The sequence below is a fragment of the Streptomyces sp. NPDC001678 genome, from assembly GCF_042892945.1.
GTDB lineage: Bacteria > Actinomycetota > Actinomycetes > Streptomycetales > Streptomycetaceae > Streptomyces.
The window spans coordinates 1-57,671 of sequence record NZ_JBIAUP010000017.1 but is presented as its reverse complement, the minus strand read 5'-3'; the positions used below and the strand labels follow the sequence as shown (position 1 = coordinate 57,671).

The following is a 57,671-nucleotide window of genomic DNA, read 5'->3' as shown; positions in this document are numbered from 1 at the left end:
AAGCGGGCCTCGCTGGGGGCCCCCGCGCTGCGCCGAATCCATGCGACGCTGGCGCTCACCCGCCTCCAGGTCGAAGCGGTGACCCAGGCGGCAGCCCTCCGTCGCCCTCACCGGTTCAGGCCCATTGAGGTCAACGACTTCGACACTCCCGCGGACGCCGCGGAGACGGTACGCGAAGAGTGGAACGTTCCCGCCGGCCCCATCGACGACCTTGTCGCGCTGCTCGAAGACGCCGGCGCCCTGGTTGCAGTCCGCGATCTGGGGACCAGCGAACTCGACGCCGTGAGCCAGTGGCCGCACGGCCGGGCGCCGCTGGTGCTCCTCAACTCCACTGCCCCTGGTGACCGTTCGCGCTTCAGCCTCGCTCACGAGCTGGGCCATCTGATCATGCACCGCGAACCGGGCGAGGGACGCGCTCAGGAGACCCAAGCCGACCGGTTCGCCGCCGAGTTCCTCATGCCGCACGAGGGCATCCTGGGCGAGTTGAAGCCCGGCATCGACGTCGCCCGCCTCATGGATCTCAAAACCCGCTGGGGGGTCTCCATGGCCGCCCTCGTCCGGCGGGCCGTGGACCTGGGCGTGATCAGCGAATGGCAATACCGCACTCTCATGGTCGAGTTGTCCGCGCTCGGCTACCGCACCAATGAACCAGTCGTCATCCGGCGCGAGACTCCGCGTCATATCGCTCAGGCCGTCACCCGGCTTGAGGGACAGCACCACCTCAGCGCGACCGAGACCGCTCACCTGGCGGGCCTGGGTCGTGAGGAGTTCCACGAGGTCTACTTGTGCGCTTCTTCTCCGTCCGGACACAAGGACGTGCCGGACCCTTCTGCGAGGTGATTCATGAGCGACGCCCCCGTTCCCAGGCGGCGACCGCCCGCCGTGAAGACGCTCGACCACACCGTGGCAGCGGTGCCGCTCCTGCAGGGACGCGTACTGCTCCACGAACACGCCCAGTACACTCCCCGACCTCGCCCGGCCCTCGATGACGGCCTGAGCGGCGTGGTCATGACCGGCGCCAACGCCGACGCACGCGCCTTCCAGCTCCGCGCCGACGTCGGCTACCAGGGCACATTACTGATCGACAGCGCCGTGTACACCACGTACACGGCAACGGCGGAGGAGCCGTTCATGGCACCTCCCGACGAACTGTTCGCCACCGTGGACACCTCGCTGAACTTCCAGAAGGCGCGAGGGGCAACCGCAGCGCTGACACCCACCGGCTACATACCGCCGGCGGACTCCCGTGCCCTCAAAGCGGTAATGCGGGAAGCCAACCGGATCGAGCGAGCCGACACGCTGGTCTCCCTTCCGATCGATGTCACCTGGCTGAACCGGGAGAACATCGGCCAACTGATTGCGGTTTGCGCCAAGATCCGTCACCCGAAGGCAGTCATCCTCTTCCGCCAGTTCGACCCGCTGGAACAGGCGAAGGACATTCCGGCCAACCTGCGGCGGCTGGTCACCGAGGTCGAGCACATGTCGCTATTGCGCACAGACCTCGCAGCTCTCGACGTGATAGCGCACGGTGCCCTATGCGCGGGAATCGGCATCCAGAGCTCGCTCCGTCACGCGATACCGCCCGAAGAGAAGGCCCGGATAGGCAAGCGCGGCGGCGGACCCACGTACCCGCACATCCTGATGCCGCAGTTGATGTGCTTCAAGGGCGCAGAGTTCTTGTCCAAGGTCTACGGCAATGCGGATCCGGCAACCTGCGACTGCGAGGAGTGCGACGGGCGCAGCCTCGACAGCTTTTATCTTTCCGACGGTGAAACGCGGCGTGAGGCGGAGAACCACAACGTCCACACCTGGGGCGCATGGGTCAGCGACATGGCCAGCTACCGAGCCGGCTCCGAGCGTAAGACGTGGTGGCGCAATAAATGCGCTGCAGCCATCGACCGCTACGCACTGGAAAACCAGCGCATCGGAGTGGGCGCGAGCCCCAAGTCCGGGTTCCAAGCACCCTCGCCGCTCAAAGCATGGGCGACACTGCCCGTCACTCAGTAGCCGGATGCACCCCCTCAGGGGAGCTGACGGTTGACGTCTTCCAGGAACTTCCAGCCAGCAACCGTATGGCGCTTGCGCACGAAGGGGCTGGGTGGCACAACAACCTCGACCGCATCCCCCTGGACGTGGAGCAATCCGATGCCGTAGAAGTCAGCGCGCATCACCGCCTCGTCCTTGCGCCGCAACACGCCATCCATCAATACGGAACGAGCAGTGAACGGTGTGAACCGCTCGGCCTGCTCCATCGCCGACTCCCAGCTGCGTCCAGGCACCAACACCATGTCGACATGGACCGGCCGGGTCGCCAGACGAGTAATCAATCCGTCGCGCCGAACCACCGCCCCCTTCGGCAGAGCCTTCAACGCTCGGCGTTCCCTGCCGTTCAGTGATCCGGCAGGCACCGGCTCGCCGAGCGGCAGCGCCATCAAGAGGTTCAGGGCATCCGGTCGCGTCAGCGGAGCCATGCCCGAAGCCGCCCGCCGCTCCCGCTCTCGCGCCTCGAATCGGTAAGCCGCGACGACCTTCACCCGCTCGGCTTCAACAACCGCCAGGCTCGCATCGCGAGGTACGAGATCGCCGGGAGCCAGCGCCTCCGCAACCACACCCAAAGGCTCTCGTGCCACGATTGCCATCGACCAACCTGCTCTCGTCCTAGACCGACGCTCTCCCCAGCAGGGCTGTACGCACTCATCCTTACCGCTTGCCCCGCGCCACCGGAAGCAGCCTCAACAACAAAACCAACAGACCTCAACCGGCCCTAGACACAGGAACGCGTCCAAACGAACGGCAAGGCTAGTACGGACACCCGTGCGATCATCAGCCGCCTCCCGGATAGCTCCGCATTGGTCATCGACCACCGCCTCGCTGCATAATTTGCATCCACAACAGGTCGCGTACGGGCAACTCCGACCTCAGCCATCCCGCGCCACGATGCCCACAGTTGTTCGAATTCTTGCACCGCCCCGACCTACCGAGAGCATCTACTCCCGAACCGCAGCCGACCAGCGCCGCACCATCGGCCCGGGAAGACAGAACCCCCGCCGAACTAGCCGACGGGGGCAACATCTGTCACGCCCGAGTCACCAACAGCATTGACGGGCCTGGACGACAAGATCCGAACTCGCTCAAACGCTCCCGATCTGGACCACGTGGACGCCAGAAGACGGTTTCGCCCACCTGTGCCATGTGGTACCCAGCGCGGGCCCCAGGACCAGGACTGGGGCGTCTTCTGGCCCGTCAACGCGGTACTGCAGGGTGTTCGGTGGTCTCTCGCTCACCCGTCAGACCCTCTCATCTCTCACGGCTGCCCCTATAGCGGGGGCTGTGAGGATGTGGGCTGGACCAGGTGGAAGACCTCTCGGGCAACGTAGCGTTTGAGGCACCGGACGACCTCGTTGCGGGTCTTCCCCTCTTTGAGGCGGCGTTCGTAGTAGTCCTGGGTACGCGGGTCGAAGCGCAGCCGGGTCTGCACGATCCGGTGCAGGGCGACGTTCGCCTGCCGGTCGCCGACACGGTTGAGGCGATGGCAGTGCCGACTCCCGGAGGAACATTCGGGGCTGACTCCGCACAGCGCGGCAGACGACGCCTCGCCGGCCAGACGTTCCGGGTTGTCCCCCACCGTGGTCAGCAAGGTGACGGCCGTGTCCGGACCGACGCCCACCACGTCGTGCGTCACGCAGGTTCCCCCGCTTGCACGACCACCGAATCCGAGAACCATGCGGCGAGGGCGAGGAGCCGTTCCCGCACCTGCTCCTCACTGGCGCCGCCGACGACGACGCGCCCGGCCCTCACATTCGACGCCGTGCTGAAGTCCGGAGTCTCGGAACCCGGAGTAAGGATGATGGTCGCCTCCAGGCAGCCGGGCTGCTCCAGGACCTCCGACTGCTGGGGCACGTGCTGCGCCACGCCGACCGGTGCCGGCAGTTGTATCCAGCCGCACTGCAGGGTACTGGGTTGAGCCGGCTGCCCCGGGGGCAGGTCCAGCACCGCCCGAGCCCATTCATCGGACAGGTTGACGCCAAAACGTCGCAGCACGGTCTCCTGGATCATTCCTCCGCCCAAGCGGCCGCCGCATTCGCTGAAGACGAGCGTGCCGTCCTTCTCGAAGGCTTCGGCATGGAAGATTCCGTCTCCGTGGCCGAAAGCCTCGAGCGCTGCGGAGACCAGAGCCTCGGCCTTTGCGTAGAGGTCCGGGCTCTGATCGGGGTCGATCACAGCGGATCCGACCAGACCGCCCGACTTGATGTCGATCACATTCTGCACGTAGCGCGATACGGAGAGGGCCCGAATGGCCCCGGAGCGGACGACGCCGTCGAGGTGGAGCTCTTCCCCCTCGATGAACTCCTCCACCAGCCATGGGCCGCGACGAGACTTCTGGTCGCCTGCGGCGAGGGACTCCAGCTCCAGCGGGTTGGAGACGATGTGGGTGTCCTTCGCACCGGCACCGGTGAGCGGCTTCACCACGATCGGGTAGGTCAGCTGCTCGCCGTCGAGATCGGACAGGAGGTTCGCCACCCGCGCCTGGGCCACCGGAAGCCCCGCCTCGCGGACAAGCCGCTTCTGAACGAATTTGTCACGCAATGCGATCGCGGTGGAGACCCGCATGCCGACTGCTTTGCTCTGCTCGGCAAGCAGCGCCGCAGCGACGAGCGGGAACTCGCCGATCGTGCATACGACGTCGAATCCATCGAGCGCGATGCGGGCTCTGGCCAGGCCGGCCAGCACTTGCTCGGCATCGCCGGTGTCAGGCACGACCACGAAGGTTCCGTCCGGGTCATGGGCCTGGGCATCGCCCAGGTGCCTGGCCTCGATCACGGTTGCCACGCGGGCCTGGTGGTCGTTCAGCGCCACGAACGCCGGGGCACACCAGCCGATCATCAGAACCCGGGTAAACACATTGGTGGACATTCGCTCAAGCCTATCCGTAGATCGCTGACTGACCTGCGTAGAGCCGATAAACATCGGTTTCCCGAGCCACATTCTTCCGGAACCGGAAGAATGGATTCCGAAGCCCTTTCGGGAGAGAGTCGGAGCGATCCCCTGGATGCTCACACAGGAAATATCCTCGGCCCACACTCCTCGGCCACCCGCACTGCGGACGGAAAGGGCGGCCAAGCCGCGTGCCGTCAAACCGTGAGACGTCAAACGATTTATTCGCCCGAGGTGTTCCACCTCAAGCGGCTGATTCCGTCGGAGACTTTATTACCGGGCGACTTGCGATCTTGTCAACGCTCACCCGGCCCACTTGAGCACAGGGTCAGATGTGCCATATCGCAACACCGACACCAATGACCGCCATAACTGATCATATGGAACATTTCGGCGAGCGGGGCAACCTGCCACAGGCGAGTCCGCCCGGATCGTCCAGCGTTCCGAATGGAATCCCGGCGAAGCTGTGATCAGCGTCACCGTTGCGAAGCGATCTTCGGCGTGGAACGCTGCCACAGCCATCGAAATCAGTGCGCACTCGCCGAATGAACGACCAAACATTCGATGCCTGGCGTCCGACGGGTCGGATGCGCCTGGAAAGGCACAGGGCGGGTAAGGCTCTTTGAGAGACCCTTACCCAAGGGGGAAAGCGATAACCGTGCAGCCAAACAGGGAAATGACGTACTCCAGTTTGCGGCCATCGAGGGATGCTCTGGCCTCAATCTTTCGTGACACTCCATCGGTTATCGGCTGAACCGGTGATAGCGACCGGTCGTGTCGGTCCTTGACCCCTGCGACATGCCCGCTTGAATAAAAGCTCAACGCCGTCCTGGGGCACAGCCTGCAGGTGACACCGAGCAATGAACCTTCAGCGGTGCGAGACCTTCACGGCTTGTGGTGCTCGACTTGCGACAGCACCCATTCCGCATTATCCATCATCCTCGGCAGCCGTGATTTCATGAAATCGATGCGCAGTCCGCATTTCGGGGGGCATGGCGCACAAGGAAGTCACCAACGGCTCTATTTTCCATTCCCATGCGCCTGAGATCACCTCGCGGGTGCGCCGGGAGCTCAACGGCCGGCCTCGACGGCACAGCGATGACGATCAACGCCTTGGGGGCATCAGGTCTCGGGGGGAGACATGAAACGTAACTCACCACGTTCCGTTCTCGGTGCGGGACTTCTTGATCATGCGCGGCATCGGCCCGATGGGGTCGCCCTTACGCTGGGCAAGCGCGACATCACCTATGCGGAAGCCGCTGAAACCGCCTTACGATGGGCCGCCCTCATCCTTGACGCCAATGGGGCTCAGCCTCGTCGCGTCGGAATCCTTGCGCACCGTAGTGAGGTTTCGTACCTGGGGGTTCTGGCAGCACTGTATGCCGGAGCGGCATTTGTTCCGCTCAACCGGCGTTTTCCCGTGGATCGTACGCGTGCGATGGCGGACCGTGCAGATCTGGACGCGCTGATCGTCGACGAGGGTTCGCTGCCTCAACTCCCCGAGGTGCTACGAGGGATGGAGCGCAAGCCGCTCGTTCTGCTGCCGCAGAGCGACGCCTCGGTCCGTGGGGAGATTGTCGCGGCGGGTGCACGGGGTGCGTATACGGCGAGTGATCTTGCGAGCACAGTGCCGCTTGTGGCGCCTGCGGCGGTGCCGGCGGATGGGCTTGCGTATCTGTTGTTCACTTCTGGTAGCACCGGTGTCCCAAAGGGTGTCCCGGTGACCCATGGCAATGTGCGGGCCTTCCTCGGCGCGGCGCAGGCCCGGTACGGGATCACGCCTGATGACCGGTTGAGCCAGACCTTCGACCAAACCTTCGACCTGTCGGTCTTCGACCTCTTCATGGCATGGGAGCACGGCGCCCGAGTCTGCGCGATGGACTCCATCGAGCTTTTGGCGCCCTTTCGTTATCTGGAGCGCAATGAGGTCACCGTCTGGTTCTCGGTGCCATCGGTCGTGGCCGTACTGCGCAGGCGTGGTTCGCTGACGCCGGGCCGGATGCCGACGCTGCGGTGGAGCCTTTTCTGCGGTGAGGCTCTGCCGCAGGAGGCCGCCGAGGCGTGGCAAGCGGCAGCTCCGGGGTCAGTGGTGGAAAACCTGTACGGTCCTACCGAGCTCACCATCGCCTGCACCGCGCACCGCTGGGATCCGGTCGCCGGGGCCGCATCGTGCGTGCACGGCAACGTCCCCATCGGGCTGCCCTTCCCGGGGCTGGACCCGTTGGTCGTGGACGAGCGGCTGGAGCCGGTGGCCACCGGTGAGACCGGTGAGCTGTGCATGGCGGGCCCGCAGACGGTGCCCGGATACTGGCAGGACTCCGCGCTGACGGCCGAGAGGTTCTTCGAGCGCAACGGCCGGAGGTACTACCGCACCGGGGACATGGTGCGCTTCCAGGACGGTCACTACGTCCATCTGGGCCGCGACGACCAGCAGGTGAAGGTCGGTGGATACCGCGTCGAACTCGGCGAGATCGAGGCGGCATTGCGCCGGGCCGGCTGCGCCGAGGCCGTCTGCCTCCACCTGCCCGACGAGGACGCGCTCGTCGCCGTCGTCACGGGAGCGGACGACCCCGCCGGTCTCGCCGACGCCCTCGGCGCCCGGTTGCCCGCGTACATGGTGCCCAGGGCCGTGCACCTCATCGACCAGATGCCCGTCAACGGCAACGGCAAGGCCGACCGGCAGGCTCTGCGCTCCCGGTTCGGCACTCCCGCCGCGGCCGTCTGACCTCCCGCACGTCTCAAGTCCAGGGGGAAGAACATGAACAGCGTCGACCGTCTGATCGCGCACACGCTCAGAATCGACGAGGACAGGGTCACCGCCGACCTGGAATACCAGTCCATCAGGGAGTGGGACTCCCTCGGCCATGTGACGCTGATGGTGGCGTTGGAGAACGCCTACGGCATCACGGTGGATGATGAACTCACCCTGGAGCTGCGCTCGGTGGAGGAGATCCGCGCGTTCGCCGCCCGGCAACAGGGGGATTCGAGGAGTGTGGCGGAGCCGGCCACACCCCGGCCGGAGCAGCAGCCGGACGAGGTCGCCGTTCACCGTGGCCTGGAGGGTGTCAGCTTCGACCACACCGCCATCACCCGGATCGACGGGGCCGAGGGCGTAATGGAGTACCGCGGATACGGCATCCACGACCTGGCCGAGCACGCCTCGTACACAGAGGTGGCCCACCTCTTGATACACGGTGAACTGCCGGACGCCTACCAGCTGGAAGCCTTCGACAAGGAGCTGCGGGCCCGGCGTGCCGTGCCGGCCGAGGTCCTGGCTCTTGCCCGTGGTCTGGCCCATGCCCACCCGGTGGAGGCGCTGCGGACCTGCGTCTCGGCGCTGGGCGCCTATGAGCCGCGGCGTGACGCGTCGGCGGACGAGACGTACGAGGAGGCGTTGGAGGCGGGGATCACGCTGCTGGCCCGCGTCCCGCTGCTCGTCGCCGCCCATCATGCCTACCGCCAGGGTCAGGAGCCCCTTCTGCCGTCGGAGGACGTGCCGTTCACGGAGGGCTTCCTGACGGCCCTGCTGGGTGCTGGGCCGAGCCCTGCCGCCGTCCGGTTCATGAACAAGGGCCTGATCGTCCACGCGGACCACAGTTCCAACGCGTCCGCGTTCACCGCCCGCATCGCCACAGGCAGCCGGGCGAGCATGATCGCCGCGATCACCGCCGCCATGGCCACGTTCAGCGGTTCGCTGCACGGCGGCGCGGCCGAGCGCGTGGTCCGGCTGATCGACGAGGTGGACGGGCCCGCGGACGCCGAACGTTATGTGCGTGAGGTACAGGGCCGTGGTGACCGGGTCATGGGCTTCGGACACCGGGTCTACCGCACCGAGGACCCACGGGTGCGCCATCTGCGGGCCACCGTCGTGGAGTTGAGCCGGGAGCGCGGGGACACCCGTGGATTGGACACCCTGGACGCGATCGCCGCCGCCATGCGCCCGTACGCCCGGCACGGAGTCGCGCCCAATGTGGACCTGTACGCCGGGCTTGCCTACCGTCTGCTCGGCCTGCCGGATGACCTGGCGGTACCCCTGTTCGTCGTCGGGCGGACCGCCGGGTGGGTCGCGCAGGTCCTGGAGCAGCACGCCAACAACGTGCTCATCCGCCCCCTGCTCCGCTACAACGGCCCACGTACCCGTTCCTACCCGGGAAGCACCGCGTGAGCCGGCACCTGCTGTGTGACGGCCGGTCGCGGCGGACGCCCGCCGAGGCGCACCCCTACGGCCTGCGGCAGAGCGTCGTCGATGAGTCCGGGCCGCGTGTCCTGGACACGTCGGGGCCCTTGGAACGCGTTGAGCTCGCCTTACGCATCGACCTGGACCCCGCGTGGATCCGCCAGGTGACAGGAGGGCCCGTGGTGCCCGGCTTCGTCGTCGAGGCGTCCCGTTCGGCCGCCGTGACGTTCGTGGCCCCGCTCGCCGAGGCCGTGGAGCGCAGCCGGGCGGCGGCCGAGAAGCCGAGGGACGTGGCGACATGCGGGGGGTGAGCCTGGGCCGGACCGGCCGGTGGCTGCTCGCCGGGACCACCGCGACCAGCATCGGCGGCGGCATGCAGACGCTGGCCGCCGGAAAGCTGTTGTACGACCGGACCGGCTCGATCGCCGCGTTCGGCATCGTGCTGATCGTCGAACAGGTCCTCACCTTCACCGTCCCGCTGGTGGCGGGGCCGTGGGTGGACCGGGGCGACCCCCGGCGCATCTGCACCGTCATCGAGCTGGGGCGCGGCGCCGCGCTGGTCGCCATCGGCGCGGTGATGCTGACCGGGCCCAGCCCGCTGGGCTGGATCATGGCGATGTCGTTCTGCATCAAGGCGGGCCAGCCGTTCTACCGCGGTGCGATCTTCTCGCTGGCCCCGGCGGTCATGCCCGGTGCGGCACTGGGCTCCTTCAACGCCTACTCCAACATCGCCCAGCAGGGCGGCGCGCTGCTCGGCGGCGCCGCCGCCGGCGTGATCATTCAGGGCTGGAGCGCCTCGGGCTGCTTCATGGTCACCGGACTCGGCTTCCTCGTGTCGGGCGTGGCCATCACCGCCGCCCGGCTGCCGCGCCCCGAGGGTGCGGCAGCCGGGGAGCAGAAGGCCGGATCCGGCTGGGGCCCGGTCGTCGCCCTGCTGCGCACGGAGCGCGGCTTCGCCCGTCATCTGTTCCTGGGCACGGCGGACAACGTCGCCGTCGTGCTGTTCAATCTGCTGCTCTTCGCCGTCGTCGCCCGGGACTTCGGCGACAGCGCCTACTGGCTGTCGGCGATGGACTGCGCCTTCGCCGTCGGCGCGATCAGCACCGCGCCCGCTCTCGGCCCGGTCGGTGCCCGGCTGGGCGCCGCCGGCACGGTGCGGACCGGGCTGGCCGGGCAGGCCCTGTGCTTCGCGGCCCTGGCGGCCGGGCCCGGCGGCCCGGCCGCCATCGGCCTCGCGCTGCTCCTGGGCGCCTGCAGCACCCTGTCGTGGACGACGGTGACCACGACGCTGCAACTGAGGGCCGGACGGGCCGTACGCGGCCGGATCGGCAACGCCCGCAACCTGGCCACGGCCGCCGTCTCGGCCGCCCTGGTGCCGGTGATCTCCCGCCTGGAGGCGCGCTCACTGGCGCTCGCCCTGTCGGCGGCCGCGGTCGTCGTGGCCGCCTACCTGCTCATGGCGGGGGTCGTCGCGGGACACGGCGGGGAAACGGACGGCGCGGGCGGGAGCAAGGCGTCCGACGCGACATCGGGGGACGAGAGAGAAGTGACTGCCACATGATCACCAGGGAGCGGCTCGCCGGGCGTGAGGTCCGGCTCGCCAGCCTGCCGGCGTTCGCCGCCGAGCACGGCGCCGATCTCGCCGCCGTGCCCTACAGCGGCCGGGTCCTGCTGGAATCGCTGCTGCGCGACGGCGACACGGAAACGGCCGTCACCCTGGCGACGCGGCTGGCCGCGGGCCGGGACGCGGAGCTGGAGATGGCCTTCCGCCCGGCCCGCATCGTCATGCAGGACTACACGGGCATTCCGCTGCTGGTCGACCTCGCCGCCCTGCGCGACCGCGTGGACCGGCCCGAGCGCGTCAACCCGGTGCTGCCCGTCGACGTCGTCGTGGACCACTCCGTACAGGCCGACCTGGCCGGGCGCCCGGACGCGCGGGCGCACAACGAAGCGCTCGAACACGCCCGCAACGCGGAGCGCTACGCCTTCCTCAAGTGGGCCCGGGGCGCCTTCGACGGGCTGCGGGTCATCCCTCCGGGCCAGGGCATCGTCCACCAGGTGAACCTGGAACGGCTCGCCACGGTCGTCGCCTCGGGCGCCGACGGGCTGCTGCTGCCCGACACCGTCATCGGCACCGACAGCCACACCACCATGGTCAACGGACTGGGCGTGCTCGGCTGGGGCACGGGCGGGCTGGAGGCGGAAGCCTTGATGCTGGGCCTCGCCCAGCCCATCCGCATCCCGCCGATCGTCGGAATCCGCCTCACCGGCACCGTCCGGCCCGGCGTCTCACCGACCGATGTGGTGCTCACCCTCACCCAGCGACTGCGCGAGGAGAACGTCCGCGGCCTGCTCGTCGAGTTCACCGGATCCGGCGTCGACGCCCTCACCGCGGCCGACCGGTGCACCATCGCCAACATGGCCCCGGAGTACGGGGCCATGGCCGCCTACTTCCCGGTGGACACGGAGACCCTGCGCTACCTGCGGCAGACCGGACGCCGCACCGAGGACATAGCCCTGGCCGAGGCGTACTGCCGGCATCAGGGGCTGCTGCGGCGGGCGGACGCTCCGGAGCCGTGCTTCGGCCGGGAGATCCTCTTCGACCTCGCCGCCGTGCGGCCGAGCCTGGCCGGCCCCAGCCAGCCGGACCAGCGCATCGAGCTGGCCGGTCTGCCCGCCTCCTTCGCCCGTTTCCACGGCGGTCCGGTGCGCACCGCCGACGGGCTGTCCGACGGCGACATCGTGATCGCCTCCATCACCTCGTGCACCAGCACCTCCAACCCGCAGGCCATGCTGGCCGCTGGCCTCCTGGCGCGGCGGGCGGTGGAGCGTGGCCTGAGCGTCCCGGAGCGGGTCAAGACCAGCATGTCGCCCGGATCACGTGCCGTCACGCGGTATCTGAGGGACGCCGGACTGCTGCCCTATCTGGAGAAGCTGGGCTTCCATGTGGCCGGCTACGGCTGCATGACCTGCAACGGCGGCAGCGGCCCGCTCAACAAGGGCATCGGCGAGGCCGTCGACGCGCACGGGCTGAACGTGGCCGCCGTCCTCAGCGGCAACCGCAACTTCGAGGCCCGCGTCCACGGCCAGGCACGGGCCGGCTATCTGGCCTCACCCGCGCTTGTCGTCGCCCTCGCCCTGGCCGGGGACGTCCGTAGGGACCTGGAGAGGGAACCGCTGGGCTTCAGTGGCGGCGAACCCGTGATGCTCGCCGACATCTGGCCCGACAGCGAGGAACTCGCCGAGCTGGAACGCGAGTTCATCAAGCCCGAGCTCTTCACCGCCGCCCCCGCGGCCGATCCGGTCTGGGACGCCCTGCCCGCCCAGCCGGGTCCCGTCTACGCCTGGGACGAGGACTCCACCTACATCCGGCCGCCTTCCTTCGTCGGAACGGCCCGGCCCGCCGACACCCCGGTGCGCGGCGCCCGGGTGCTGCTGGCCCTGGGCGACGACGTCAGCACCGACCACATCTCCCCGGTCGGCGCCATCCCGCCGGACTCCCCCGCCGGACTCCATCTGCGCCGGCGCGGCGTGACCGACTTCAACTCCTACGGCTCACGCCGCGGCAACCACGAGGTGATGGCCCGCGGCGCCTTCTCCAACCCACGTCTGCGCAACCACCTCACCGGACCGGGCGGCAGCGGCGGTATGACGCTTCATCTGCCGACCGGCGAGTTGCTGCCCGTCCACGAGGCCGCCCGGCGGTACGCCGCCGACGCCACACCCCTGCTGGTCCTGGCCGGACGCAACTACGGCAAGGGTTCCTCACGCGACTGGGCCGCCAAGGGCCCCTGGCTGCTCGGCGTCCGTGCCGTTCTGGCCGAGAGCTTCGAGCGCATCCACCGCACCAACCTGTGCGCCATGGGCATCCTGCCGCTGCTGCTGCCGGAGGGGACCAGCTGGTCCGGCCTGGGCCTCACCGGGCACGAGGAGTTCGCGCTGGAGGGCCTGGACCGGATGCGCGAGACCGGGTCCGTGCGGGTGGTGGCCGACGGTACCGCCTGGACCGTGCGCGCCGATGTGCAGTCGGCCGGGGAATGGGACGTTCTCCTCGCGGGAGGCACCCTGCCGTACCTGCTCGGCCGCCTCGACGGCGGCGCAGAGGAAGGTAGCGCATGAGCGGGCGCCTCCTCGCCGGGCTGGGCCTGCTCGACGCCGTCGACACCGATGCGCTCAGCACCCGCCGCCTGTCCTTCGCCTCCGTCCACCTGGGCACCCGGGACGTGCCCATCGGCACCCTGCTCGACCTCGTCCACGGCGATGCGGCCCTGCTGCCCCCGCGCACCGGACACCTGGGCAACTGGGAGGACATCGCCCTGGGCCGCTCCGGCCCGATGGATTTCAACGCCGCCATCTGCGGCGGCGGGCACGGGTATCCACTCATCTATGGCTTCACCCAGACCGAGACCGAGGCCCAGGGGGAGACCGCGGCCGGAGGCGACACCGTCTACCTGCCCGGGTCCCTCGTCGACCGGGGCAGCAGGCGGGTGCTGCCCCTGTACACCTGGGACGGCCGGGCGTTCGTCCGCCGCGACCGCAGCCGCCCGCTGTTCTGTCCGTTCGTCGCCACCGAGATCGACGGCGGCCTGGTCCCACTGGTGGAACTGCACTGGCGGCGCATGGGCACCCTCGCCGGATACCGCTTCGCGCTCGAGGCGTCCGCGGTCATGGCGCACGCCGAGGCGTTCACCGCCATGCTCACCCATCTCCTCCAGGAGGCGGCCGCCCAGCCCAACCCGCGCCGTGCCCTGGGCAACCTGGTCAGTCATGCCGCCCGGCCGGACGGGCGGGTCGGCCGCTGCGAGCTGCTCCCGGAGGGCCGTGGATTCCGTCTTGACGGCCACCTCTACGGCTCGGCCGACGCCCTGGCCAAGGCTGCCCTCGAACCCTTCCGCGCCCTGACCGACCCCCAGGAGCTGCCCTCCCGCATCGGGGCGTTGCCACCCGTGCTGCCGGTGGTCTCGCATCTGCTGACCAGCGTTCTGACCGGCCTCTTCGGCACCCACCACCCGGACGGACCCCCGAGTGACAGCGCCGAACCGTACATCACCCACCCGCACTGGGGAGCGCGGGCGATGGCCGGCTGCCCGCCGCGGCGCGGCGGCTACTTCTCCAGCAGGTCCACCGTGCGCGGCATGCGGGCCATCGCTTCGGCTCTGACCGCTGCCTTTCCGGAGACCGTGCCGCTGTGCGTGGTGCTGCTCCCGGCCCCGGTGTTCATGCTCTGTCCCGCCGACACCGACCCACGCGACGCGGAGCTGCTCGCCGCGCTCTTCCGCACCGTGCGCGCGGTGGGCCCGGACGACGCCTACCCCACCGCGCTCGGCTGGCTCGGGGAGCACGGCGGGGGATTCTCCGGCTACCTGCGGGGCAGGTTCCGTGACGGCAGTGGGGTCCCGCGCGACGGAATCCGCCGTGAGCCGTCAACTCCAGTACAGCCAGAAGGGTTTCGGGAGCTGACGTTCCGTCAGGCGTCTGCGGTGGTGGCCGCTTTCGAGGAGGTGGCCAACGCGTGAGAACTCCGCTGAAGGCATCGCACCGGCCGTTCTCGGTGGCCCTGGCCGAGCCGTTCACCAGCAACACCGGCGTGACCACTCACGTCGAGCAGAGGCTGCTGGTCCTGCGCTGGGAGGGCCTGACCGGTTACGGCACCGCCCGGGCCACCAGCGCCGAAGAGCTCGACGCCGCGCTGCCCCTGCTGGAGGACGCCGGGCCGCTGGAGCTCGTCCGTACCCTGGACCGGCTCCGCTCGGCGGGCGTCCGTGCCCCCGTGCTCTGCGCGGTCGACATGGCCCTGCACGATCTGCTGGGGAAGCGGGCCGGACTGCCCCTGCACAGGCTGTTGGGCCTGGACGGGCTGCCGATCGGTCTCACGGCCCTCTCCCTGGGCGCGGGCACGGACGACGAGCTGCGCCGGCGCGGCCGCGAACTGGCCCACTGGCCGGTGCTCAAGCTCAAGCTGACCCCACAGGACGACGGGAGCCGGGCCGGGGTCCTGCGCGAGGTCTACGACGGCCGCATCTGGGTGGACGGCAACGGCTCCTGGAGCCCCGCGCAAGCCGTCGCCGTCGCCCGCGAGCTGCACCGCCACGGCGTCGAGCTGCTGGAACAGCCCGTCCCGCCGGGCCCCGCCGACCGGCTCCGTCATGTGCACGAGAACGCGCCCCTGCCCATCGTCGCGGACGAGGACTGCGCCGGCCCCGAGGACGTCCTGCGTCTGCGGGGCTGCGTCACCGGCGTCAACATCAAGCTCATCAAGTGCGGTGGCCTGCGTCGCGCCCAGGAGGCCATCACCCTCGCCCGGCAGGCCGGACTGCGGGTCATGCTCGGCTGCAAGACCGAAAGCGCGCTCGGCGTCACCGCCATGGCCCAGCTCGCCCCGCTCGCCGACCATCTCGATCTCGACGGTCATGTCGACCTCGTCGACGACCCCTTCCGCGGGCTCCGGATCGACCGCGGAAGGCTCACGCTGCCCGATGGCCCCGGTCTCGGGGTGACCCCGACCGCACCCGACACCACCGATGGAGAAGAGCAGTCATGACACTACGTTGCGCCGTACTTGATGACTTCCAGTCCGTGGCGACCACCATCGCCGACTGGTCGCCGCTGGCCGGGAAGGTCGACGTCGTCACCTTTCCCGACCATTTCGGCAGCGAGGACGAACTGGCCGCGGCCCTGGCGGAGTTCGACATCGTGGTCACCTTGCGGGAGCGGGTGCCCTTCCCCGCGTCATTGCTCGCCCGTCTGCCGCGGCTGCGGCTGCTGGTCGCCTCGGGGATGCGCAATTCGGTCATCGACTACGCCGCGGCGAGGGCGCAGGGGGTGACGGTGTGCGGTACGGCCAGTTCTTCGACTCCGCCGGTGGAGCTGACCTGGGCGTTGCTGCTGGGTCTGGCTCGGGGCATCGTGCCCGAGGCCGAAGCCGTCCGGGAAGGCGGCCGTTGGCAGTCCACTGTCGGAGCGGACCTGCACGGCCGCCGCCTGGGCCTGCTGGGGCTGGGCAAGATCGGCAGCCGGGTGGCCCAGGTGGGCCTGGCCTTCGGCATGGACGTCATCGCCTGGAGCCAGAACCTCACCAAGGAACGCACGGACGAGGTCGGCACCGCTCTCGCGGCGACGAAGGAAGAACTGCTGGAGAGCAGCGACTTCGTCTCCGTCCACCTCGCCCTGGGCGACCGCACCCGCGGCCTGGTCGGCGCCGCCGAGCTCGCCCGGATGCGCCCGACCGCCTACCTGGTCAACACCTCACGGGCCGCCATCGTCGACCAGGACGCCCTGCTGTCCGCCCTGCACGCCGGGACCATCGCCGGCGCGGGGGTCGATGTCTTCGACACCGAACCGCTGCCCGCGGACCACCCCATGCGCACTGCTCCACGCCTGCTGGCCACTCCGCACCTGGGCTATGTCACCCGCGCCAACTACGAGAGGTATTACGGCCAGGCCGTCGAAGACGTCCAAGCCTTCCTGGCAGGCTCGCCCGTCCGCCTCCTCGGCTGACTCCGGACCCGTGCCGTCGACGGGCCGCCCCGCCGAAACCCTCGCACGCATCAGGCCGTCCTCCCACCGCCCACCCGTTCCCCACCGGAGCACTCTGTGAGCACAAACCGTCGCATGATGAACCTCGGGGCCTTCCTGCCGGCGCCCGGACACCACGTGGCCGCCTGGCGGCACCCCAACGCCCGCCCCGACGGGGGCCTGGACTTCGCCTACTACCGCTCCCTGGTACAGACCGCCGAGCGCGGCAAGTTCGACATGATCTTCCTCTCCGACGGCGCGGGTATCCGCACCCACTACAAGGACGCCGACGAACTCAGCCGCCAGGGCCGTATGGTTCACTTCGAGCCGCTGACTCTGCTGTCCGCTCTCGCCGTGCACACCACGCACATCGGTCTTACGGCGACGGCCTCCACGACCTACAACGAGCCCTTCCACATCGCGCGGAAGTTCGCCTCGCTCGACCACCTCAGTGCGGGCCGCGCCGGATGGAACGTCGTGACGTCCGTGACGGACGCGGAGGCCCGGAACTTCAACCTCGACCGGCAGCCCCCGCATGCCGCCCGCTACCAGCGCGCCCGCGAGTTCATGGAGGTCGTCACCGGCCTGTGGGACTCCTGGGAAGACGACGCCTTCCTCTACGACAAGGAGTCCGGCCGCTACTTCGACCCGCGCAGGCTCCACGTCCTCGACCACCAGGGCGAGCACTTCCGCGTGCGCGGGCCGCTGAACGTCGCGCGCTCCCCGCAGGGCCACCCGGTCCTCGTCCAGGCGGGTTCCTCCGGTGACGGCATGGACTTCGCCGCCCGCTGGGCCGAGGTCGTCTTCACCGCTCAGCAGAGCCTCGACCAGGCGCAGGTCTTCTACAAGGACATCAAGGACCGCATCGCCGGTCACGGCCGCGATCCCGAACACGTCAAGGTCATGCCCGGTGTCTTCATCATCGCCGGGTCCAGCCAGGCCGAGGCCGAGGACAAGTACGCCGTCCTGCAGGACCTCGTCGACCCCGTCGTGGGGCTCGGCCTGCTCACCGGGCTCCTCGGCGACGTCGACATCTCCCACCTGCCGCTCGACGGCCCGCTGCCCGAACTGCCGCCCACCGAGGGCAGCACCAGCCGCCAGCAGCTCGTCTACGAACAGGCCCGGAGCCAGGGCCTGACCATACGTGAGCTGTTCCTGTCCGTCGCGGGCGGTCGCGGGCACCGCTTCCTGCTGGGCACGCCGCAGACCATCGCCGACGAGCTGGAGTCCTGGTTCACCCAGGGCGGGGCGGACGGCTTCAACATCATGCCGGGCTACCTGCCCGACGGGCTCGACGACATCGTCGAGCTCGTGGTGCCCGAGCTTCAGCGGCGGGGGCTGTTCCGCACCGACTACGAGGGCACCACCCTGCGCGACCATCTCGGGCTCCCCCGCCCGGACTTCGCACCCACCGGCGACCCGTCGTGACCGTGGACGCCGCAACCCTGCGCTCGGTGCTGCGGGCCCATGCGTCGGGCGTGGCCGTCCTCACGGCCGCCGGTCCGGCGGGGCCCGCCGGGGTCACCATCACCTCGTTCGCCTCCCTGAGCGCCGAACCCGCCCTGGTGTCCTTCGCCCTGGCCACCACCTCCTCGACCTGGGCGCGGATCGCCGACGCCCGGTGGTACGGCGTCCATGTGCTGAGCGGGGACCAGGCCGGCCTGGCGGAGAGGTTCGCCACCAAGGGCGCCGCACGGTTCGCCCCGCCCACCCGCTGGCGGCCGGGCCCCCACGGCGTCCCCCTCCTGGAGGGCTGCCTCGCCCGGCTCGTCTGCTCGCGCCACGAGCTGGTCCGGGTGGGTGATCACCACCTGGTCATCGCGTCCGTCGAACACGCCGAGCGCGGGGCGCCCGGAGACAGCCTCGTCCACCTGCACGGGGCACTGCACGCCGTCGGCACCGCCGTGCCCGCCCACCCGTGAACCCCTGATCCGCCCGATCCCGTGAACCACCCGGACCTGCAACAAGGACCCGACCGCATGAAGAACATCCTTCTCTTCTCCCGCCGCCCCCTGCGACGCCGCCCGCTGCAGGACTGGCTGGGCGACGCCGCCGCCCGCGTCGTGCTCGTCACCCCGCGCAGTGCCGTCGAAGGCGCCGAGGAGATCGTCACCCGGCGTTTCCTGGGCCACCGGCTCGTCGACTCCTACGACTCCTGGGCGGCCGACCTGGCCGCCGAGGCGGCCGCCCGCGAATTCGGGGTGGGTCTGGTGGCCAGCACCAGCGAGGACGACGTGATCCGGGCCGCCCGGTTGCGCGAACGGTTGGGCCTGCCGGGGCAGCGCCCCGTGTCCGCCTTCGCCTACCGGGACAAGGCGGTGATGAAGGAGCTCATCCGCGAGGCCGGGCTCGCCGTGCCGCATTTCGCCCCTGTGGACCACGCGCTGGACCTGCTCGACTTCATCGACGCCCACGGCTACCCGGTCGTCGTCAAACCCCGCTTCGGTGCGGGCGCCGAGGGCGTCGCCATGCTGTACACGGACAAGGACCTGGACGCCTTCCTCACCGACATACCCCGCCTGGGAACGCCGTTGGTGCCGGGTCAGTGGATGGCCGAAACCTTTGTCCGCGCACCGTTCTTCCACGTCGACGGCATCATGCGCGACGGAGCCGTGATCCACTCCTGGCCCGCCCAGTACAGCGGTGGCGTCGCCGAACACCTCAAGGAGTCGGTCGGCATCGGCAGCGTATTGCTCGACCCGGCGGACGAACGCACGCCGCTCCTCCAGAACTTCGCCGCCGACGTCATCGCCGCCCTGCCACCCACCGACCAGGCCACCGCCTTCCACCTGGAGGCGTGGATAGACGGCGACGGTCGTCCCGTGCTGTGCGAGATCGCCAGCCGCGCGGGCGGCGCTCTCGTCGCCGAGGTGTACGAGGAGGCTTTCGGCGTCCACCTGGCCAGGGAAGGGCTGCGCGCCCAGTGTGAGCTGCCCCTCTCCCTCACCGTCCAGCCGGCCACACCTCGGGCAGTCGGCGGCTGGCTGCTCCTGCCGCCCGGACATGGCCGCTTCAGCCCGCCTACCGGAACATGCCCAGTCCCTGGCGTGTCCTTGACGGTGCACCTCGACGCGGGCACGTCGTGCGCCGGGGCACAGTACGCCGGGCACACGGCCGCCTCCGTCCTGGCCACCGCCGCGCCCGGAGACCCCGCGGACACCGTCAGCGGCCGTCTCACCGAGGCCGCGGAATGGTGGGCGCGCCACGCCGGCTGGACCTGATTCCCGTTGGCCCGATAACCCAACCGTGCCCCTTTGAGCAACAGTTGGGCCCGAGGCGAACGCTGAGCGGTCACGCATCCCGAGCGCGGCCGACAGACACGACCCCTGCCTGGGCCTGATCGAACGGAAATGGACGGAAATGCGTCCGAAGAGCTTGATGACAAAAGGTGAGAGGCTCAGCATGAGCAAGACCAATGCGACGATGACCGAGGTGTACAACCATGCCCTGGCTGCCTGGGCGATCAGCGCAGCCTGGGAGATCGGCGCCTTCGAGGAACTGCGGGAGGTCGGCCCGCTCGACACCGACGTGTTCGCGGCCGACCGCGGGCTGGACGCCCGCTCGGTGCACGAGCTGTTCCGCGCACTGGCCGCGGCGGATGTGGTCAGCCGGGAGGACGGCAAAGTCAGGCCCGGGCCGAACTTCGACGAGGCGGACCGCGCCAAGTCGCTGTTCCACTGGATGACACGGGGTTGCGGCGAGTTGTTCAGCACGCTTCCGGACTTGGTACGTACGGACAACCGGACAGGTTCCTTCTACCGGCGGGACGCGGCGGCGATCAGTGTCGCATGCCGCGAGATCAACGCCCAGTGGTGGAACCCGGTCTTCCTGCCCGTGGTGAACGAACTGGACTTCACCTACGTGGCCGACCTGGGCTGCGGCAGCGGCGAGCGGCTGGTCCAACTGACCCGGACGCGGCCGGGCGTACGGGGCCTCGGCATCGACGTGGCCGGCGGGGCAATCGACGTCGCCACCAAGGCGGTGGCCGAGGCGGGCCTGTCGGACCGTATCCGCATCACCCAGGGCGACGCCACAGCCCTCGAACCGCGTCCCGAGTACGCGGGCGTCGACCTGCTGACCTCCTTCATGATGGGGCATGACTTCTGGCCGCGCGCCGAGGCGGTCGCGTCGCTGCGGCGTATCCGGGAGGTCTTCCCGGACCTGAAGCACTTCCTCCTCGCCGACGCGACGCGCACGACCACGTACGCCGACCAGGACATGCCGATCTTCAGCATGGCCTTCGAGTTCGCCCACGCGGTGATGGGTGATTACCTGCCCACCCTGGAGGAGTGGAAGCCCGTCTTCGAGGAAGCCGGCTGGCACCTCACGGGTCACTACCCCATCTCCGTACCGGCGGACAGCGTGATGTTTCACCTGACGCCGGCCGAGTGACCTCCACGCGGCCGCCCGGGCGCTCTCGGCACGGGGGTGTACGGGCGGTCGCGTGTTGGGGACCGTCTCGTCGCTACGGGCAGCGCGCCCCGCGCATCGCAAACCCTCCAGCCGCCGAAACGCCTCGTCCCGGCCGCCGCCTCGCCCCCTCCACCGGCCCGGCGGGGGTTCCCCACCTGTCGCCTGCTCTCAGCGCTCTCCCCTATGCCGGGGGCCGTGATGGTGAGGGCCTGACCAGGTCGAAGGCCTCTCGGGCGACGTCGCGCTCGGGGGGCTTGCCCTCCTTGAGGCGGCGCTCACAGCCCGAGGACAGCGGCCCGATCCATCTACGTCGGAGTGGCAAGGGCGGTGTGATTGGGGTTGTTTACCACCCTCAGAGAGATCGGGGGAAACGTGGGCAACCGACAGAGCGGCATCGTGAAGTGGTTCAACGAGGAGAAGGGGTTCGGCTTCATCACCCCTTGGGGGCGATTGCAATCATTGGCACAGGACACCGGCCAGGGCGCTGCCCTGCTCCGGGTCAGCCGACGGCTTCCGACGTCGGGTAGCACACTGTTCGCCACTGGTCTGGCATGCCGGTCGGTCGCTACCCACCCGGCGACAGCTTCCGGACGCTGCCGCTCAGCGGGGTGCAGGGAGGCGTTCGCCTACCGGTCGCCACCATGGTTGAGCTGGTGCGAGCTCCGGCAGCCCGAGGGGTACTCGATAGGGCCTGACTCCGCACAAAGCGGCGAAAGACGCCTCCGTGCTCAGCCGCTCGGGATTGTCGCCCATGGCGATCAGGAGGGTCACAGCGGAGTCCGGGCCGATACCCACCGGCGCGAGCAGCTGCGGGACATGGCGTTCAACGAGCCCGGTCAGTCGCTGATTCAGCTCGTCGACCTGCCCGGTGAGCTGCTCGATGCGCTGAGCCAGCATGCTCAGGGCCATGAGGGTGGCGTCAGTCACGGGGTTCGCATCGCCCCCCGTCGGCCTCGCCCTCGTGCGAGCTGAGGCGTGCGCACGTGCGGAACAGTTCGCGGTTACCCAGGGCGGGCAGCCGTTCCCGCAGGGCCGGGTCGGCTATGACTAGGCCGGCCGGCCTTGAGCTGGTTGATCGCCTGGGTGTGGGCCGTGACCGTCCGAGCACTCTGCACCGGACCGTCGCCGCTTTTCGGGTTAAGAGAAGATCTTTAGCCACTGGTGTGCAAGCACCGGCGGTTCGCCCCTACTCGGCATGGGGCGGGGATCGCACCGGGAGAGCCTGCCCCCAGCTACGCCTTCCCCCCAACAGGCGAGCAGCCCGGAGATGACCCCTTTCAGGGGCCGTCGGAACACGTCGGCGAATTGCCGAGGGTCGGTTGTCGAGCCGTTTCGAGGACTACACGGCGACGGCCTCCAGCTACACCGATACCAAAAAGAGGCAGGATGTCCGCGTACTCGCCGGGCGTACACCGGCACAGAGTGCGTGGGCGCTGACCAAGCCTGCACTGGACCACGGTCGCCACCGTGCGCGATGTCATCGACGACCTGGACGCTCCCTTCAGCTCCCCCACGGCTCCTGGATGCCGTGGAGGTGACCGTGAGCCGGACGCTCTCACTTCCACCAGGATGCGGATCTGCTGGCCACCCGTAGCTGATGACGCAGTGTTCACCAGCAATCGCGAACGCATTCTTCTGACTCCGCGCCACTTCGCCTACCAGCCAACACGCGCTCTGGACCGTGCACGTGCTGTCGCTCTGGCCGAGCTCAAGGCTGTCAGCACCCTGTGTCATGATGCGGATGCGTCCCAGGGGAGTGGGGCGCGGTCTACTGATTGTCAGGGGTTGGGGATGGGCGCGGGTACGGAGCCGGACGGTTCGTCCAGGTCCGACGAGGAGTGGGAGCGGTTTCTGCGCGAGTCGGTGGCGGGTGCCGCCGACGCGCCCAAGGAGCCGTCGGCGCGGGCCCGCACCGTGGCGCAGCGGCTGCGCGCGGAGCCCGGCCGCGGGTCGGAGGGCTGGCGCAGCTACACGCCCGCGCAGCCCGGGCGGCGCAAGGTCTGGTACGTGGTCGGGCTGCTGGCCTCGCTGGTGCTGCTGGTGGTGGCGCTCGCGCCGGGGCGGATAGTGGAACTGTTCGCGGACACCGACTCCCAGGCACCCCCGAAGAAGGGGGCCCGACTCCCCACCATGGCCGAACCGTTCCGCGGTTCGCCAGCGGCAAGCTGGGCGGACGGAGCAGCGGGGATCACCGTGCCGAAGGCCGAGGCGGTCGGCTGGATGAGCGCGGCCGAGGTCGAGCAGGCCCTCGCCCGCAGCCGGGACTTCCTCGTCGCCTCCAGCCTGGACCGCGGGGTGCTGCGGGGCGAGCGGCCCGACAAGGCGATCGCGCTGATCAACCCGCGCCAGAAGGATGTCCAGGACCTTCTCGCAACCGCTTTCCGCACCCCGAGCGAGAAGAACGACCCCCTCCTCCTCTTCAGCCGCTTCCAGCCCTCCCGCACCCATCTGGTCGGCGACGTCGTGAAGACCCGGGGCCGGCTCAGCTACCGGGAGGGCGAGCGCGGCGCGCTCCAGGTGACCGCCGACGTCACCTTCGTCTACCCGGTCACCCGCGCGGACGCGGGCGGCGACGACGAGATCGTGCGCACGATCGTCCGCCGCGAGCTGGTCCTGAATTGGGACGATCCCGCGAAGGTGAGCACCGAGCCGGGCACGTTCTCGATCGTCTCGTACAAGTACGACATGACCAACGGCGGCTGCGGCGCCCCCACGGGCTACTTCACCCCGCCCTTCGGCACCGACCGCCGGGCGGACGGAGCCGGCAAGGAGGTCGACCCCTACGACCGCAGCACGCCGGTCGGGGGAGGCGACTCCTCGGGGGGCGAGTGCGACAGGGCGACGCGGTCCTAGCGGGCGTCACCCGGTGAAGGCCGCCCCCACCCCGAGGGCGATGAACATCCCGCCGCCGATCCGCCTCCAGCGCCAGCCGGTGGACGACTGGCTGTGTTCGTGAGAACGGCCCTCCTCACCGCGACCGCCGACCACCTTCCAAGCCTTCCTGGGCCTCCTAGGCCAGCACGAGATTGCCCGGTCGAAGTCCTCGTGAACACCCGGCAGTTGACCACGACCACCCAAGATCACCGGCAGAGTCAAGCCGAGGAAGACCGAGACGGCCTCGTATGGCTGTCGGCAGGGAAAGCTTGGGGCGGCGTTCCTGGAGCGCCTCGCTGCCGACGCGGGACGGCGTCGGCAGCAAGGGGGACGGCGGACGCGGTGGCGTCCGCTTCGAAGCGAGATCAGTCGAGGACGTCGGGGATCGGCTTGGTGTTGCTGCGCAGGAGGGCGGTCCTGGAGCTGGCGGCCGGGCCGAGGGCCCAGTCGGAGAGCGCCATGGAGTCCATGTAGCGTTCCTCGTCGTTCAGCAGGACACCGATGATGGTCTTGCCGTTGCGGGTCACGGAGAAGACGAGGCACTTGCCGGCGGCCGTGGTGGTGCCGGTCTTGACGCCGATCGCGCCCGGGTACCCGTAACCGGTGGGGCGCGGCTGGACCAGGAGGTTGCTGTTGCTCCAGTTGGCGACGGTGGCGGTGCCGCCGGTGCTGTACGTGGCGGTCTTCACCAGGGTCTGGAACAGAGGGCTGGTCATCGCGTGCCGGGTGAGCTGCGCGAGGTCGCGCGGGCTGGAGAGGTTGTTGCCGGTCGCTGAGATGCCGTCGAAGGAGTCGAAGACGGTGTTGGCCATGCCGAGTTCCTTGGCCTTGGCGTTCATCTTCGCGATGAAGTCCGCAGTACGGGCCGCCATGGTCGTGCCCGTACCGAAGGTGTCCGCGAGGGCGTACGAGGCGTCGCAGCCCGACGGCAGCATCATCCCGTACAGCAGCTGACGGACCGTCGGGGTCGCCCCCGCCTTGAGCTGGGCCGAGCTCGCACCCTTGGCGTAGACGTAATCCAGGTACTCCTGCTTGACGGTGACCTTCTGGTCGAGGTTGAGGCCCGGCAGGGAAGTGACCACCACCGCGGTCATGATCTTCGTGGTGCTCGCCATCGGGCGCTTGGTGTCGGCGTCCTTGGCCATGAGCGCGGTGCCGTTGGTGCCGTCGATCACGATCGCGCCGGCCGCGGTGAGGTTCGGCACTGCCGCGGCCTGGGCGGGAGCCGTGGCCGTGAACAGGGCACCGGTGGCTATGGTCACCGCGAGCGCGCCCTTGGCGCGCCGCATCAGGTTGGAGATCACTTCAGTCCTTGATCGTGTTGAAGAACCCCGGCTGGGCGGCGCCACAGAGGCTCCTGCCATCCGGGAAATCGCGTGACCGGGTTCCCTGCTGCGGTGTCAGCCGGAGCCGGGAACCCGGTGGGTTGCGGAGGCGTGGGTCGGGCGGTGTGCGGGTCAGCCGCGGGCCTTGATTCCCGGCCGTTCCGTACCCAAGGCCGCCTGGACCGCGCCGTCCGAGTGATGTGTCGTCTGCGCTGGAGCAGCTCCGCAGGAAGTGTCCCGGCCGCGTGCGACGGCGGGCCGGTGGGTCAGAGCTGGATACCCGGGGCGAACGTGCCGTTGCCCCTGCCGCGGTGGAAGGACATCTTGGCGCCCTTCCAGCTGACGATGTCGATCTTGCCGTCGCCGTCGACGTCACCGGTGACGATCTTCAGGTCGGTCCAGATGTTGCCGGCCGCTGCCAGCTCGCCTGCGTCCAGGGTTCCGTTGGCGTTGCCGTTCCAGTGGACCAGGGAGCCGTTCTCCCAGACGCCGACGACATCGTCACGGCCGTCGCCGTTGAAGTCACCGGTGCCGAGGATGATGACGTTCTTGAAGGAGGTGTCGGGCCAGATCTTCTTGCCGCCGGTGAAGTCGAGCAGGCCGTTCGTGCCGACCTTGTAGGCGTACAGCTCGCCGTTGGAGCGGGTCGCGAGGACGCCGTCCTTCGCGCCGGCGGCGTCGAGCTTGAAACGAGTGAGGTGCTTGAGCTGGGCCCAGGTGGCCTTCTCGGGGCTGAGGACGATCGTGGTGTTGAAAGTGCCGTCCCCCTTGCCGGTGTGCAGGAGGATGCGGTCGCTCTCCCAGACAGCGGCGATGTCCTGCTTGCCGTCGCCGTTGAAGTCGCCGGCGAATATCCGCTGGACGCTCTTCCACACACCGGGGGTTCCGACGGCCTTCGGGGTTGCCTCGAAGGTGCCCTCGCCACGGCCGCGGTAGAGCTGGAGAGTGCCGCCCGTGTCGACGCCGACCAGGTCGGCCTTGCCGTCCCCGGTGAAGTCCGCCAGGGCACGGAGGTCGGTCAGGTTGGTCGTGTCGGGGCCCGGCTCGGTGACGTTGCCCTTGATCCACTGCCCGAGGTCGTCGACACGGACGGCGCGAGCCCCCCTGCGGGTCTCCCCCTTGGGCGCGCCGAGGCAGGAGCCGAGCCAGGAGCCGGTGGTCAGGGCGACCACCTCGTGCCGGCCCGCGTTGTCACGCGTGAGCGGGCCGCCCGCGTCGCCCTGGCACAGTGCCGCGTCACCGGTGGGCTCAAGGTCGACGACCGCGGCGGTGGTGGCGGTGACGTTGAACTGGCCGCTGTTGAGCTGACCCGGGACCCAGCTGGTCGCGGTGCGTCCGAAACCGGCGCTGTGCAGGGCCTGCCCGGCGGCGGGGGCCTGGCTGGACAGCAGTGCCGGGGTGACATTGGCGACCGGCGTGCTCAGCTTGAGCAGGGCGACGTTGCGCTCCGGGTGGACGATCACATCGGTGGCCTCGACGACGGCGCCGGTGGTGCTCGCATTCAGGTCCGCGCGGCCGACGGTAACGGTGGTCTTGGCCTGGAGCTTGCCGCTGACGGGCCGGCCACTGGTGGCCGACACACAGCTGGCCGCCGTAAGGACGTAGCTCTTGTCGACCAGGACACCCGAGCAGCCCTTGATGTGATCACCGAAGACGATGTTCGCGGTGAAGGCGCGACTTCCGTCGGTGACCGGTGCGCCGGACAAGGAGGAGGCGGGCGTTGCGGTGAGCACGCTCGCGGTGGCCGCAGCGACCGCGACGGCGGCCGCGACCCGCGGGTGACGGAAACGATGGGAAAGCATCAAGGAGTGTCTTTCGGGAGAGTACGTACGTGGTTTGCGTGGTCACGGTCGTCGCTGACGAGCCGGCACCGGAGGTGATGACCGACCAGCCGGTGACGCGGACTTCCATGAGGAGCGATCGGACCAGGTTGCGCGCGATATTCAGCCGAGGCCGCTGCGCGATGCCCGCACGGTGTGCGTGGAGAGCGTGCCACCCGGGCTACGGGGGCGGCCGGCCCAGCCGGCTTTCCGCCCCGTCGAACGCCTTGTGCGCGCGCCTTGTGCGCGAGAGCGGCATCGCCGACGCCGTCCGCGGCAAGAGGGTGATCACCACGGTCCCGGACGGATCCGTCGAGCGGGCACCGGACCCTGGTGGACCGGAACTTCGTCGGTGGACCGGAACTTCGCCGCGAGTGCACCGAACCGCTGCCGAGTCGCCGACTTCACGCACGTGAAGACCTGGTCCGGGGGCGTCTGCGTCGCGTTCGTCGTGGACGGTTCTCCCGCCGGATCGTCGGTTGGTCCGCCCCACCTCGAAGGAGTCCGGACTCGTCCAGGACGCTCTGGAGAAGGCCATGCAGCAGCGCGACCGCGACGGTTTCCCTTACCGGAGTGGTGAGTTGATACACCACGCGGACGCCGGGTCGCCATACACGGGATTCCGGCTCGCCGAGCACTTGGACGGCGCCGGCATCGCAGCTTCGATCGGCAGTGATCGGCAGCGTGGGCGACGCCTACAGCAACGCCCCGATGGTATCGGCCATCGAGCTTTTCAAGACCGAGCTCGTGAAAACCGGGGGCGCTCCTGGAAGGCGCTTTCCCAGCGATGTGGGCGCCCCGGGCGCGTGTGTGCTACTTGGAGGTCCTGATCTCAAGGAGCACGAAGTCGCGGCCCTGTTTGTCGGCGGACTCACCCACGGCGGTCCAGGCGTTCTTGTCGACGGTGAAAGTCTTCTGCTCGGCGCCGGCGGACATCTCGACCCGCGCGTCGTAATCGTTTCCCTTGACTCCGAAGACCGCCGGTATCTCCAAGCTCAGGTAGCCCTTGTCCCCGGTGACACGGAAGCACACCTTCTCGTTCTTGTGCGAGAAGACCTCCATCAACTCCGGTGCGCCCGTGCATTCGGCCAGGAGTATGTGCCCGTCTCCGCTATTGAGCTTTATCTTCTGCTCGGCGAGGATTTTATCGGCGTTCGGGTATGCGAAGTTTTCGACGGCGTCGGGCGGGCCCTCATCGGCGACCGCCTTCGTTGCGATGGGTTCCGTGCCGGATCCACCAGTCACACCGCCCGCAGCTGCGATCCAGGTCAGAGCCCCTGCAGCCACAGCTGCACCGACGATTCGCCGGATTGCACTACGTGCCTTCATTTTCGTCCTTAGTGTCGATCCAAGATGTTCGCGAGCATGCGTGAAGGCGCAATGAAAGAAGGGGCTCGCCCAGCTTCTCACGGCCCCCCGTCGATGGCTGCCCGACGCCGTCGAAATGGACATTCGGCGGTGTGGCGCACTTGCTGGCGATCTTCCGAATGAAACCAAGCCATGCGTCATTCAGCCAAGAGAATAAATGGCTCTATTACCGGACACATCACCCGCCGGAGAGGTGACTCGTGTCACACCATGGAATGGTTGCAGCGGTTTTGCGAAAAATTGGGGGCGAGATTCAGCCATCTTTCGGTCATTGCGCCGGTTGGGTTCCGGCCAGTTATGTTCCGGGCGTGTGCGCTGCATAAGGTCGGGTCATCGCCGTTCCGGTGAAATATTCCCGGGCAAGATTCGGCCTCGATCTCGAGGAATCGGAACCAGAGAGGTTCTTTCGTGCAGGAAACGTTTTGGAGCCGGCGCCGTTTCGCCACCGCCCTCGCGGCGAGCGCGGCCGCCGTATCGACTCCCCTGCTCTTCACCACACCCGTACGGGCAGCCACCCGCGCCGCCGCCCCGGCCGGCGACGCGCTGGCGCTGCCGGACACGGATCGGGCCAAAGCCGTCCAGGCATGGATCCTGGGCGGACGTTCGGTCAAGGAGGCGGCTGCCTACGCGCTCGCCGGCACCGACCGGGAGATCACGACCTTCCTCACCGAGCAGTTGCCGAAGGCCACGCGGATCGACAACCGTGTCGCCGCGTTCACCTACCTGGGCTTCGGAGGCAAGAGCGTTCGAAGGGACGCGAGCGCCGCCCTCAACGGTGGGGACGAGACGATAGCCGCGTTCGTCAAGGACGGCTTCCGCCCCTCGGTCACGGAGGACATGCGGGTCTCGACCCTCTCCGTCATGGCCAACGGCGGAAAGAGCGTCAAGCGGGACGGCAACGCCGCGCTGAGCGCCGGCACCGACCAGGCACTGGAGCAGTTCCTGCTCACCGGCCAGTACACCGCCAGGCTGGAGGACATGCGCGTAGAGATCATGCGCAGCCTCGCCACGGCCGGCCCGGAGCTCAAGAAATACGCGAACCGCGCCCTGAGCGGGACCGCGGACGACGTGCAGTGGTACCTCGACACCGGGCAGCACATCGCGCGGGCACGGGACCAGGAGGCCGCCACCATCGCGCAGTTGGTCGCCGTCGTCGAGCGTGAGAGCGCGCGCGCCAGGGAGCAGACCGACCTGGCCGTCGAGGCCTCGGAGCGGGCGACGACAGCCGCGGGCAGGGCCAAGGAGAAGGCCGAAACGGCTGCGGCCGAAGCCGAGAAGGCACGGGACGACGTCCGGAGGTCCGCCGAGGCGGCCCGCCAGGCCGCCACCGCGGCCAGCGGCGCCGCGTCCGCCGCCCGGACGGCCATTCGTGCTTCCTCCGCCGCGGTCCAGGCGTCTCAGCGGGCGTCCTGGGCGGCCACGGCGGCCTCCCAGGCGGCAGCAGCCGCCGGATCGGCGGCCACCCGCGCCTACAACGCCGCGATCGCCGCGTCGAAGGACGCGTCGAGGACCAACGAGGCGAAGAACGCCGCCGTCGCCGCCCGCGACGCCGCCGCCAAGGCGTACTCCGCTGCCAAGGCGGCCGATGACGCAGCCGTCGCGTCCGAGCAGTCCGCGAACGCCGGCCTGGCCGCCGCCGACGCGGCCCGTGACGCCGCGGCCGCGGCCAAGGCCTCCGCCCAGGCGGCCGAGGCCTCCGGCGTCGCCCAGGACGAGGCGGCCGAAGCCAAGCGCCAGGCCGCGATCGCCTCCACCGCCGCCAACCAGGCCACCAACGCCGCCTCCACGGCCCAGGCACTGGCCTCGACCGCCGCGCGAGCCGCTCGTGCCTCGAACGCCGCGGCCAAGTCCGCCGCCGGACACGCCGAGAAAGCCGCCGATGCCGCCGAAGAGGCCGTCAAGTACGCCGGTCAGGCCATCGACTTCGCGAACAAGTCCACCGCCCACGCCGACGAGGCGGTCAAGGCCGCCAACCTCGCGACGCAGGCCGTCGCCGACGCGCTGACCGTGGAGAAGAACGCCCGCGCGGCCGAGGCGGCCATGCTGGAGGCCGACAAGCTGCAGGGCATGAAGGAAGCCGCGCAGCTCGCCCAGCTGGACAAGACCGAACGCGCGGCGGCCCTGAACAAGCGCACCCAGGCACAGCAGACCGCCCAGGCCACCAAGGACCTCATAGCCAAGGCGGAGCAAGCCCTCGGCAACGACGAGCTCACCGTCGCCGCCACCCTCGGCCGCCAAGCGGCCGTCGCACTGCTGGACTCCAAGGGCACCTGGACCCGTCAGGCCGCCCGCTTCGCACTCGCCGGATCCGACTACGACGTCCACACCTGGATCGACATCGACCGGCAGCTCGCCGAGTCCCAGGACAACCGCGAGACCGTCCTCTTCATCGCCCAGGTCTCCGAGCCGGCCGTCGCGAAGGCCGCGGTTCAGGCCCTCGCCGGCGGCGTCCCCGCGGAAGGGGACTTCAACACCTCCGGCGTCATCAAGTCACGCGCCGAGGACAACAGGGTCAACATCCTGAAGATCCTGCACGAGAAGCCCGGCAAGGCCGTCACCAAGGTCGCCAACGACGCGCTCAACACCAACACCCCGGAAGCCCTCCAGAAGTTCTTCGACGAGGACCTGGCCAAGGCCGTCGAAGAGGACGACGCCGTCGCGACCCTGACGGTCATCGCCAACGGAGACGCCTACTCCAAGGCCTACGCCGAGGTGGCCATGGAGGGCCCCGCGTGGATGCGCCGGAACTTCGTCCAATCAGTCCGGCATCGGGCCGCCCAGCTCGACTACGACTCCCTCAGCCACGCTGCCGCCATGCAGGCGGCCATCGCGGCGGCGGCCAAGATCGCCCAGGAGGCGCAGCGGGACGCGGCACTCGCCTCCCAGGTCGCGGCAGTGGCCCGGGACGCCGGCCAGAAGGCTCAGGAGTGGGCCCAGAAGGCGCTGGACTCGGCGAAACTGGCCGATGACTACAAGGATCAGGCCCGCCGGCACGCGGACGCGGCGGACAAGTCGGCCGCCGACGCCCAGGCTTCGGCGAACAAGGCCAAGGACGCCGCCGCCACCGCCCAAAGCGCCTCCCGCGCGGCGAACCACTCCGCGAACCGCGCCATCGACGCGGCCCGCAGCGCACAGGCCTCCGCCTACAGCGCACAGGCCTCCGCCGCCAACGCCCACCAGGCCGAGCTCGCCGCCGGCCGGGACGCCAAGACCGCTGCCAAGGCCGCCGCCGAGGCACGCCAGACCGCAGCGGACAAGCGAACGGCAGAAGTGAAGGAAGCCGCGCGCCTCGCCGCCGAGCAGGCACAGAAGGACCGGGACGCCAACCGCAACCCCTCCGACACGACGAACAACGACACGGTCAACCCCAAGGGAAGCCAGCCCGGCAAGGACGAATGGTGGAACGACGCCAAGTGGTGGGCTGACACCGCCGACAAGGTGAGCACCGCCGCAGGACTCCTGGCGACAGGTTTCGCCGTGTCGTGCGTGTTCTTCCCGGCGGCACCTGTTCTCGGCAGCATCGCCGCCGTCTGCCTCGGCGTCTCTGTCGTCGCCGCTGGAGTCAGCGCAATCGCCACCGGAATCGAATACGGCTTCACCAGCGGCGAATTCGTTTCCTCCGCGGGCCGCTCGGCACTGGGGCTCGTCACCCGTGGCGGCGGACGGGCGGCCACCGCTGTGGCCAAGCCCGTCGTCCGGACCGTGGAAAAGGCCGCCGGGGCTGCGTCCAAGATGCTCTACGACCTCGTCGCCTGACCGCCGATCCATCGGCCTCCGGCCCCTGGTCACGGGCCGGTTCAGCGGATCGGCCGGTGATGAAACGTTCCGTCAGGTCGGAGTGGCCGCCCTCGGAATTGCAGTCGTGACAGGTAGTCAGTGACGGGTTGATCACCAGGAATATTCACTGGCTGCATTTCCCGCCCCGGGCGGCAGAAGGCGATCCGGATCAATTGATCGCGCAGTGAGCCGGATTCCGCTCGGGGCGGCTTTCTACAGAGAGAAGACATGATTTCACCACGCAGGAGACGGATACTTCCCGGTCTCCTCCTCGTTCTGAGCCTCACCGCGACCGGCACCGCCGCCGCGGACGGCCAGGCCCTCGCCCCGGTCGGCGCCGGCAAGGCGCCGGCGGCGGAGGCGTCCCCCCGCACGTCGGGCGGCGTCGACCCGAACGGTCTGACCGGTGTTCGCGGCCCGAGCAAGACCCGGCCCGCCACGGTGACTCCCGGGGAGAAGTGCGAGCCCACGCCCGCCGGCTCCCGGGAGCGCAAGGCGGGAGCCGTGCGGGCCTGCGTCACCACGATCGCCACGCCGGCGCCCCCGACCCGGCGGCAGACCCGCGCCGCAGCGCAGCCGGCGGCCGCGGCTGCCGCCGCCGACACGGGCAGCTGTGCGATCGCGCCCCCCAGGACGTGGTACTACAACCGCTTCGCCTACTGCGTCCACGGCCTGACCGTGCTGTACACGCTCAAGGACAGCAACGACAAGGTCATCGGCACCGGAACGCTGGACGTTTCGAGCAGCGCCGTCCTGCCCGCCAAGGGCACGACCTGGAGCGAATTCGTCAGGGTGACCATGACCGGTGCGACCGGGGCCGTTACGACCCTGAGCCCGAACTTCAAGCCTGCCTGCTCAGCCGGCTGCAAGGTCACCAAGTCTCCCCGGTGGGTACGCAAGACCATAGTCAAGGACCAGGTCCTCACCGGCGATGTGGTCTACGAATCCACCCCGGCTCCCGGCACGAAGGTCGACTTCACGACGTCGTACGAGTTGTTCGTGACGTCTCCCGGCGCTCAGGTCACGGACCCGAGCGCCTCCTGGAGCAACCCGGAGAAGATCCGCTGCGACGACGCCGTGCGGGACACGACCACCGGCGCGCCCGACCCCGGCTGCGTCGTGCCCAGCATCATGCCGGTCGTCAGGATGAGCGACCAGCCGAACCCGCAGGGCTCGGGCGCCGCGGCGGCCGGCTACCTGTGGGCCCAGAGCAACCTCACCGGCTGGGGACGCGACAAGCCGCTGACCCGGGCAAAGGGTGACGTAGCCGGCCGGAGCGCTCGGACCTGCGGAACTTTCCAGGCCCGCACGGACCTCGTCGCGACCGACAGTTGCGGCGAGTTCCCCTTCGCGGAAACCCGTGAAGGAGGAATCGACGGCGCTCAGTGCGCCGAGCTCCTCCCCCGTCAGAGCACCCACGGGGGCTGGGTCACCGATGTGCTGGACGGCGGCACGAGCAGCCCTTGCGCACGCGCCCACGTTCCGCTCGCGGACAAGCAGGCTGCCGATGCCCAGCTCGCCGAAGGCTTCGTGAACCAGCGAGTGGTGGAAGACGACCAGTTCAAGGTGGAGATATCCGGTTCGATCGCCGAGCCGCTGGCCGTCTGCCGTCAGAACGCTCCCGCCGGATCGGTTCCCTCCGGCGACGGGTGGTTCAAGAACACCACCGAACCTGTCCCGCACATCAACAAGACCACCACCCCGCTGGGCCCGGCCGGTACTCGGGCGTCCACGGCACAGGCTTGCTTGGGTGTCGCCCTTGGACAGGGTTCCGATGCGAAGGGGGACATCACCGGCTGGTTGGACGCCGACCTGTTCCGCCAGGCCAACTCGACCACGGCCGGACTCGCCCGGTGCCATCTGATCCCCAACATCCTCGGTGGCAAGGGTGGAACGACCGATGGCGGACCGGACAATCTCTTCCCCTGCTGGCAGTCGGGGACGAACACCGGAACGCCCAGCATGCGGACCTACGAAGCCGTGGCCCAAAGGGCGGCGAGAAAGGTCAAGGACGGTGGCATCCTCGGGCCGAATGACGCGATCTTCTACCAGGTGACGCCGGACTACCGGAGTAGCGACAGCACGATTCCGCAGGGGGTCACGATGAGCGCTAGGGTCGAGCGGTCGGACGGATCGTCGCAGCCGCTGTTCCCCGACGTCTACATCACCAATACCCAGAGAAACACTGGGCTGCTGAACCTCGGAAACTAACCTCACCTGATTCGTGCCATCGGGAGCCAGAATGAGCCGTACCACCCCGCCGCGGCCGGTTGACGTCACCGCGGTCTTTCCTCAACTGGCCCCGCTGGCACGCCCGGCGATCCGGTTGCATCCCCGCCCCGGGTCTCCGACACCGCACGACAGTTCGGTCGGCGGGCCGCTGCTGTGGCCCGCCGACGAGCCGTGGCCACACTGCGACGAGTCACACAACCAGATGGACGACCTGTACGAGGCGTACGAGGTGTACGCCGGCCAGGACTACGAGTGGGACGACGGCCCGAACCCCATGGTGCCCGTGGCCCAGCTGTACGTGCGCGATATACCCGTGCTGCGACCGCCCGGACAGGCCGACCTGCTCCAGGTGCTGTGGTGCCCCTTCGAACACGAGCCGGACTACAAGCCTCCGACCGCACTGTTCTGGCGATCCTCCGCCGAGGTCACCGGTGACCTCGGCGCCCCGCCCGGCCCCTTCGCCGTGGAGTTCGACGGCTATATACCGCGGCCGTGCGTGCTCGCGCCGGAGCAGATCACCGAGTACCCCAACCCCATGGACCTGAACAAGGAGCTACAGCAGCAGCTGCGGGACTGGAGCAACTGGCAGGCAGCCGGATCCGCCCTGGACAGCTCCTGGGCCCCCTACCCGGATTCGTTCTACGACAGCCAGCTGTCCGTCGCCCCGGGATGGAAGGTCGGCGGCCGGCCCCCGTGGGGCCTCACCGACCCGATCGCCTGCTTCTGCACCGCATGTGGCGCCAAGATGGCCCCGCTGCTGACCATCGCCTCGAACGAATGGGACAGCAGCAACAGGGGTTGGGTCCCGTACGAGGACCAAGCGCTCGGCTCCCTCGACGACCCTTGTGTGGCGAACCCGCCCAAGGTCCAGGTATCCAGGGGAAACCACCTGCAGCTCTACGTCTGCCCGGAGTCCCCGGATCACCCGCACACGTCCCTGATCCAGTGAGCTCACCTCCGCGCTGAGCATCCCCGGCTGCCGTACGGACGCGCGCCTCGGCCGTTCCCGCCGGCGCCGGTCCAGGCGTGACAGCGCCCCCGCAACCAGGGTCGCTGTCGGCCGTCGATCAAGCGGCCGCTGTGAATGAGTCGGTGGTACTACCTCGACCGGTAGTAGGCGTCGATGGGGGCGCGGGCCTCGTCGAAGAGGGCCGGGCCGTCCTGTGTCACCGTCGGCCAGGCGCCCGACTGGGGGTTGAGTTCGACGAGTTGTTCGGTGGAGAGCGCGTAGACGACCCGGACGATGCCGGAGCGGACGATGCCGCCGGCGCACATGCCGCATGGCTGGCAGCTCGTGTAGAGGGTGGTGCCCGCCGCTGTTCGCGGGTCGAGTTCACGGGCGGCCCAGCGGGCCAGCTTCAGTTCCGGGTGGGCCGTGATGTCGTTGTCGCGCCGCACCGTGTTGTGGGCCTCGGCGAGGACCGTGCCGTCGGGGGCGGCCAGGAGGGAGCCGTACGGGGCGTCGCCCTCGGCGATGGCATGGGCCGCGATGCCGATCGCGCGGCGCAGCAGCGTCTGGTCGGCGGTGGTGATCACGGTGCTGTCCTCCAGTGGGCGGCCACCTCGGTGAGTGCCTGCCAGGCCGTGTGGGGTCGGCGGGTCTCGTCCGGGTCTCCGTGGTAGGGGTCGAGAACGACGGTGTCGGCACCGAGCAGGCGGAGCTGGTCGAGGTCGTCGAGGATCTGCTCGATGGTGCCGACGCCGGCTGGCCGTTCGGGGTCGTCGACCGGGGTGGTGGTAAGTCGCAGGGCGATGCGGGGTGCGAACGCCGGCAGCGAGTGGTTCGACAGGACGGTTCGCATCCGTGGCAGAGGGAGTCGCAGCGGATGCCAGGCGTCCCCGAACCGGGCCGTACGCCGGAGGGCCGCCGCGCTGTGGCCGCCGACCCAGACGGGGATCGGGGTGGCGCCGTCCTCGGTGTCCGTGCGCCAGGCGTCCCTCAGGGTGGTCAGGTACTCGTCGGTCAGCCGGCCGCGTGCGGTGAACGGCACGCCGAGCGCGTCGAACTCCTGGCGGGCCCAGCCGACGCCCACCCCGAGTACGAGCCGGCCGCCGCTGAGCCGGTCGAGGTTGGTGGCCATTCGCGCCACCAGCAGCGGATGCCGGTAGGGGAGGATCAGGACGGTCGTGCCCAGTCGCACCTTGGTGGTGATGCCGGCCAGCCAGGACAGTGTGGTGAACGGCTCGTAGAACGGCTCCGGGTACCGCTCGGCCACATCCGGGGTGACGGCCACGTGATCCGACACCATGAGGAGGTCGTAGCCGAGGCCTTCCGTGATCCGGGCCCAGTCGCGCAGCAGGCCGGGATCGGTTCCGGGCCCGAAGTTCGGTACGTTGACGCCGAGTTGCATGGCCCGAGGCTATCCCGGCGATCCCGGCATATGGAACCGATTCTTCCTGGTGGTAGGGGTCTTGCTCCGTGAATCTCCCGGTAGATTCACGGTATGGCCGTGAATCTTGATGACATCGACTGGGCGATCCTCGCGCAGCTGCAGCGGGAGGCCCGTATTTCCCTCAGCGAGCTGGGGCGGCGAGTGAAGCTCAGTCCGTCGGCCACGACGGAACGGGTGCGGAATCTCGAGTCGCTGGGCGTCATCACCGGCTACCACGCCTCGGTGGACCTGACCAAGGTCGGCTATCCCGTGCTCGCCGTCGTCCGGCTGAAGTACCCGGGCAACCGCCACGAGCCGCTGCGCCGGCTGCTCGCCGAACGCCGGGAGATCCTGGAATGCCTGCGCACCACCGGCGACGACTGCTACACCCTGAAGGTGGCCGCGACCTCCATGGAGCATCTGGAGACACTCGTGGACGAGCTGGCCGGCTTCGGCAGCACGACCACGAACGTCGTCTACAGCCAGACACTGCCCTATCGCGGCCCTGACCGATCCTGACCGATCCTGATCAACAGACCCGCCACCGGATCCACCGGACCTACCGGATGTCGCCCTCCTCCGCCGTCGTCTTCACCCGGGTCGTCACCTCCTGGGCCAGGCGGGCCGCCCCGACGAGTTCGGTCATCGTCTGCTCCAGGAGCCGGCCGTTCGACTGCTCCACGGCCTGGCCGCACGTACGGCCCGTCTTCTCCAGCCGCGCGATGAACTCCTTCCAGAGCTGCGCGGCCCGCGGCTCCGGCACCCGGAAGAACGCGTCGGCGTCCCGCGCGATCCTCCCGAAGTCCTCGCAGAAGGGTCGGACGCGGGATCCGGACACCTCGCCCCGCCCCTTGGTGAGGAGGTCGAAGAAACCTTTCGCGCCGGTCATGAAGCGGTTCCTCAGCAGTTCTTCCCCACCGTAGAGGTACCAGGAGAGCACCTGGATCTCCCGGGTCCGGGCGGACGCGGGCGGTCCCGTGGAGCCGCCCGCCGCCTCGCCTCGACCGGGAGAGACCGCCGGCGCGTGGCTGTGCGCCCTGTCGGCGCGGCTCTGGCCGCCCCCTCCCAGGAGCGTCCCCGCCGCCACGGTGGCCCCCACCGCCACGGCGCACAGCAGGCCCACCGCGACGGCGCGGCGGGCGGGCGGCACGGCCCGGCGTACGGTGGCGGCGCCACGGGACGCGGCCCGCCGTCGCACGGTCCCGACATCCGCCACGGTCCCGGCCACCGACGCGGTCCCGACCTCCGGCGCGGTCCCGGCCACCGACGCGGTCCCGGCCACCGACGCGGTCCCAGTGACCGATACAGCCACGGCCATCGTCGCGGCCGCGGCCACCGATACGGCCGCGGCCGCGACGACGGCCACGACCGCGCCCAGCAGCAAGGCGGGGCCCAGCAGGAGCCGGAAGAGCGGCCAGGTCACATCGGGGTGCCAGCCACAGGTCCGGACGAGCGTGCTGAGCGGCCCCACGCATCCGTCGAGCGACGAGAGCGCGAACGTCCCCGCGGAGCCCGCCAGAACGGCGGCCTCGGCCGCGATGAGGGCGACGAGCAGCCGATAGGAGCGCGCCGGTGCGCTCGCGGCGACGGCGGCCACCGCCGCGGCCGTCCCGAGGGCCACCAGAAGCCATCCGCAGTAGGCGACGACGAACGCGGGGAAGTCCGTGGTGGCCCGCCGGGTGTGCAGGAAGGCCATCGCGCCCACGAGGGCGGCACAGGCCGACGCGGCGCCGAGCAGCACGGCCAGGAGCACGCGCCGCAGCGGCGGCACGCCCTCCCCTCGCCCCGCCCCGGCGCCGCCGCCTTCCACGGCTTCCCGCATCCAGCGGGGTGGGGCACCGGACGGGCCGATCGCCCAGGCGAGCAACGGTACGACCCACAGCGCCGCGACCGCGGGGAGGACGAGGGGACGGCCGGCCACCGTCATCAACTCCGCCAGGACCTTGGCGGGCAGGGAGCGGTAGGCGTCCTGGATGGACATGAGCCCGGACGACTGCATGAAGCCCCCCGTGTCGAAGGGTGCTCCGCCCGCGTACAACGCGCCGCTCGTCTGCCACCACTCGAACCACGCCGACAGCACCAGGCACATGGCCGCCAGCCCCAGCAGCATCGCCGGGCGGATCGTCCGGCCGGGCCACATCCGGACCCACAGGTGGGCGCACTGGGTGGCCCACCATGCGAACGCCCCTCCCGCGAGCACCACGAGCGCGAGGACCCAGGGACGTGCGGGCAGCCAGGCGAAGGACGTCACGCCGTCGACGACCAGCTCGCCCGCGGCCATCCCCGCGCCCAGCCACAGCCCCGCGCGCACCCCGGACGGCACCCGGCGCAAGGTGAGCACGGCGTGGGCCACCCCGCGCCACAGCGCGACGCCGAGCACTCCGACGACCAGCGCGGCCGAGACCAGTACCCGCGCGTGGTTCGCCCACTGGGCGTTCGCCGCGAACGCCTCCTCCCCCGCCTGGGAGTTGATCAGGGTGGCGGCGGCTCCGGTCAGGAAGAGCGGCAGCGCCTGCACGCCGAACAGCACGACGGGATCGTCGAGGGACTTCCGGCGCAGTTCCCACCGCGGGTGGGTGCGCCACAGCTCGGCCAGGGCACCGACCGACCGCCGCCACACGCCCGGCGGCGGGCCCGGGGTCGCGACCGCCCAGCCCCGGGGATCCGCGCCCCAGCGCACCGCCGCGCGGTCGGCGTAGATCTCCCGGCTGCGCAGCACGTCCGCGCGGGCCAGGTAGACCAGCACGACCAGGAGTGCCAGCAGCCCGAAGCCCCGTACCGCGGCCGGGAGCTGGACGTCCCGGAACCGCGGCGCGATGGCGAGGGCGCTCCTGATGTGGACCGCCAGCGCGGGCAGGAGCACCACGGCGACGAACGCCCACCACACGGCGAGGGTGGTGTAGGTGAGCGTCACGTCCCGGTTGCGGATGTGGGCGAGTTCGTGGAGGAGGACCGCGCGGAATCCCTCCGGGTCGGTGCGCCCGCGGGCGAGCAGGCCCCCGTGGAGGCACACCGTGGGGCGGCGGTCGCTGCCCAGCACCACCGCGCCCGTCGAGGCCGCCGCGGGATCGACGACGACGCGCGGTGCCCTGGGCAGCCCGGCCACCGCCGCCAGCTCCTCCACCAGCCGCAGGATCCCGCCGTCGGGGTCGACGGCCGCCAGCGGGACGACCCTGCCGGGCCGCGTCCTCCAGGCGGGGACGCCCCGGAACAGCGCCCAGGCCACGACCACGAGGAGAACCGGCCAGGAGAGGGTCACCCACCAGGCCAGCGGCGGCTCGTAGCGGTCCAGGCACGCCTGATAGGCGGGGGCCTGGAGGTTCGTGGCGACCACGTCGCGCGCGACGTCGCCGGCGAACGGATCGCCTCCGGCGGCGAACAGGCAGCCGAAGTGATCGAGGCCGGTCCGCAGGGCGGCTCGGCGGGTGATGCCTCCCATCACATGCCAGCAGCTCACCAGCAACAGGACCATCAGGAGCACGAAGCGCACCGTCGTGCCCGCGCCCATCACCCGCTCGTCGACCCGTATCCGCGACGGGGTCGTGGGCGTCATGCCGCTCTAGCCCCGCTCCGGAGGACGGGGCCCGGGGGCCCCGTCCTCCGGCTCCGGCAGCGCCAGCCTGGCCACCACCGCGTCGGCGATCGTCTCCGCCCGGCGCTCCCCCAGGCCCCGCGCCAGGGCCGTCTCCACCACGCGCCGGCGGATCCCGGCGAGCTGCTCCGGGGTCAGGGCGGCGGGGAGGACGACCGGAGCGGACGGCCGGCGCAGGACCTTGCGCAGCACGGACCTCGACCTGGTGGCCGCGGCGTCCACGGCGGCGTCCGCCATCCGGCGCCCCGCCTCGTCCAGGACCAGCCACACCACGGGCGCGGCCATCGCCACGACCTCGCCCAGCCCGAATCCCAGCGGCTCGCGCCGCCCGCCCGTGCGGCCCAGCCGCCGGACGACCGTGGCGTCGTCGAACCGGGTCAGCGCCGTCACCAGCGGCAGTTCCTCCGGCGCGACCTCGGCCACGACGTCATGGACCACATCGCGCACGCGCACCGTCATCCCGTCGTACGGAGTCGCTCCAGAGCCCATCGCGCCCTCCTGTGGCGTGAGTTCCGCAAGGGCACGGTACTGCGGAGCCTCTCCTTCCGCCCTCGGTTCCGAGAGTTCGTTCGAGTTCGCGAGCGGGCCCCGCTCAGCCGGACGCCGGGGCCAGTCCGAGGGCGGCCTGGAGCCGTCCCAGCATCCCGGGCGCGGGCGGGCGGTCCGCCCCCTTGGTGTGTTCGCGGGTGCGCATCAGGCTGGCCAGCATCTCCGCCACCTGCTCCTCGTGGGTGGAGTAGTTCGCGCGGGCGAGCAGGCGGTGGATGAGTTGTGGGTCCAGGTCGCGCAGGAGCCGGTGGAGCTGGCCGTCGTGCTCGGTCACCGAGTGGTGGTCGAAGAGGATGTGGCTGATCTCGTGCAGCACGATGTGCTCTTGGTGCAGGCGGGTGGTGTGTTCCTCGTAGAAGATGTGGTCGTCGGTCGCGGTCGCGAGCCACAGGCCGAAGGCGCCCGCACGGACGGCCTGCATCGGCATCGGGTGGAGGTGCAACGGGCGTCCGCGCAGAACGCGGACATGGCGGCAGAGGGCTTCGACGGAGAACGGGCGGGGCGGGCCGACCCGGTCCAGTACGTCCTGACAACATCGGCGCAGATCTGCGATGGGCTGAGACATGGCTGCTTCCCGTCCCCCGAGTCCTGGGCAGCGGTGGTAGAGGGCGTGCGCGCGCGGAGGCATCGGTTCTCCCGGCCTGTGGGAGCGAACGCGGTGCCAGGACGGACGGGGACCGGCTGTGCTCACCGACCGCCCGGCGGTGCCTTCGTCCCGGTGTCGTCGTCATCGATGGGCGAGAGGTTCTGGACCTTGCGCGCCTCGTTGACCATGACGATGAGCGCGTCGAGGCTCGCCGGGGAGAGCCCCTCGGCGCGCAGCGCGAGGTTGCGCACCTTGGCGTCGCGCAGCGCGACGGCCAGGGCCAGCTGGGCGTCGATCCGTTCGGCCGCCTCGTCGTTGAGGAAGTACTCCGGGGGCACCCCGAAGAACTCCGCCAGGACGTCCAGTTGCTCCAGGGTGACGTTGCGCTTCTTCCCGGTGGCCAGTTCCCACAGGTACGTGCCGGAGATGGTGCCGCCGGTCTTCTCGGATATCTCCTTGGCGAGCCGGCTGTACCCGGGGCGCCGGCGCTCGTCCGGGTAGATCGTGGCGATCAGCTTGTTGAGCCGCTGGTCGAACTTGCGCACAAGGGGCCGTCCGGGCCGGTCCGGTGCCGTTTCGCTGCCGCCCATGCTCTGTTCTCCGTCTTCGCTGGTGGCCGGCCGACCGCTCCGGCCCGCTGCCGCAGGCGTCCGTTGTCCGGAAAACCATCCAACCATCCGCCACTGTTGACAATCGCGTCTTTGGACAGCGTACGCTCAAGCTCCGTAGCATCCGCTGAAGTGGACAGTGAACGTGGAGGCTTCCGGCCGTGCCCAGTGGGCCGCGGGTGGGGCGAAGGGGAGTGTTCATGGGCCGCGACATGTCCTTCCGTGTACTCGGGCCACTCGAAGTGGCGGTCGGCAGCAGAAAGGTCCTGATACCCGGCGGCAGGCCGCGCAGCCTGCTCGCCGCTCTCCTGGTGAACGCGGGGGACACTCTCACCCCCGAGGACCTCGTCCACTCGGTGTGGGGCGACTCCCTTCCCCGGCAGCCGCGTCCGGCGCTGCACACGGCGATGACCCGGCTGCGCCAGGGGCTGGACGGCGGGGGCGCGGACCTGTCACGGCTGTTGCACACCTCGGCCGGCGGATACCGCCTCGACGTGCCGCCGGACTCCCTCGACCTCCACCGCTTCCGGGGGTTGACGCAGCGGGCGCGCGCCGCCGGCCGCGTCGGGGACCTGGAGTGCGAGCGGACCCTGCTGGCCGACGCCCTGCCGCTGTGGCGCGGACGGCCCCTCGCCGACGTGTGGTCCGAGGAGTTGCACCGCGACGTGGTGCAGGGGCTCACGGAGGAATGGATCAGGGCGCGGGAGCGGTACCACGACGTGTGCCTGGCGCTGGGCCACCATGACGAGATCGTCGCCGACCTGCGCACGCTCACCGCCAAGTACCCCTTCCACGAGCGGCTCTGGCACCAGCTGATGCTCGCCCTCTACCGCTGCGGCCGCCGGGGCGAGGCCCTGGAGGTGTACGCCCAGGTGCGCGGCTTCTTCCGGGACGAGCTCGGCGTCGATCCCGGCGCCGAGCTCCACCGGCTCCACCTCGCCATGCTCCGCACCGACGGCAGCCTCCTGGCGTGCGGCGCCTGACCGCCGCCCCCGCCGGCGCGCCACCAGGACGGTGACCGCGGCGAGCAGCAGCACACCGGCGCTCACGCCGAGCGCCCCGGTCCCGCCGAGCCGGGCCGCGAGACGCCCGTACGACGCCCCGGCCGCGTACCCCGCGCCCGCCTCGGCGCTCGCCCAGACGGTCGCCGCCACCAGGCTGTACGGGGCGAGCCGCCGGTAGCGCAGCCCGGCCGCGCCGGCCAGATACGGCGCGAACGTGCGCGCCAACGGTACGAACCGGCAGAGAAGCAGGGCCGGTCCGCCGCGGCGCCGGATCAGGCCGGTCACCCGCTCCCGGGCCGCGGCCGGCACCCGGCGCCCCAGCCGGCCGTCCAGCAGCCCGTCCGAGAGCCTGCGCCCCGTGCGCTGGGCCGCCAGGTCGCCGGTCACCACGGCGGCGACGGCCGTCGCGATCACCAGGGGCAGGTGCAGCACCCCCGCCCGGGCCAGCGCGCCCGCGCACACCAGCAGGCTGAGCGTGGGCACGAACGAGCCTAGGAACAGGACCGATTCGAGGAGCACCAGGCCGGCCACGGTGGCGTACGCGGCCGACGGCGGTACGTCCGTGAGGAGTTCGGCGGGCAGCCGCATCAGACCGCGTCCACGGTCCGGCCCGGCCGCTCGGGGGTCCGCAGGTGCCACACCCGGGCCGGCGGCAGGTTGCGCCACACCACGCTCTGCCGCCCGCCGTGCTGCCGGGCGAACGCGTCGACGACGGCGCCCACCTCGCGGTGCCGGGCGGCCTCGGCGCGGCTGCTGAAGGCGGAGCGCAGGGCGTGGGTGCCGAGGTAGGCGAAGAAGGTGAGGTGTCCCCCGGGGACCAGCACGGACAGATAGCGGTCCAGGATCGAACGCACGACGGCCGGTTCGAAGTTGGTGAACGGCAGGCACGACACGATGACGTCGTAGTCGCGGTCCAGCGGCATCTCGGTGATCGATCCGGCCAGGATCCTGATCCGGTCCGCCGCCGGCGCGAGCACCGGATCGGTGCGCAGCGATCCGGACAGGATCTCCACGAAGCGCGGGTTGATCTCGACGGCGTCCAGCCGGTCGGCCGGGCCGGTGAGCGCGGCCAGCGCCCGTGTCACCGGGCCCGTGCCGGCGCCCACCTCCAGCACCGCAGCGGGGCGCCGCACCATCGACGAGGGCCACATGGGGGCGGCCAGCCGGTCGGCGAGATGCCGGCTGCTGGGCGCGACGGCCCCGGTGGTGCGGAAGGTGCGGGCGGCCTCGCGCAGGAAGAGGGGCCTCGGGACGGCAGGGGCGAAGGTGGCGGAAGGGGCGGAAGTGGGCTGCGGATTCACGTGCTTCAGATCCATGCCCTCGACGCTAGGGAGCGGCGTGAACCGTGCCATCGGCTGTCGGTCGGCGGGCGCACCGTACGAAAGTAGGGGGTCGTGATCGCCCGTCGACGGATAGGGGAACGCTCGTGGACGCCTACGCTTTACCCGTGCTGAGCGCGGACGTTCGGAGATGGCCCTGGTGGGCGGAGGCCCTGTTGGTCGCCCTGGTGGGCGAGTTGTCGGTGCAGACGGCGGTGGTCGGGGCCGACGGCGATCCGCTCGATCCGCGGGTCGCGGTCGCGGCCGTCGCGAGTCTTTCGCTGCTCCTTCGGTACCGGCTGCCCGCTCTCACGGCGCTCGTCACCACCGCCGCGGCCGCCTGGCTGGGCGACCCGATGCCGCTCCTGGTCGCCGTCTTCTACTTCGCCTCCCGCGGCTGGATCGCGGCCGGCGTGCTGTGCACGGTGGCGGCGCTGGTCGGCAACCACTTCCTCCAGCCCGACGAACTCCTGTGGAGCGTGCGCTCCTACGGCCCGGTCATGCCGTTCGGCCTCGCCCTGGTCCTCGGGATGTGGGCCAGCAGCAGGCGCCGGCTCGTCGCGAGTCTCACCGCGCAGGTGGAGCAGCTCCGCGTGGAGCGCGAACTGCGTGCGGAACAGGCCAGACTCAACGAACGGACCCGTATCGCGGCCGAGATGCACGACGTCCTCGCCCACCGCCTGAGCCTGATCGCCCTGTACACGGGTGCGCTGCGCCGGCGCGCCCACGAACTCCCCGAGCCGGTCGCCGAACGTATCGCCCAGTTGCGCACCACCTCCACGGAGGCGCTGGGCGATCTGCGCGACGTCCTGGGGGCGCTCCGCGACCACGAGGGCGAGGGCCCGCGGACGCCGGGTCTGCAGAAGCTGACCGAGTTGCTCGACGAGGCCCGGGCGGCGGGTCAGCGGATCGAGGCCGACGTCCGCGGCAGCGCCGACGGCCTTCCGGCCAGCCACCGGCTCGCCGTGCACCGGCTCGTCCAGGAGTCCCTCACCAACGCCCGCAAGCACGCGCCGGGGGCCCCGGTGCGGGTCAGTGTGCGGTACGGCCCGCCCCTGTCCACCGTCGAGGTCGGCAACGGCCCGGGGACGGTCGCCCAGGAGACCGTCGTCACCAGCGGCTACGGTCTGATCGGACTGGCCGAGCGGGTCGCCGCCCTGAACGGCGGCCTGCGCTACGGGCCGTCCGGTTCCGGCGGCTGGAGCGTCGCCGCGGAACTCCCCGTGGACCAGGGCGCCGACGCCCGTCCCGCGCGGGGGACGGCATGATACGTACCCTGATCGTCGACGACGACCGTCTGGTCCGCGTCGCCCTCACCGACATCCTCGACGACGACCCGGGCATCACGGTCGTCGCCCAGGCCGGCGACGGGCGGGAAGCCCTGGAGGTGGCCGCCGCGCAGAGCGTCGACGTGGCGTTGATGGACGTGCGGATGCCCCGCCTGGACGGCATCGCCGCCACGCGGGGGCTGCGGGCGCTGCCCCGGCCGCCGCAGGTCGTCCTTCTCACCACCTTCGACCTGGACCAGTACGTGTACGACGGGCTCGCAGCGGGTGCCTCGGGTTTCCTCCTCAAGGACGCCGACCCGTCCGACATCGTCCGGGCCGTCCACGTCGTCGCCGAGGGCCAGGCCATGCTCCACCCGGTGGCCGCCCGCCGTCTCGTCGACCGCTACCACCGCTCGGCCGGCGGCCGGACGCAGGCCGCCAGGGCCCGGATCGAGCGGCTGACCCCGCGCGAGCGGGATGTGCTGGAGCTGCTGGCCGACGGGGCGTCGAACGCGGAGATCGCCGCCGTCCTGGGCATGCGGGAGAGCACGGTGAAGGCCCATGTGAGCCGCATTCTGGCGGCACTCGAGGTGGGCAACCGGGTGCAGGCCGCGCTGTGCGTGCGGGACGCGGGACTGCACGGGGGCGACGCCCGGGAACACGGGCGCGACTCCCGGGAATATTGATCGGTCGCTATTGATCGGATCGCCGTGAAAGCGGTCTGAAACCGATGTGTAAGAGACCGTCCCTAGGGTGGGGTCCACCGGGATCCGAATGGATGGGGATGGTCCATGAAAAGCGCGAAGGAACCGACGGTCTACCAGGACGTGGATGTCATTCGCCGCATTCAGGAGCTCATGGTTCTGTGTTCCTTGCTGCCGCCCGACGGCAAGCTGCGTGAGGTGCTGGAGATGGCTCTGGCAGTTCACGAGGAGCCGCTGCTCGCCCGGATCACCCCCGTCACCAACCTCCACCCCTTCGCCACCAAGTCGTGGCTGGAGAACCTGTGGGACCCGGCCTCGACGACCGGGGCGGAGAAGGAGCTGGTGTCCTGGCAGAACACGAGCGAGAACATGGGGCCGGCCATTCAAGAGCTCAAGAATGCCGAGCAGCAGATGGGCATTCGGCTGGCCGCCGAGAAAGTGTCGTCACAGTAATCCCTATCGGAGGAAATCGTGACCACAAGCCTTCTTCAGCAGGCCGTCGTGGACGCCGAGTTCCGTGCGGCGCTCCGTGAGAACCCGGCCGAGTTCGGTCTGACCGAGGCCGTCCTGCCCGCCTCGGTGGAGCAGCACGACCAGGCGTCCCTGGACTTCTGGACCAAGGACATCGCCGCGACGGAGGCCTACGCCTGCGTCAACAGCTGCAGCTTCGGCCCCCTGACCTGGTCGTGCGACGGCAACACCAAGTAAGTGAACGCCGCCGCTAGGCGGCAGTGATCACCTGGCTCGACGAACACCGGCTCGATGACGCGGTGGGCCGCCCTCCGGCCGCCCACCGCGTCGTGGTGCCCCGGCCCGGCCACGACGGCTCCTTCCAGATCAGGAGAGATTGAGCATGGGACGCACGGATCCGCTGGACCTCGCGGCACGGGCGAGCAACCTGGCCGAACGGCGGCATGCCGTGGCCGCGCTCGGCGGGCCCGGGGCCGTCCCGGGGGCCGGGGGCGCCCTGGACGCGTTCGACCGCTGGAAGATCCGGAACCTGGCGGGGAAGCTCGCCGACAAGTTCCACCAGGAGTCCCTCCACCGGGCGGAACCGCCCCAGCACACCCGGGACGAACTGGTCACCCTGCTCACCGCGTTCCGTCTGCTCGAACGGAACCTGGACAAGGCCGACGACGCCGCGCGCGAGACGCTCATCGGCCTCCACGAGGCCTGGCTGCCCACCTACGAGGCGGCGCTCGACCACTTCGCGCGGCACCCGGAGGAGACGGCCCTGCGCGGCTCCGACGAGCACTACGGGCGGCTCGCCAAGGCCTGCGAGCCCTTCCTGCTCCACCTGGAGCACACTCTGCGCACGGAGTGCGCCGGCCACCCGCTGCTCCGGACACGGCTGGTGGAGGACCTACGGGCCCATTTCCTCGACCGGTTCGAGCTCGCCCTGGCCTGGGCCGTGGAGGCGGACGCCAAGGCGCACTGCGCCGAGGCGGGCATCGACGCGGACACCGCCACCACCGAGGACTACCTGCGCTACCTGGACGAGACGTTCGCCGACCGCGCCGCCTACCACCGCTTCTATCTGAAGTTCCCCGTGCTGGGCCGCTGGCTCGCGCACTCCACCGCGCTGCTCGTCGCCCACGGCCGTGAGCTGTTCCAGAGCCTCGCCGAGGACGCCGACGCGATCGCGGACGAGTTCTTCGGGCAGCGGATCGTCGCGTTCACCTCGCTGCGGCTGGGCGACTCGGATCCGCACGCGGGCGGACGCACCGTGGCCCGCGTCACGGCCGAGCTGGCCGACGGCAGCACACGGGAGTTCTTCCACAAACCCCGCTCCGTGCGCTCCGAGGCCGCGCTCCAGGTCCTCCTCGGCCGCCTGGCCGACGACGGTGTGCTCGGCTTCGCGACCCGCCCGGTGCTGCCGAGGGACGGCTACGGGTACGAGGCGCTGATACCCCCCGGGCGCAACCACGTCGGCACACCGGAGGAGGCCGCGCGGATCTACGAGGAACTGGGCGGCTACCTCGCGGTGTTCTACGTCCTGGGCGGCAGCGACCTCCACTTCGAGAACGTCATCGTCGCCGACGGCCACGCTTACGTGTGCGACGCCGAGACCCTCCTCGGGGTCCGGCCGCGGGGCCGGGCCCACTCCGAGGGCACCTTGCTGGACTCGGTGTTCAAGACCGGTCTGCTGGAGTGGCCGCGGGCCGACAGGCCGGCCGGGGAGACCGCCGGCGAGATGAGGATCAGCGGCTACACCGGCGGCGAGGGATACGACATCCCCATGCCGGTGCCCCGCGTCAACGAACACCGGCTGACCTTCCGGGCGGCGGTGGAGCACCGCACCGGCATCCGCGTCGAGGCCACCGCCTCCAACCGGGTCTTCCTCGACGGCGAGCTCGTCCGGCCCGAGGACCACAGCGAATCGATCAAGAGCGGCTTCAACCGGGTGTACGAGTGGTTCCGGCGCGACCCGGACGCCGCCACCGACTTCCTCATGACGGCCTTCAGCGCCGTCACGGCCCGCTTCGTCAACTGGGGCACCCAGATCTACGTCCAGCTCCTGAGCGCCGCCCGGCACCCGCGCTGCCTGGCCGAACCCCTCGAAGTGGACCTCCTCGCCAACACCGTACGGACCTTCCCGCGCACCTGGGACGCCCAAGGGGTGCTCGCCGAACGCGAGGTCGCCTCCCTGTGGCAGCTGGACGTGCCCATCTTCACCGCGACCGCCCACGCCCGGCGGCTGGTGCACGCCCATCGCGAGCAGCTCGCCTCGCCCCTGGAGACCTCGCCGATCGAGCTCGCCGCCGACCGCATCGCCAAGCTGTCCGAGCGCAACCGCGAGCAGCAGAACCAGTACATCTCCGCCGGACTCTCCTCGGCGGAGATCAACAGCCCCTCCTTCGTCGCCACCTCCCTGGAGTACGCGGAACGGATCGGCCGCCGCCTGTGCCGAGAACTCCGGGACGATAAAGCTGCCGCGCCGTGGACCTCGTACGAGCTGTCCGGCGGCCGGCTGGTGGAGGCCGACATCGAGGGCGACCTGTACCAGGGGTCGGCCGGGATCGCCTTCTTCCTGGCCCACCTGGACCGGCTCGCGCCACGCCCCGAGTACCGGGCCGCCGCCCGCAGGGCGCTCGACCACGCCCTCGACGGCCTGGACACCAAGCGCATCGGCGCGTACACCGGGGCCGGCGGCACCGTCTATCTCCTCACCCACCTCGCCGGACTGTGGCAGGAGCCGGCACTCCTCGACCGGGCCGTCCGGCTGAGCGACGAGATCGCCGAGCGCATCGAGGAGGACCGGCACTTCGACGTCCTCCACGGCGCGGCCGGGCTCGTCCCCGTCCTGCTCGGCCTCGCCCGGCAGGCCGACGGCCACGGCATCGCGCACGCCCACCGGTGTGCGGAACACCTCCTGCGCCACGCCGTCGACGACGGGACGACACTGAGCTGGCCGCCCTTCTCGCCCGACGAGGCGTACGCCAACCTCACCGGCTTCTCGCACGGCTCCGGCGGCATCGGCTGGGCCCTCGTCCAGCTGGGCGTGGAGACCGGACACCCGGAGTACGTGGCCGCCGCCCGCAAGGCCTTCGCCTACGAGAACCGGCACTTCGACACCGCCGAACACGACTGGTACGACCTGCGCACCGACAACGGCGCGGCCGTCAGGGGCGCCCGGCACTTCTCCAACGCCTGGTGCAACGGCGCCGCCGGCATCGGCCTCGCCCGCGTCACCAGCTGGGCCGCGCTCGGGAAGACCGACGACGAGCTGCTGCTCGACGCCCACCGCGCGCTCAGCGCGACCCTGCGCAACTTCCCCAGGCTGAAGAACCACACCCTGTGCCACGGCACCTCCGGCAACGCCGAACTCCTCCTCCGCTTCGCCGCGCTGCGCGCGGAGCCCGCCTTCCAGCTGGAGGCGAACGTCCAGGTCCAGGCGCTCTGGAGGAGCTTCGAGGACGCCGAGAGCGGCACCGCGGAGCACAGCGCCGACTTCTTCCCCGGGCTGATGCTCGGCATCTCCGGATTCGGGACGCACTTCCTGCGCCTGGCCGCACCCGACCGGATGCCCTCCCCCCTGCTCCTCGAACCGCTGCCGCACCCCGAACCGTGAAGGAGCCGAACCGGCATGCCGCTCAAGACCTGTGAGGAATTCCTGCACGACGTCCACGACCCCGGCCTGTTCCGGCACGAGTTCAAGGCCGTCACGGCGATCGAGGAAGTCGTCGTCCTCGGACGCCGCCACGGCTACGGCTTCACCGTCGCCGAGTTCCTGGAGAAGGCCCGGGCCTTCGGCGCCCCCGGCGGCGACCGGCCCCCGGCCGCCCCGGCCGGGGCGGGGCCGACGACCGTCGCCCACCACGAGTACGAGCTCGCCGACCTGCCCGGCTTCGCACCCGTACTGGCCGAGCTGCCCCGCCTGAAGACCATGCCGCCCACCGTCGATGCGGCCCGGTTCGCCGGCGACTTCCGCGCCGAGGACCTGGACTCCACCTCCCGCAACCCCACCGACCCCGGCTACCGGGCCTGGCACCGCAGGCTCGCCGCGGCCGGCTGGCGCGACCCCGGCACGCCCGACGCGCCCCGCCGCGACTTCCACCTGGTCAACCTCGACGAGCACGTCGAACACGACGGCTACGAGGAGTACTTCGCGGCCAAGCGCCGGGTGGTGTCCGCCCTGGAGAACGTGTTCGACGGCGAGGTCCGCTGCTCCGGCTCCCTGTGGTACCCGCCGAACAGCTACCGGCTGTGGCACACCAACGAGGACGACCCGGGCTGGCGCATGTACGTGGTCGACTTCGACCGCCCCTTCGACGACGACGGGCGGACGTCCTTCTTCCGCTACCTCCACCCGCGCACCCAGGAGCTCGTCACCCTGACCGAACGGCCCAGGACCGTGCGGTTCTTCAAGGTCTCCCAGGACCCGGAACAGCTTCTCTGGCACTGCATCGTCAACCCCACCGACCGGCACCGCTGGAGCTTCGGCTTCGTCGTCCCGGAGAACTGGATGGACGGAGTCCGCCGCAACGGCTGACCGGCACCGGGAACGGCGCCGGGAACGGGAGGAACGATGTTCGGAGCAGGACAGCGGGCGGCACGCCGGCCCGCACCGGCCGGCGCACCGCCGGCCGCGCCACCGGTCCCCCCGGCCGTGCGCGCGCGGGGCGTGGTCAAGTCGTACGGCGGGCGCGAGGCCGTCCGCGGCATCGACCTGACCGTGGCCCAGGGGGAGACCTTCGCCTTCCTCGGACCGAACGGGGCGGGCAAGACCACCACCATCCGGATGCTGTGCACCCTCGCGGCACCGTCCGCGGGCAGCATCGAGATCGCCGGCCACGACACCCGCACCGCGCCCCGCCAGGTGCGGCGCAGCCTCGGCCTGGTCTTCCAGGAGACCACCTTGGACCCGGAGCTGACGGCCGAGGAGAACCTGCGCTTCCACGCCGACCTGTACGCCCTGCCGACGGCCGGTCTCGGCGAGCGGATCGACGCCATGCTGGGCCTGGTGGGGCTGCGCGAACGCCGCGGTTCCCTGGTGCGCACGTTCTCCGGCGGCATGCAGCGCCGCCTGGAAATCGCCCGCGGCCTCATGCACCGGCCCCGGCTGCTCTTCCTCGACGAGCCGACCATCGGTCTCGACCCGCAGACCCGGGCCCAGGTGTGGACGCACCTGGCCGAGGTCCGCCGCCGCGAGGGCACCACGGTCTTCCTCACCACGCACTACCTGGACGAGGCCGAACAGTGCGACCGGATCGCCATCATCGACGAGGGCCGGATCGTCGCCGAGGGCGGTCCGGACGCCCTGAAGGCCGTCATCGGCTCCGACCGGGTGCAGCTGCGCACGGACGACGACGAGGCCGCGGCCGCGCTGCTGCGCGGACGGTTCGGGCTGGAACCGGCGGTGGCGGACGACGGGATCACCGTACGGGTGGCCGACGGCGCCCGGCTCGTACCGATGGTGTGCGCCGGACTCGACGTCGCCGTCCACTCGGTCGTGGTCAGCCGGCCCAGCCTCGACGACGTATTCCTCCACTTCACGGGGCGGGGCATCCGTGACGACCGGCCGGCGGGCGGCACCGGAGATGCGGGAGGCGGATCGTGACGGCGACGTCGGCGGGCGCGGCACCGGCCGCGGGGCGGGAACCGGGCCGGTTCGCCGCCGAATGGCGCGCGGGCGTCATGGTGTGGCGCCGCGAGATGATCCACTTCCTGCGGAACCGGACGGGGATGGTCGTCTCCCTCCTCCAGCCGCTGCTCTTCCTCTACATCCTCGGGATCGGCCTGTCCCGGATGTTCTCCGGGCCCGGCTCGTCCTCCGACTACATGGTGTTCCTCTTTCCCGGCGTGCTGGTGATGGCGGCCCAGGCGCCCGCGATCTCCGTCGGCGCCTCGATCGTGTGGGACCGGGAGAGCGGATTCCTGCGGGAGATGCTGGTGGCGCCGGTCCGCCGGAGCACCCTGCTCGTCGGCAAGTGCCTGGGCGGCGCGACCGTGGCGGCCTGCCAGGGAGGGGTGGTGCTGGCCAGCGCGGGGCTGACGGGGATCCCCTACCGGCTCGGGATGTTCGCGGAGCTTCTCGCCGAGCTCGTCCTCGCCTCCCTGGCGATGACGGTGATGGGCGCGGTGGTCGCGGTGCGCACCCGCCGGGTGAGGACCTTCCACACCGTGCTCACGGTGCTGACGGCGCCCCTGGTCTTCCTCTCCGGGCTGATGTTCCCGGTGAGCGCGATGCCCGGGTGGATGGCGGCCGTCACCGTCGTCAACCCGCTGACGTACGCCGTCGACGCGATGCGCCGCACGGTGCTCTCCCACTACGACGCGCCCGCGGACAGCCGCCTGTTCGACCCGGTCACCTGGGGCGGCCACGCGGTGCCGCCCTTGCTGTCGGTGGCGCTGGTGGCGGCGTTCTGCGCGGTCATGCTGGCGGCGGCCAGCCGCGCCTTCTCCCGGACGGAATAGCAGGCCTCCATACACGGACGGACCACGCAAACCACGAAGACCACGAGAGGAGTCGGAGCATGCGGAAGAACGGAAGAGGTGTCCGCCGGGGCGTGCTGTCGCTGGGGGCGGTTCCCCTGGCGGCGGCCATGCTGCTCGGCGGGCAGGCACACCCCGCGGCGGCCTTCGGCACGATCAACGCGCTGGGGCAGCACGCCGAACACGAGCGCATCACCCGCGCCGCCCTGGCCTGTGCGCCGGGCCAGGGCTCCGACGGGTCCTGTTTCGAGCCGCGGTCCCTGGACCAGGTCGCCGGCCACACCGGTACGTTCGGGGCGGTGGGGTCCCCCGACTCCGACGAGATCACCGTCACCGCCGCGCACTGCGACAACGCCGACCACCTCGCCCGGCCCGGCTATCCCATCAGCCGGGAGCAGGCGTCGAGCCAGCTCATATCCTGTGTGACACACCTGCAGTGGCGCTTCGGGAAGGGGACGGACGCCGCCTCCGGCGTGCTCGGCGGCGACGGCGCCGTGGCACCCTCCGAGGTCGACCTCGGCAAGGACTGCGTCTTCACGCTCGGCATCCCCGGGCGCGGCAAGTGCAACGCCATCGAGGGTTTCGGCCGCGCGCTGCACGGGGTGCAGGACTTCTACTCGCACAGCAACTGGACCGACCGGGCCGACCCGGCCCGCCCCATCGGCAAGGACAACCCGCCCGGACTGCAACTGGCGGCCCCCTCACCGCTGTTGCAGCTCTCCCGGGGGAAGGCACCGTCGCCCGGCGCGATCCCCGAGGACCTCACCACCGGCTGCTTCTCCCTCCTGGGCGGCTGCTCCAGCCGGGTCGACCACGCCGACGTGAACAAGGACACCGGGCTGATCGACCCGGTGACCGGCGCCACCAGCGGCCCGACCACGCCCCGCGGCAGGACGGCCGGCAACTTCGACCGGGCCGTCCAGGGCGCCATCGCGGACACCCGGCGCCAGTGGGCGGACTTCCGCACCCTCCTGCGGGAGCGCTACGGCCAGGAGCGGGGCGACCGGATCGGGTGCGCCCTGACCCACGACAACCCGGTCCGCGACTGCCGCTGACAGGTGGTCACTTCGCTGTCGCCGACGGGCTCGCGGTCCGCTCGGCGAAGGCCCGGGCGATGCCCGGCCAGGCGGCGGCCATGTCGACGAGGAAGGCCTTCTCGGCGTCGAGCCCACCGCCCGCCAGCCCGTGGTGACCGAGGCCCGCCTCCTGTTCCGGGCGGCCGGCGAGCCTGGCCGCCCGGGCCGCGGCGATCACACAGGCGAGCTCGGCGGCCGCCGCCCGGGGCCCCGGCACACCGCGGACGGCGACGTACCGCCGGGCGAGCCCGAGGGCCCCGGGCGGCACATGGCCCTGGAGGGCGATGATGGCGTCCCGGGTCTCGATGACCTTCCGGTACACGAGCAGGTCCCGGGGCACGAGCGGCCGCAGCAGCTCGGCGACCCTGCCCCGCGGCTCGGTCAGGGCCACTTGCGGCACGGCCACCATCAGGTCGTACCACAGCGGCCACAGTCTCCAGGCCGTACGGGCGTCGGACGCCAGGCGGCGGGCGGCCTCGAGGACCGGCACCAGGATCGCCGCGGCCCGCAGCAGCGCGTGCAGCGTCAAGGCGACCGGAAGGTGCCGCAGGGCCGTGTCGTCCCCGACGGCGAGACGGACGCACTGCCCCGCCCAGTACACCCACGCGAACGCGGTCCCGAGCCCGAAGAGCCGGAGCCCGGCGGCGAGGGAGCGGCTCTCCGTGCGCCGTCCGTAGTGCCAGCACACGAGCACGCACAGCGTGTTCACCACGAGGTGCACGCCGATGACGATCAGCCAGTAGGCGACGGAGGGCGACGGCCCGCCGGCGACACGATGCTCGTCATGCGGTCCGGCGTGGCGGTCGAGGAACAGCAGCAGGGCGATGGTGAGGCAGCCGGCCGGGACGAGTACGCGCGGCACGCGGCGGACTCCCGCCGTGGCCAGGAGGAAGTGCAGCACGGCACCGGCCGAGACGACGCCGGTCAGATTCCTGGCCTCGGCCAGCTCGGCGCTCCGCCCGAACGTCTCCCCCGCCGGCCGCGTCACGACGGGCAGATTCAGCGTCATGGCGAGCGCCGCCGTCCCGACCGCGAGCCACAGCGCCCGCTGCGCCGGACACCGCACGGCCCCGCGGGCCCGCAGCAGCACGGCGACCCATAACAGGATCACGCCGGCGGTCTGCGCGTGAGCCTCGATGTCAGCGGACATACAAGGCAGTCCGGTCGAGGAAGCCATGGGCGCACATATGACCACACCCTGGCAAACGAACACCCGCGCGACAAGGGGTTGCGCGAACGAACAGGCGGAACCTGCCACTTGGGCGGGTGCGGGGACCGTCAGGGAGTCGTCGTGGAGATCACATAGGCCCGGGGGCGGTTGGGGTTGTCCCAGTTGACGACGATCTCGAAGTTCGGCTCGGGCTTGTCGTGGGAGACGGCCGTGCCCCGCCAGTGGTGGTCGTCGGGGCCGAACTTCCAGCCGACGACGTCCGCCTCGTCCTTGTCGATGGTGATCCGGCCGGGCTGGAGCTCGGCGGAGGAGGTGCCGAGCTGCTCGAGCCAGTGGTCGAGCCGGTCGCCGGTGGTGGTGAACTGCAGGTACAGCGAGCTCGACTTCCACGAGTTGGTCTCGTAGTGGGCGACGTACGCGGCGCCCGGCGGCACCGTCATCCCGTAGATGCGGCGCTGCAGCCGGGACGGCCAGCCGGACTCCAGTCCGGTCTGGGCCGCCTCCTCCCGCTTGGACTCGCTGCCGCTGCGGCTCTGCATCGCGGAGATGTAGAGGTATCCGGCGGGGATGGCGACGAGCAGGAAGACGATCAGGGGCTTGACCCAGCGGGGGGCGCGCCGGGGCGGGACCGGCTGTTCCTCGGGGCGGGCGAGCTGTTCGGGCTGCACGGCGGTCACCCCCGGCCGGCCCGTGCGTAGCGCTCGTAGCGCTCCACCCGGCGCCGGTTGGCGCGGCGGAAGCGGCGGGCGACGAGGCGGGCGAGGTCGGCGGCGCCGACCATGCCGGCCTCGGGGCCGAGCTGGGCCTTGACGATGCGGGCCTCGGGGCGGTAGCCGCGGCCGGTGAGGTGGCGGCGGAAGGCGTCGCGGGCGGGGGCGATCAGCAGGTCGTCGGCGGCGCTGACGCCGCCGCCGATGACGAAGCAGGAGGGGTCGAGGGCGGCGGCGAGGTTGGCGATGCCGACGCCGAGCCACTGGCCGATGTCCTGGAGGAGCTCGACGCACATGGCGTCGCCGGAGCGGGCCAGCTCGGTGATCAGCGGGCCGGTGATCTCGTTGACGCTGCCGCCGACGCGGTCCATGATCCCGTACGCGACCGGGGACTCGGCGGCGGCGAGCTCGCGGGCCTCGCGGACGAGGGCGTTGCCGGAGCTGTACTGCTCCCAGCAGCCGCGGTTGCCGCAGGGGCAGCGGTGGCCGCCGGGGACGACCTGCATATGGCCGAATTCCCCGGCGACGCCGAACTTGCCGCGCTTGACCTGGCCGTCCTCGAGGATGGCGCCGCCGATGCCAGTACCGAGGGTGATCATGACGAGGTCGTCCTCGCCCCGGCCAGCGCCGAAGCGCCATTCGGCCCAGGCGGCGGTGTTGGCGTCGTTGTCGACCATCACGGGCACGGCGAGGCGGCCGGCGAGGCGGTCGCGCAGGGGCTCGTTGCGCCAGGAGAGGTGGGGGGCGAAGAGGACGCGGTTGCGGTCGGCGTCGACCCAGCCGGCGGCGCCGATGCCCACGGCGTGGACGTCGTGGCGGTCGGAGAGGTCGAGGACGAGCTCGACGATGGTGTCCTCGACGACCTTGGGGCTCTTGGACTTGTCCGGGGTCTCGGTGCGGAGCTTCTCCAGGATGTTGCCGTCGGCGTCCACGACGCCCGCCATCACCTTGGTGCCGCCGATGTCGATGCCGACCGTGGGGACGCGGGGCGCGGTGAGGTGCGAGCGCCGCTCACGTGTGCCGACCGTGCGGAGCACGGTCGCTGTCGCACTGCCCCGGTGTACCCGCTCGCGGTACATGCTCATCGCGGTCGTAGCCCCTGCGGTGGTCTCGTGAGGCCGTGGGCCTCGTGGATGCGGTCGTGGCCGATTGTGCCTCACGGATGGGTCACGACGCACAACGGCGCTGGTCACCCGGTTGTGGGCAATCGTCCCGTAAGGACGGAGGGCGGGGGGGGGGGGGGGCGGCCGCCCGCGCCCCCCCGGTGTTCGCGTGGTGGGTGAAGGGGCCATTTTCCGCGAATACGGTGGCGGGCCGGCGCGCCGTTACGGGCCCGGCGC

General features: G+C 70.6%; 47 protein-coding genes and 2 pseudogenes (1 of these 49 running past the window's edge). 31 read left to right on the top strand and 18 right to left on the bottom strand.

Going from position 1 to position 57,671, the window contains the following annotated elements; all coding sequences use genetic code 11:
• Together ACFYZR_RS27960 and ACFYZR_RS27955 are read left to right on the top strand one after the other, a co-directional pair.
• Positions 1-840, top strand: partial view of an ImmA/IrrE family metallo-endopeptidase gene (locus tag ACFYZR_RS27960; protein ID WP_391915028.1) — the 3' portion only. 273 nt of this gene lie to the left of the window's left edge; the window shows 840 of its 1,113 coding nt (coding positions 274-1,113); its start codon lies beyond the left edge, outside the window; it ends in the stop codon at positions 838-840.
• A 3-nt stretch (positions 841-843) separates the two neighbouring features.
• Entirely contained in the window at positions 844-2,007 is a 1,164-nt protein-coding gene (locus ACFYZR_RS27955) for a hypothetical protein (protein ID WP_391915026.1), read from the top strand.
• 14 nt (positions 2,008-2,021) lie between these two features.
• Here the strand turns inward: ACFYZR_RS27955 and ACFYZR_RS27950 are convergent, their stop codons facing one another.
• The 3 genes from ACFYZR_RS27950 to ACFYZR_RS27940 all read right to left on the bottom strand — a co-directional run bounded on the left by ACFYZR_RS27950 (position 2,022) and on the right by ACFYZR_RS27940 (position 4,914).
• Positions 2,022-2,639, bottom strand: a complete 618-nt coding sequence (locus ACFYZR_RS27950) for a hypothetical protein (protein WP_391915024.1) — start codon at positions 2,637-2,639, stop codon at positions 2,022-2,024.
• A 677-nt stretch (positions 2,640-3,316) separates the two neighbouring features.
• Positions 3,317-3,682, bottom strand: coding sequence for a transposase (locus ACFYZR_RS27945; protein WP_391915022.1), 366 nt, complete (start codon positions 3,680-3,682; stop codon positions 3,317-3,319).
• Positions 3,679-4,914 (bottom strand): acetyl-CoA carboxylase biotin carboxylase subunit family protein, encoded by a 1,236-nt coding sequence (locus ACFYZR_RS27940; RefSeq protein WP_391915020.1) that lies wholly within the window; start codon positions 4,912-4,914, stop codon positions 3,679-3,681. Before ACFYZR_RS27940 ends, ACFYZR_RS27945 begins: the two co-directional genes overlap by 4 nt.
• A gap of 1,162 nt (positions 4,915-6,076) precedes the next feature.
• Here ACFYZR_RS27940 and ACFYZR_RS27935 point away from each other — a divergent pair.
• From ACFYZR_RS27935 to ACFYZR_RS27875, 13 genes and pseudogenes are all read left to right on the top strand, one after another.
• A complete protein-coding gene (locus ACFYZR_RS27935) occupies positions 6,077-7,660 on the top strand; it encodes an amino acid adenylation domain-containing protein (protein ID WP_391915018.1) in 1,584 nt (527 codons plus the stop codon).
• Positions 7,661-7,693: 33 nt separating this feature from the next.
• Complete coding sequence (locus ACFYZR_RS27930; protein WP_391915016.1) at positions 7,694-9,100, top strand: citrate/2-methylcitrate synthase; 1,407 nt, start codon at positions 7,694-7,696, stop codon at positions 9,098-9,100.
• Complete coding sequence (locus ACFYZR_RS27925) at positions 9,097-9,423, top strand: hypothetical protein (RefSeq protein WP_391915014.1); 327 nt, start codon at positions 9,097-9,099, stop codon at positions 9,421-9,423. Before ACFYZR_RS27930 ends, ACFYZR_RS27925 begins: the two co-directional genes overlap by 4 nt.
• A complete protein-coding gene (locus tag ACFYZR_RS27920) occupies positions 9,411-10,673 on the top strand; it encodes an MFS transporter (protein WP_391915012.1) in 1,263 nt (420 codons plus the stop codon). Before ACFYZR_RS27925 ends, ACFYZR_RS27920 begins: the two co-directional genes overlap by 13 nt.
• The gene (acnA, locus tag ACFYZR_RS27915) at positions 10,670-13,231 is read left to right on the top strand and encodes an aconitate hydratase AcnA (protein WP_391915010.1); all 2,562 of its coding nucleotides are present in this window, start codon (positions 10,670-10,672) and stop codon (positions 13,229-13,231) included. Before ACFYZR_RS27920 ends, acnA begins: the two co-directional genes overlap by 4 nt.
• On the top strand, positions 13,228-14,628 hold the full coding sequence (locus ACFYZR_RS27910) for a DUF6025 family protein (protein WP_391915008.1): 1,401 nt from the start codon (positions 13,228-13,230) through the stop codon (positions 14,626-14,628). The genes acnA and ACFYZR_RS27910 overlap by 4 nt, the downstream gene beginning before the upstream one ends.
• The gene (locus ACFYZR_RS27905; RefSeq protein ID WP_391915006.1) at positions 14,625-15,653 is read left to right on the top strand and encodes a mandelate racemase/muconate lactonizing enzyme family protein; all 1,029 of its coding nucleotides are present in this window, start codon (positions 14,625-14,627) and stop codon (positions 15,651-15,653) included. Before ACFYZR_RS27910 ends, ACFYZR_RS27905 begins: the two co-directional genes overlap by 4 nt.
• Complete coding sequence (locus ACFYZR_RS27900) at positions 15,650-16,609, top strand: D-2-hydroxyacid dehydrogenase family protein (RefSeq protein WP_391915004.1); 960 nt, start codon at positions 15,650-15,652, stop codon at positions 16,607-16,609. Before ACFYZR_RS27905 ends, ACFYZR_RS27900 begins: the two co-directional genes overlap by 4 nt.
• Positions 16,610-16,723: 114 nt before the next feature.
• Entirely contained in the window at positions 16,724-18,055 is a 1,332-nt protein-coding gene (locus tag ACFYZR_RS27895; protein WP_391915002.1) for an LLM class flavin-dependent oxidoreductase, read from the top strand.
• A gap of 2 nt (positions 18,056-18,057) precedes the next feature.
• The gene (locus tag ACFYZR_RS27890) at positions 18,058-18,549 is read left to right on the top strand and encodes a flavin reductase family protein (protein WP_391915000.1); all 492 of its coding nucleotides are present in this window, start codon (positions 18,058-18,060) and stop codon (positions 18,547-18,549) included.
• A 57-nt stretch (positions 18,550-18,606) separates the two neighbouring features.
• The gene (locus ACFYZR_RS27885) at positions 18,607-19,848 is read left to right on the top strand and encodes an acetyl-CoA carboxylase biotin carboxylase subunit family protein (RefSeq protein ID WP_391914998.1); all 1,242 of its coding nucleotides are present in this window, start codon (positions 18,607-18,609) and stop codon (positions 19,846-19,848) included.
• Between the two features lie 181 nt (positions 19,849-20,029).
• Positions 20,030-21,019 carry a class I SAM-dependent methyltransferase gene (locus tag ACFYZR_RS27880; RefSeq protein WP_391914996.1) on the top strand — a complete coding sequence of 330 codons (990 nt, stop codon included), beginning with the start codon at positions 20,030-20,032 and terminating at the stop codon, positions 21,017-21,019.
• Positions 21,020-21,412: 393 nt separating this feature from the next.
• Positions 21,413-21,487: pseudogene (locus ACFYZR_RS27875) on the top strand (cold shock domain-containing protein); the annotation flags it as partial.
• A gap of 153 nt (positions 21,488-21,640) precedes the next feature.
• On the opposite strand, the gene ACFYZR_RS27870 reads toward ACFYZR_RS27875, so the two are convergent.
• Positions 21,641-21,967 (bottom strand): transposase, encoded by a 327-nt coding sequence (locus ACFYZR_RS27870; RefSeq protein WP_391914994.1) that lies wholly within the window; start codon positions 21,965-21,967, stop codon positions 21,641-21,643.
• An 864-nt stretch (positions 21,968-22,831) separates the two neighbouring features.
• On the opposite strand from ACFYZR_RS27870, the gene ACFYZR_RS27865 reads away from it, so the two are divergent.
• A complete protein-coding gene (locus ACFYZR_RS27865; protein ID WP_391914992.1) occupies positions 22,832-23,893 on the top strand; it encodes a hypothetical protein in 1,062 nt (353 codons plus the stop codon).
• Positions 23,894-24,279: 386 nt separating this feature from the next.
• On the opposite strand, the gene ACFYZR_RS27860 is transcribed toward ACFYZR_RS27865, so the two are convergent.
• The 3 genes from ACFYZR_RS27860 to ACFYZR_RS27850 all read right to left on the bottom strand — a co-directional run bounded on the left by ACFYZR_RS27860 (position 24,280) and on the right by ACFYZR_RS27850 (position 28,388).
• Entirely contained in the window at positions 24,280-25,203 is a 924-nt protein-coding gene (locus ACFYZR_RS27860; RefSeq protein ID WP_391915209.1) for a D-alanyl-D-alanine carboxypeptidase family protein, read from the bottom strand.
• 302 nt (positions 25,204-25,505) lie between these two features.
• Positions 25,506-27,041: an FG-GAP-like repeat-containing protein gene (locus ACFYZR_RS27855; protein ID WP_391914990.1), complete on the bottom strand. Its 1,536-nt coding sequence runs from the start codon at positions 27,039-27,041 to the stop codon at positions 25,506-25,508.
• A gap of 831 nt (positions 27,042-27,872) precedes the next feature.
• Positions 27,873-28,388 (bottom strand): hypothetical protein, encoded by a 516-nt coding sequence (locus ACFYZR_RS27850; RefSeq protein ID WP_391914988.1) that lies wholly within the window; start codon positions 28,386-28,388, stop codon positions 27,873-27,875.
• Between the two features lie 447 nt (positions 28,389-28,835).
• On the opposite strand from ACFYZR_RS27850, the gene ACFYZR_RS27845 reads away from it, so the two are divergent.
• From ACFYZR_RS27845 to ACFYZR_RS27835, 3 genes are all read left to right on the top strand, one after another.
• On the top strand, positions 28,836-32,183 hold the full coding sequence (locus tag ACFYZR_RS27845; protein ID WP_391914986.1) for an ALF repeat-containing protein: 3,348 nt from the start codon (positions 28,836-28,838) through the stop codon (positions 32,181-32,183).
• Positions 32,184-32,708: 525 nt separating this feature from the next.
• On the top strand, positions 32,709-34,415 hold the full coding sequence (locus tag ACFYZR_RS27840) for a hypothetical protein (protein ID WP_391914984.1): 1,707 nt from the start codon (positions 32,709-32,711) through the stop codon (positions 34,413-34,415).
• A 223-nt stretch (positions 34,416-34,638) separates the two neighbouring features.
• Positions 34,639-35,385 carry a hypothetical protein gene (locus ACFYZR_RS27835; protein WP_391914982.1) on the top strand — a complete coding sequence of 249 codons (747 nt, stop codon included), beginning with the start codon at positions 34,639-34,641 and terminating at the stop codon, positions 35,383-35,385.
• A gap of 149 nt (positions 35,386-35,534) precedes the next feature.
• On the opposite strand, the gene ACFYZR_RS27830 is transcribed toward ACFYZR_RS27835, so the two are convergent.
• A complete protein-coding gene (locus tag ACFYZR_RS27830; protein ID WP_391914980.1) occupies positions 35,535-35,972 on the bottom strand; it encodes a nucleoside deaminase in 438 nt (145 codons plus the stop codon).
• Positions 35,969-36,787 carry a TIGR03619 family F420-dependent LLM class oxidoreductase gene (locus ACFYZR_RS27825; RefSeq protein ID WP_391914978.1) on the bottom strand — a complete coding sequence of 273 codons (819 nt, stop codon included), beginning with the start codon at positions 36,785-36,787 and terminating at the stop codon, positions 35,969-35,971. The genes ACFYZR_RS27830 and ACFYZR_RS27825 overlap by 4 nt, the downstream gene beginning before the upstream one ends.
• Before the next feature lie 93 nt (positions 36,788-36,880).
• Here ACFYZR_RS27825 and ACFYZR_RS27820 point away from each other — a divergent pair, with 93 nt between their 5' ends.
• Positions 36,881-37,327: an Lrp/AsnC family transcriptional regulator gene (locus ACFYZR_RS27820; RefSeq protein WP_391914976.1), complete on the top strand. Its 447-nt coding sequence runs from the start codon at positions 36,881-36,883 to the stop codon at positions 37,325-37,327.
• A gap of 40 nt (positions 37,328-37,367) precedes the next feature.
• Here the strand turns inward: ACFYZR_RS27820 and ACFYZR_RS27815 are convergent, their stop codons facing one another.
• From ACFYZR_RS27815 to ACFYZR_RS27800, 4 genes are all read right to left on the bottom strand, one after another.
• Complete coding sequence (locus ACFYZR_RS27815; protein WP_391914975.1) at positions 37,368-40,361, bottom strand: M48 family metalloprotease; 2,994 nt, start codon at positions 40,359-40,361, stop codon at positions 37,368-37,370.
• A gap of 6 nt (positions 40,362-40,367) precedes the next feature.
• The gene (locus ACFYZR_RS27810; RefSeq protein ID WP_391914973.1) at positions 40,368-40,889 is read right to left on the bottom strand and encodes a hypothetical protein; all 522 of its coding nucleotides are present in this window, start codon (positions 40,887-40,889) and stop codon (positions 40,368-40,370) included.
• Between the two features lie 103 nt (positions 40,890-40,992).
• A complete protein-coding gene (locus ACFYZR_RS27805; protein WP_391914971.1) occupies positions 40,993-41,376 on the bottom strand; it encodes a hypothetical protein in 384 nt (127 codons plus the stop codon).
• Between the two features lie 260 nt (positions 41,377-41,636).
• A complete protein-coding gene (locus tag ACFYZR_RS27800; protein WP_311608126.1) occupies positions 41,637-42,125 on the bottom strand; it encodes a helix-turn-helix transcriptional regulator in 489 nt (162 codons plus the stop codon).
• Positions 42,126-42,343: 218 nt separating this feature from the next.
• Here ACFYZR_RS27800 and ACFYZR_RS27795 point away from each other — a divergent pair, with 218 nt between their 5' ends.
• Positions 42,344-43,126 carry a BTAD domain-containing putative transcriptional regulator gene (locus tag ACFYZR_RS27795; RefSeq protein ID WP_391914969.1) on the top strand — a complete coding sequence of 261 codons (783 nt, stop codon included), beginning with the start codon at positions 42,344-42,346 and terminating at the stop codon, positions 43,124-43,126.
• Between the two features lie 31 nt (positions 43,127-43,157).
• Positions 43,158-43,325 carry a hypothetical protein gene (locus ACFYZR_RS27790; RefSeq protein WP_391914967.1) on the top strand — a complete coding sequence of 56 codons (168 nt, stop codon included), beginning with the start codon at positions 43,158-43,160 and terminating at the stop codon, positions 43,323-43,325.
• Here the strand turns inward: ACFYZR_RS27790 and ACFYZR_RS27785 are convergent.
• Positions 43,313-43,735: pseudogene (locus tag ACFYZR_RS27785) on the bottom strand (DedA family protein); the annotation flags it as partial. The gene ACFYZR_RS27790 and the pseudogene ACFYZR_RS27785 sit on opposite strands and share 13 nt — an antisense overlap.
• On the bottom strand, positions 43,735-44,463 hold the full coding sequence (locus tag ACFYZR_RS27780) for a class I SAM-dependent methyltransferase (protein ID WP_391914965.1): 729 nt from the start codon (positions 44,461-44,463) through the stop codon (positions 43,735-43,737). The pseudogene ACFYZR_RS27785 and the gene ACFYZR_RS27780, both read right to left, overlap by 1 nt.
• A 131-nt stretch (positions 44,464-44,594) precedes the next feature.
• On the opposite strand from ACFYZR_RS27780, the gene ACFYZR_RS27775 reads away from it, so the two are divergent.
• From ACFYZR_RS27775 to ACFYZR_RS27735, 9 genes are all read left to right on the top strand, one after another.
• A complete protein-coding gene (locus ACFYZR_RS27775) occupies positions 44,595-45,734 on the top strand; it encodes a sensor histidine kinase (RefSeq protein WP_391914963.1) in 1,140 nt (379 codons plus the stop codon).
• Positions 45,731-46,420: a response regulator gene (locus ACFYZR_RS27770; RefSeq protein ID WP_391914962.1), complete on the top strand. Its 690-nt coding sequence runs from the start codon at positions 45,731-45,733 to the stop codon at positions 46,418-46,420. Before ACFYZR_RS27775 ends, ACFYZR_RS27770 begins: the two co-directional genes overlap by 4 nt.
• 105 nt (positions 46,421-46,525) lie before the next feature.
• Positions 46,526-46,891, top strand: coding sequence for a DurN family substrate-assisted peptide maturase (locus tag ACFYZR_RS27765; RefSeq protein WP_391914961.1), 366 nt, complete (start codon positions 46,526-46,528; stop codon positions 46,889-46,891).
• Positions 46,892-46,909: 18 nt separating this feature from the next.
• Complete coding sequence (locus ACFYZR_RS27760) at positions 46,910-47,146, top strand: cinnamycin family lantibiotic (RefSeq protein ID WP_391914960.1); 237 nt, start codon at positions 46,910-46,912, stop codon at positions 47,144-47,146.
• A 145-nt stretch (positions 47,147-47,291) separates the two neighbouring features.
• On the top strand, positions 47,292-50,510 hold the full coding sequence (locus tag ACFYZR_RS27755) for a type 2 lanthipeptide synthetase LanM family protein (protein ID WP_391914958.1): 3,219 nt from the start codon (positions 47,292-47,294) through the stop codon (positions 50,508-50,510).
• Between the two features lie 15 nt (positions 50,511-50,525).
• Positions 50,526-51,431 (top strand): Nif11-like leader peptide family natural product precursor, encoded by a 906-nt coding sequence (locus tag ACFYZR_RS27750; RefSeq protein WP_391914956.1) that lies wholly within the window; start codon positions 50,526-50,528, stop codon positions 51,429-51,431.
• 36 nt (positions 51,432-51,467) lie between these two features.
• Positions 51,468-52,499 carry an ATP-binding cassette domain-containing protein gene (locus ACFYZR_RS27745; RefSeq protein WP_391914954.1) on the top strand — a complete coding sequence of 344 codons (1,032 nt, stop codon included), beginning with the start codon at positions 51,468-51,470 and terminating at the stop codon, positions 52,497-52,499.
• Positions 52,496-53,356 carry an ABC transporter permease gene (locus ACFYZR_RS27740; RefSeq protein ID WP_391914952.1) on the top strand — a complete coding sequence of 287 codons (861 nt, stop codon included), beginning with the start codon at positions 52,496-52,498 and terminating at the stop codon, positions 53,354-53,356. The genes ACFYZR_RS27745 and ACFYZR_RS27740 overlap by 4 nt, the downstream gene beginning before the upstream one ends.
• A gap of 59 nt (positions 53,357-53,415) precedes the next feature.
• Complete coding sequence (locus tag ACFYZR_RS27735; RefSeq protein ID WP_391914950.1) at positions 53,416-54,429, top strand: CinY protein; 1,014 nt, start codon at positions 53,416-53,418, stop codon at positions 54,427-54,429.
• A 7-nt stretch (positions 54,430-54,436) separates the two neighbouring features.
• On the opposite strand, the gene ACFYZR_RS27730 is transcribed toward ACFYZR_RS27735, so the two are convergent.
• From ACFYZR_RS27730 to ACFYZR_RS27720, 3 genes are all read right to left on the bottom strand, one after another.
• Entirely contained in the window at positions 54,437-55,600 is a 1,164-nt protein-coding gene (locus ACFYZR_RS27730; protein ID WP_391914949.1) for an MAB_1171c family putative transporter, read from the bottom strand.
• A gap of 128 nt (positions 55,601-55,728) precedes the next feature.
• Positions 55,729-56,289 carry a hypothetical protein gene (locus ACFYZR_RS27725; protein ID WP_391914947.1) on the bottom strand — a complete coding sequence of 187 codons (561 nt, stop codon included), beginning with the start codon at positions 56,287-56,289 and terminating at the stop codon, positions 55,729-55,731.
• A gap of 5 nt (positions 56,290-56,294) precedes the next feature.
• A complete protein-coding gene (locus tag ACFYZR_RS27720) occupies positions 56,295-57,416 on the bottom strand; it encodes an ROK family glucokinase (RefSeq protein ID WP_391914945.1) in 1,122 nt (373 codons plus the stop codon).
• Positions 57,417-57,671: the final 255 nt, after the last annotated feature.

Excerpts from the sequence above, each read along its gene's own strand:
- ACFYZR_RS27735 (WP_391914950.1), top strand. The coding sequence starts at position 53,416 with ATGCGGAAGAACGGAAGAGGTGTCCGCCGGGGCGTGCTGTCGCTGGGG.
- ACFYZR_RS27720 (WP_391914945.1), bottom strand. The coding sequence starts at position 57,416 with ATGAGCATGTACCGCGAGCGGGTACACCGGGGCAGTGCGACAGCGACC.
- ACFYZR_RS27850 (WP_391914988.1), bottom strand. The coding sequence starts at position 28,388 with ATGAAGGCACGTAGTGCAATCCGGCGAATCGTCGGTGCAGCTGTGGCT.
- ACFYZR_RS27855 (WP_391914990.1), bottom strand. The coding sequence starts at position 27,041 with ATGCTTTCCCATCGTTTCCGTCACCCGCGGGTCGCGGCCGCCGTCGCG.
- ACFYZR_RS27820 (WP_391914976.1), top strand. The coding sequence starts at position 36,881 with ATGGCCGTGAATCTTGATGACATCGACTGGGCGATCCTCGCGCAGCTG.
- ACFYZR_RS27920 (WP_391915012.1), top strand. The coding sequence starts at position 9,411 with ATGCGGGGGGTGAGCCTGGGCCGGACCGGCCGGTGGCTGCTCGCCGGG.
- ACFYZR_RS27800 (WP_311608126.1), bottom strand. The coding sequence starts at position 42,125 with ATGGGCGGCAGCGAAACGGCACCGGACCGGCCCGGACGGCCCCTTGTG.
- ACFYZR_RS27810 (WP_391914973.1), bottom strand. The coding sequence starts at position 40,889 with ATGGGCTCTGGAGCGACTCCGTACGACGGGATGACGGTGCGCGTGCGC.
- ACFYZR_RS27770 (WP_391914962.1), top strand. The coding sequence starts at position 45,731 with ATGATACGTACCCTGATCGTCGACGACGACCGTCTGGTCCGCGTCGCC.
- ACFYZR_RS27950 (WP_391915024.1), bottom strand. The coding sequence starts at position 2,639 with ATGGCAATCGTGGCACGAGAGCCTTTGGGTGTGGTTGCGGAGGCGCTG.
- ACFYZR_RS27805 (WP_391914971.1), bottom strand. The coding sequence starts at position 41,376 with ATGCCGATGCAGGCCGTCCGTGCGGGCGCCTTCGGCCTGTGGCTCGCG.
- ACFYZR_RS27910 (WP_391915008.1), top strand. The coding sequence starts at position 13,228 with ATGAGCGGGCGCCTCCTCGCCGGGCTGGGCCTGCTCGACGCCGTCGAC.
- ACFYZR_RS27815 (WP_391914975.1), bottom strand. The coding sequence starts at position 40,361 with ATGACGCCCACGACCCCGTCGCGGATACGGGTCGACGAGCGGGTGATG.
- ACFYZR_RS27930 (WP_391915016.1), top strand. The coding sequence starts at position 7,694 with ATGAACAGCGTCGACCGTCTGATCGCGCACACGCTCAGAATCGACGAG.
- ACFYZR_RS27880 (WP_391914996.1), top strand. The coding sequence starts at position 20,030 with ATGAGCAAGACCAATGCGACGATGACCGAGGTGTACAACCATGCCCTG.
- ACFYZR_RS27935 (WP_391915018.1), top strand. The coding sequence starts at position 6,077 with ATGAAACGTAACTCACCACGTTCCGTTCTCGGTGCGGGACTTCTTGAT.
- ACFYZR_RS27765 (WP_391914961.1), top strand. The coding sequence starts at position 46,526 with ATGAAAAGCGCGAAGGAACCGACGGTCTACCAGGACGTGGATGTCATT.
- ACFYZR_RS27730 (WP_391914949.1), bottom strand. The coding sequence starts at position 55,600 with ATGTCCGCTGACATCGAGGCTCACGCGCAGACCGCCGGCGTGATCCTG.
- ACFYZR_RS27755 (WP_391914958.1), top strand. The coding sequence starts at position 47,292 with ATGGGACGCACGGATCCGCTGGACCTCGCGGCACGGGCGAGCAACCTG.
- ACFYZR_RS27955 (WP_391915026.1), top strand. The coding sequence starts at position 844 with ATGAGCGACGCCCCCGTTCCCAGGCGGCGACCGCCCGCCGTGAAGACG.
- ACFYZR_RS27825 (WP_391914978.1), bottom strand. The coding sequence starts at position 36,787 with ATGCAACTCGGCGTCAACGTACCGAACTTCGGGCCCGGAACCGATCCC.
- acnA (WP_391915010.1), top strand. The coding sequence starts at position 10,670 with ATGATCACCAGGGAGCGGCTCGCCGGGCGTGAGGTCCGGCTCGCCAGC.
- ACFYZR_RS27940 (WP_391915020.1), bottom strand. The coding sequence starts at position 4,914 with ATGTCCACCAATGTGTTTACCCGGGTTCTGATGATCGGCTGGTGTGCC.
- ACFYZR_RS27780 (WP_391914965.1), bottom strand. The coding sequence starts at position 44,463 with ATGGATCTGAAGCACGTGAATCCGCAGCCCACTTCCGCCCCTTCCGCC.
- ACFYZR_RS27885 (WP_391914998.1), top strand. The coding sequence starts at position 18,607 with ATGAAGAACATCCTTCTCTTCTCCCGCCGCCCCCTGCGACGCCGCCCG.
- ACFYZR_RS27750 (WP_391914956.1), top strand. The coding sequence starts at position 50,526 with ATGCCGCTCAAGACCTGTGAGGAATTCCTGCACGACGTCCACGACCCC.
- ACFYZR_RS27865 (WP_391914992.1), top strand. The coding sequence starts at position 22,832 with ATGGGCGCGGGTACGGAGCCGGACGGTTCGTCCAGGTCCGACGAGGAG.
- ACFYZR_RS27860 (WP_391915209.1), bottom strand. The coding sequence starts at position 25,203 with ATGCGGCGCGCCAAGGGCGCGCTCGCGGTGACCATAGCCACCGGTGCC.
- ACFYZR_RS27900 (WP_391915004.1), top strand. The coding sequence starts at position 15,650 with ATGACACTACGTTGCGCCGTACTTGATGACTTCCAGTCCGTGGCGACC.
- ACFYZR_RS27745 (WP_391914954.1), top strand. The coding sequence starts at position 51,468 with ATGTTCGGAGCAGGACAGCGGGCGGCACGCCGGCCCGCACCGGCCGGC.
- ACFYZR_RS27835 (WP_391914982.1), top strand. The coding sequence starts at position 34,639 with ATGGACGACCTGTACGAGGCGTACGAGGTGTACGCCGGCCAGGACTAC.
- ACFYZR_RS27895 (WP_391915002.1), top strand. The coding sequence starts at position 16,724 with ATGATGAACCTCGGGGCCTTCCTGCCGGCGCCCGGACACCACGTGGCC.
- ACFYZR_RS27795 (WP_391914969.1), top strand. The coding sequence starts at position 42,344 with ATGGGCCGCGACATGTCCTTCCGTGTACTCGGGCCACTCGAAGTGGCG.